Origin of the sequence: Actinomycetospora cinnamomea, assembly GCF_003096675.1 — a bacterium.
Classification (GTDB): Bacteria; Actinomycetota; Actinomycetes; order Mycobacteriales; family Pseudonocardiaceae; genus Actinomycetospora; species Actinomycetospora cinnamomea.
Map to the genome: position 1 here is coordinate 1 of NZ_QEKW01000025.1, position 57,416 is coordinate 57,416.

The window sequence follows — 57,416 nt, forward strand, 5'->3', positions numbered from 1 at the left end:
GAACTCCGGCGGGTGAGGTGCGGGCACGAACGACATCCTCCCTGGCGGACCGGGTCCACCTCAGCTGACGTGTCCGGTACCAGGGGCCAACCTCACGCCGCCGCCGTGGGCACCGTCCCGGCGGTCGAGGCGGCCAGCATCTCCATCACCCGGCACGGGCGCATCGAGACCCGCCACCCCACCAGCGACCTCATCCGCAAGCTCGACGAACTCCAGTCCGAGCTCTACGAGGGCCCGTGCATCGACGCGATCGAGGACCCGCCCGACTGCGGGATCATCATCGCCCAGGACCTCGCCGGCGACGACGGCGCGCGGTGGCCGCGGTACGCACCGCACGCCGTGGATGCCGGCTACCTCGGGCTGATGTCGACCACGCTGTCCACCGAGGGCGGTATTCGGGGGGCGCTGAACCTCTATGCGAAGAACCCGGACGCGTTCGACCAGCGCAGCCGCACTCTGGCCGGGCTGTTCGGTGTGCAGGCCGCGCTGCTGCTCTACGGGGCGAACCAGGCCCACCACCTGCAGTGCGCCGTGGACAGCCGGGACCTGATCGGGCAGGCCAAGGGCATCCTCATGGCGCGCTTCACGGTCGACGGCGAGAGCGCGTTCCAGATGCTGGTGCAGTCCTCCCAGGAGACCAACATCAAGCTCGTCGACGTCGCCCGCTGGCTGACCACCGACCAATCCCAGGCGGCCCGCCCCGACGCCACCCCCGGAGCTCGCGGCTGACCCGCGCACTCGCGGCCACCCGCGATGACATGTCGGGCACGAGCCGGCACTGTCGATACGCGACAGGCGGTTCCCGCTGGTGGAAGCGCCGTCAGCCACGATCGCCCGAGGTCTTGCGCCGGACGTGCACACCCGCATGAGTCAGCCAGCAGATCAGAGCTTGTCCTCGTGCTGAGAGGGGCGCAACCACCTCGCGCTGACGCTCCGCGTGCAGACGCTTCGCGTGCTGGACAACCGACGGGCGGCGAGGCTCCTGGAAGATGCACGAGCACATGGACGAGGGTCGCGGTGAGCCGGGGGGCAGGGGGCGGGGCGGCCTCGCGCTCCGCTACTCCCTGGGCGCGCGAAGCCGTCATCGCCCTCGCGGGAACCGCCGGGCTCTCGTGCGAGCGAGACGATGCGAGAACGAGACAGATCGATGACGGCCGAGCCGACGAAGGCACCGAACCTGCGAACGGCTGCCAGCGCTGTCGACCTTGAGCGACTCCACGTCGCCAGCCAACGCGTCCTCGACTGGACGAGCGACCTCGCGAACGATGCCCCCGGTAGCGCCGAGCTCGACCAGCTCACCCACCACGCCCGGCTCCTGGTCGAGATGCGGGGGATGGAGGCCACTCCGTTCGCGGCCATACGGGCCCACGCGCTGAACGTGCGCAATGAGCTGATCCTGCTCGCCACCGAGCGCTCACTGACCCTCGCGGTCTGGTTCGACGACGCTCTGGGTCTCCGGACGAGCGCAAGCCGGCCCATCCCGACCGACCCGGCCGAGGACGCCTGAGTCCCTCGCCGACGCCACCAACGCAGGTCGTCGGGCCCCGCGCCGACATTCCGTACAAGATCAATGCAGCAACTCAGGCAGCGCTGATCCTGCGCCCTTGCGCCGTCTGGGGGCGGTCACGCGTCCCGCGTCGTGTCGTCCGACGTCTCCTGGTCCGTCTCGGGTGCCCGTGAACGGCGCAGCGCCTCGCGGCGCTCGCGCTCGCGGTAGCTGTACGCGGCCTCGCGGACCGACTCCTCGCTCTCGAAGCCCGAGCCGATGGCGCCCGCGACGGTGGCGGCAGCGGTCGCCACCAGCACGACCATGAGGTATTCCGGGAGTCCGTGCCCGGGTCCGGCGTACTGGCCGAACACCTCGGAGGTGAACAGGATGAGCGCGGCGATCAGGTTGAGCACGAAGAGCGCCACGTAGCCGCACGCCAGCCCGATGCCGAGGGTCAGCACGGTCGAGGCGTTGAACAGGACCATCCGCTCGCGTTCCTGCGCCGGTCGATCCCTGGTCCGTTCCCACAGGTGGTGGTAGACGATCAGCCACGTGAGCATGACGGTGATCGAGCCGAGCACCACCGCGACCCGCTGCCACACCGACATGGTGACCGCGAGTTGCCACACCGTGGTGTTGATCAGATAGAACGCGCTGAACGCGAACGCGCCGACCAGTGCCCCCCGAAGACCCGACACCAGCCGCCATGGCCGGTTGTCCCGGACCATTCCGACGAGCAGCCGCAGCCGGCCCCGCGTCGCGACGATGCGCAGGTCGATGCCGTCCTGCTTGGGCGTGGTCCGCCGGAACGCCCCGCTCAGCGCGCCCACCCGGCGGCGGCGATGTTCCTCGGTGCCCTCGTCCGGCGTTCCCTCGCCGCGCATGTCGGCGATGAGCTGGGCCACCACCCCCCGCACCCGGCGCCGCAGGGCCATGGCGCCGAAGGCCGGGAGCGACACCACCGCGACGTCGCGACCGTCGCTCGCATCGGCCACGACGGGCTGCCGGCCGCTGACCATCGGGAGGTCGGTGACGCACACCGCGAAGTCCCATCCGCGCTGCCGCTTACGCTCCGTGGCCAGGTCCATCATCTTGAAGTCACGGATGTCGCCGGAGGGCAACCGCTCACGCCGGACCTCGACGCGCCACTCGCGCCCTGTCTCCTGATCGGACAGCAGCCCTGGCAGGTCCTCCTCGAGCTGCTGGGCGACCTCCGCGGGCGCGGCCACGGGATCGGCCAGCACGCCGACCACCACCGTCCTGGAGGCCTGCGTGCGGCTGTCCTGCATCGTCACGATGTCCGCTCCTCGGCGCGAGAGTTCCGTCGTGTACCCGTCTCGACCCCCGTGCAAAGACGGTGTTGATGGCGTGGAACGTCGGTGCGGCCTGCTCCCGGCATGGGCTCAGCCGCGAGCGCCGGTCCTCCGAGATCGCGAGCGCCCTGGTCACAGCCCTGTGGGGAACGGCGGCCAGGGGCCTTCGTCGTGAGTGCGACCGCCGAGTACGCGGCGAGGCAGCGGCCCGCGGTGCACGATGGCGGACGTCGCGAACCGGTGTGCGTGTCCGGGCTGCCGGATACTCCCGACAGATATGCGGCTGACCATGCATGCCGCTGACGAGGACGCGGGGTGCCCGCCGTGGTCGACGGACGCCCGGCTCGCCGACCCATCCGGGTGCGGCGACGTGTCGAGCAGACCGGACCGCGAACAGGTGGGCTGGCATTGACGCCCGAGCGGGACGAACAGATCGTTGCGGCCCTGCGCCACACGGCACGGCAGTTGATGGACCGACGCACCCTCCCCGACCGGGAGATCCTGCTCGGCGGGATCGTCAAGGCCGCGGTGGACACGGTGCCGGGTGCTGATGCGGGAGGCATCTCCGTGCTCGACGCGGGACGCGTGGACACCCGTGCCCCGATCGGCGCCGGGGTGACCACGCTCGACCGGCTGCAGAGCGAGCTGCAGGAAGGACCGTGCATCACTGCGATCGACGAGCCCGGGGACGACGGGGTGGTCCTGGCCGAGGATCTGTCGGACGGAGACGGCCGACGGTGGCCGCGCTTCGCTCCCGCGGCCGTGGAGCAGGGCTATCGCGCGATCATGGGCGTGCAGCTGTCGCCGGAGCCGGAGGCGGGGGCCGCGCTGAACCTCTACGGGGCGGAGCCTCGCGCGTTCGACGCGCGCGCCCGGATGACCGCCGGGCTGTTCGGGGTCCAGGCCGGCGCTCTGCTCTACGGGGCCGAGCAGGCGCGCAAGGTCCTGGACACCGTCGACGACCGGGAGGTCGTCGCCCGGGCCCAGGGGATGCTCTGCGAGCGTCACGACGTCAGCGGTGACGAGGCCTTCGACATGCTCGTGACCTCCGCGCAGCGCACCGGCATCGGCCTCGTCGACATCGCGTCGTGGATCGTCGGTGACGCCGACGGGAGACGCTCCCCGCGAGATCGTCCCGCTGATGATTGATCGTCCGCCCGCTCCCACGCCGCGCCGGTTCGCGGCGCGTCGTCGTCGGGGTAGCCGCTGATGCCCACCGGGGACGGCGATCCGTTCGGCTTGGAGGAGTCGCTGCGGGTGGCTCGCAGCTTCCTCAGCCAGCCGGCCGAAGCCGGCTACGACGCCCTCGACGCGCTGGTGGCCGTGTGCCTGGACAACGTGCCCGGAGCGGAGGCCGCCGCCATCTCCTACGCCGGCCACGGCCTGGTGCGCTCCACCCACCTCACCGACCCCCTGATCGGGGAGATCGACCGCTGGCACACGGAGAGCGGACGAGGACCCCTGCTCGATCAGGCCCTCGCGGGATCGTCGCACCGACAGGTGCTGGTCGTCGACGACCTGACCTTCGAGATCGTCTCCGGTGAGGTCACCGTCGAGGTCACACCACCGTTCCGCACGCTGCACTCGACCACCCTGCGCTGCCAGGACGGTCACCGGACGGCGCTGGACCTCTACGCCGCTCGCCCGCGCGCCCTCGGCCTCGACGCCACCGCGATGGCCGACCTGTTCGCGCAACGCGCGACACGCCTGCTCTACGGCCCCGACGAGGCCGCCGCGGCGCGCTTCCACCTCGCGGTCAACCTGATCAGCCGGTGTCTCGACCTGGCCCGTGCCGAGGCCGAAGAACTCCTGACGCCCCACCTCGAGGGCGGGAGACAGGACCCCGTCGTCGTCGCCGAACGCATCATCGACCACATCACCGGGACCGACCCCGAGCGCTAGGGGAAGGGTGGGACGTCGACCTCCGTGCCGGGCCTGCCCCTTGACCGTGCCGTGAGGCCACGGTGTGAGGTGTGCGGGAGGAACCCGAGGAGGAGACCGCGATGGCCTGGAGCACCCGGGAGCTCGCCGAACTGGCCGGCACCAGCCTGCGGTCGGTGCGCCACTACCACGACGTCGGCCTGCTGCCCGAGCCCGAGCGCCGGTCGCACGGCTACAAGCAGTACGGCGTGCCCCACCTGATGCGCCTGCTGCGGATCAAGCGCCTGGTCGACCTGGGCTTCTCGCTGGCGCAGATCGCCGACCTCGGTGATAGGGACGAGTACCCCGAGGAGGCGCTGCGCGCTCTCGACGCCGAACTGGTCGCCCAGATCGAGCGGCTCCGGACGCTGCGCACCGAGCTCGCCGAGATCCTCGAGCGCCGGGTGCCCACCGATCTGCCCGCCGAGCTGGCCGTCGCGGGGGAGGGGAAGCTCTCCGAGGCCGACCGCCACATGGTCTCGGTGATGGGGCGCCTGCTCGGCGAGGAGGAGCGGGCGACCTACGCCGCGCTGCTGAGCGACGAGGCGCGCATGCCGTCCGACGACGACTTCGAGTCCCTGCCCGCGGACGCCGACGAACCCGCCCGCCAGGATCTCGCCGAGCGCATGGCCGAGGACATCCGCACGCTGAAGGACCGCTACCCGGGCCTGCGCACCCTCGGGGCACAGGCCCCGCTCGGGCGGCAGCGCTACCGCCAGACGCTCGACCGGGCCATCCGGGACGTCTACAACACCGCCCAGCTCGACGTCCTCCTGCGCCTGCGGGGGCTCTCGCGGGAGGACCCTCCGGCCTGACCGGTCATGCGCCGCCGCCCCCGGCACCGCCGAGGTGCTCGGCGAAGAAGCGGTCGACCGTGGTGAACATGTCGACGAGGTTCTCGGGTTGCGAGAACAGGTGCCCCTCGTCGTCGTACACCCGGTAGCCGACCTCGACCCCGCGGCCGCGGAGCGACGCCACGATCGCGTCGGACTCCGACTGCGGCACCCGGACGTCGTTGGCGCCCTGGGACACCAACAGCGGGGTGACGATCCTGTCGGCGTGGGTGAGCGGCGAGCGTTCCAGCAGGTCGGGCACCTGCTCGGGGTCGTTCGGGTCGCCGGCGTAGGCGTACCAGTTGGAGCGCAGTCCGGGCCGCAGGACCTCGGGGAGGGCCTGCATGAACGTCACGAGGTTCGAGATGCCCACGTAGTCGACGGCGGCGGCGAACAGATGCGGGGTCTGGGTGACCGCGACGAGGGCGGCGTAGCCGCCGTAGGACCCCCCGAGGATCGCGATGCGGCTCGGGTCGGCGTGGCCGTGGGTGACCGCCCACTCGACGCCGTCGACGAGGTCGTCGTGCATCCTCCGCGCGAGCTCGCCGATCCCGGCCTGCATGTGGGCCCGGCCGAAGCCCGTGGAGCCGCGGAAGTTGACCTGCAGGACGGCGTAGCCGCGGTCGGCGAACAGCTGGACGACCGGGTCGTACCCCCAGGCGTCGCGGGTCCATGGGCCGCCGTGGGGCATGAGGACCATCGGCCGCGGTGCGCCGGCGTCGCGCTCGAGGACGGGCAGGGTGAGGTACGAGGGCAGCGCCAGCCCGTCGCGAGCAGTGATCGTCACCGGTGTGATCGGTGCCGCCGCCGCGGGATCCCGCTGCGGGAACGGGCGGAAGAGCACGCGGGCGTCGCCGGTGGCGTGGTCGTAGAACCAGGTGACGCCGGGGTCCCGGTCGTGGACGAACGTCACCACCCACCGCTGCCCGCTCACGTCGACCGACACCGCGCCGAGGTCGCCGTCGGAGAGCGCCTCGAGGCGTTCCAGCACCTCCGCGAAGTGCGGGGTCACCGGCACGACCACCTGGCGCTCCCGGGAGTAGCGGACCCCGAGGAGCTCGCCGCGGGCGTCCAGGATCAGTGGCGACGGCAGCTGCGGGAAGACCTGCGCGCGGGTGTCGAGGTCGTACGAGGGGTGGCCGGCGACCTCGGTCTCGTCACCGGTGGCCAGGTCGATCCGCACCAGCCGCAGCCGGTCGGTGTCGCCGTGGCGGCCCACCCACACGCCGGTCCCGTCCGGCGTGAGCGCCAGCGGGTGCGGTCCGACGGGGTGGTCCGCGGCTTGGAGCGTGGCGACCACGCGCGACGGCGCCGCTCCGGGTGGCCGGTGGGTGATCTGCCAGTCGGCGTCGTCGTCCTGCGTGAGCCCGACGATGCCACCGTCGGGGCCGACGAGGACGCCCAGGTCGTCGGCGCCGCCCTCCGTGAGCACCCTGAGATCGCCGGTCGCGATGTCGATCGCGCACAGGTCGATCTGGTCGGGCCGCCGGTGGTTCACCAGGACGACGAGCGTCCCGGGCCGGCCCGGCGGGAGATCGTGGGCGAAGACCCGGGCACCGGGGAAGGGGGTGAGGTCGACGGCCGCCGACCCGGGACGGCCCAGGTCGACGCGGTACACGTGGGCGTTCTCGTCACCGCCGAGGTCCTGGGTGTAGAGCAGCCACCGCTCCGATGCCCAGTGGTACTCCCGGATGTCGCGGTCCTCGTCCGCGGTCACGCACCGGGCGTCGTCGAGGGGCTCGTCGACACCGGCCACCCACACGTTGAGCCGGTTCCTCCACGGCGCCAGGAAGGCGATCCGCGTGCCGTCCGGGGAGATCGAGGCACGGGCGCGCTCCGGCTGGGCGATGACGTCCTCGACCGGCAGAGGTGCGGGCCGGGTCATGGTGGTTCCTCTCGTTCGTCGGTCGGGGGCGTCAGGCCGGCAGCGGGAGCGGCGCCAGCCGGTACGTCGGCGGCTCGACGCCGTGCAGGTGGCGCACGAAGTAGTCCCAGGTCCACCGGTAGAGGTGGTGCCGGCGGTGGAGGATCGCGTGGTCGCCGCCCGGGACGATCAGCGCGTCGACGTCGCGGTCGGCGGTGATGAGGGCGTCGACGAGGCGGAGGGTCTGCGCGGGCAGCACGATCTCGTCGAGCTCGCCGTGGACGAGCAGGAGCCTGCCCCGGAGGTTCGCGGCGAGCGCGGGGTTGGACAGCCCGGTGAGGTCGGCGTCGCCGTGGTACTGCTCGGCCCACATCTGGAGGCCGAAGGCGTCGTCGTGGTTGCCCGACACCGCGACCCCGACCCCGTAGAACCCGGGATGGGCGAGCAACCCGCGCGCGGCGGCGAACCCGCCCGCGGACTGTCCGGTGATGCCGACACGGCCGGTGTCCAGCCACGGGTGGCGCCGTCCGAGCTCGCGGATCGCGGCGACGTGGTCGTCGAGGGCGCCCGCGTTGCCGAGGTCGCGGTAGGAGTGGTCGTGGAAGGCCCTGCTCCGCCCCGCGGTCCCTCGCCCGTCGACCGCGACCACCGCGAAGCCCAGCGCCGCCAGGGCCTCCGGATCGCCGTGGTGCATCGGGTCGAACGACGGGCCGGCGCGGAAGTTCTGGGGACCGCCGTAGATGTGCTCGACCACCGGGTAGCGCCGCTGCGGATCGAACCCGTGCGGGCGCCACAGCAGGCCGAAGATCGGGGTGCGGCCGTCGGCGGCGGTCGTGCGGAAGCGCTCGGGCGGGGTCCAGCCCGCGGCACGCAGCGCGTCGGTGCCCGGCGCCTCCAGCTCGACCAGCACCCGCCCGTCCTCGTCCAGCACCCGGGCGCGGGGCGGCGTCGCGGAGCTGGAGGCGCGGTCCACCACGTAGCCGCCGCCGGGTGGAGCGACGGCATCGTGGTCGAGGTCGTCGTCGGTGAGGCGCGTGAACCCCGCGCCGTCGAGCCCGATGCGGCAGATCTGGCGGACGTAGGGGTCCTCGCACAGCCCGCCCGCGGTGAACCAGACCTGACGGCGCTCCTGGTCGACCCACAGCACGCTGCGCACCAGCCACGGGCCCGACGTCACCCGGGTGGCGGCGTCGAGCCCGTCCCCGTCCCCGTCCCCGTCCCCGTCCCCGTTCCCGTTCCCGTCGCCGCGCTCGCCCTGGTCGTCGCCCGGGTGGAGCCAGAGGTGGCCCCACCCGTCGCGCTGCGACCACCAGAGGATCTCCCCGGTGTCGAGGACGTGCGTCATCGTCGGTTCACCGAGCTGCGGGGTGGGGTCGGCGCGGGTCGTGCCCGTCTCGCTGACCAGCGTCGCCGTCGCTCCGGTCGCGGGGTCGAGCGAGCGCAGGCGCAGGGTGCGCGCGTCGCGGGTCTGCTGCAGGTGGTGGACGGTGCCGCCCGTCCACCACGAGTAGGCGATCGCGGTGCCGTGCACCATCGGCGCGGGCTCGGCCTGCGCGTCCACCCTCGTACCGGCGGGCACGTCGAACACGTGCCAGGTCATCGTCGGGTGAGCCTCGTCGCCCGGCACCGGGAAGGGCAGGTGGTGCGCGACCGGCCGCCCGCCTCCCGGTGGCGACGACTCGACGAGCACCTGGTCGGGCAGGCCCCGCTCGTCGAGGCGGTGGACCAGCAGCTTCGAGGAGTCGGGCGACCACGTCGCGTGGAAGACCGGCGGGAGCCCCAGCGACCGCAGCAGCGGCCGAATGCTCATCGGGGCGTTCGCGGCGCCGTAGGTGAGGCCGGGCTCCGCGTCGTCGGTGAGCGCGTCCTCGGTCCCGTCCCGGTCGCGCACCCAGACGTTCCCGTCGCGTCCGAACGCGGTCCGTCGCCCGTCGGGCGACGGGATCTCCATCGGCCCGGGCGGGGTCTCCTCGATACGGGAGCACTCGCCCTCGGCCCACCGCCAGCGCTCCCCGAACGCGGAGAAGCGGACGGCCGGCTCGTCGTCGTCACCGCCGTCGACGTCCACCGCCGTGATCGGCAGGTCCTCGGCGTCGACCGCGTGTCCCGACGCCACCGACAGCGCGGCCGCGAGGCCCTCGTGGTCGAACAGGTCGCGCCGCTCGCCCTTGCGCGGGTCCGCGAGGACATGGCGGGTGCCGGAGACGTAGCGGAAGCGCTCGCCGTCGCCGAGCCACTCGGGGGTCACCGTGGGGACCAGACGGGCGCGGTAGGGAGCGAGCATCTGTTCGGCCCGGGCGTAGTCGGCGTCGGTGAGCGTGACGTGGGCGTGGGTCGGGGTGGCGGTCATGTCGGGGTGGCCTTCCTGCCGTGGTCACCGCCGACGGAACACTCGGCCGCCGCGGCACACTCCAGTCCGTGTGACGGGTGTCACGCCGTGTGGGGTGGAGTGTGCCGTCACGGCACGCCGTGTCCTGGGCCGGCACGGCGGGCCCACCGGTCCCGCTCCGAGGAGAGGACCGACACGATGCCGCTGCCCACGGGCCGTCCCGCCGGCACCGAGCAGGACGACGAGATCGCGACCGAGGCCCTCCCGGCGGTCACGGCCGGGAAGGCGCCGGAGACGACGGCCCGGCCGGCGTCGCTGGTCGACCAGATGGGCGGCCCGTTCGGGGTGGTCGGCACCACGGTGCCCCAGCTGGTGTTCGCCGGCCTGTCTCCCCACCTCCCACTGCTCACCACGGCCGGCGTCTCCGCCGTCGTCGCCGTGGGGTTCACGGTGGTGCGTCTCGTGCGCGGAGAGGCCCTGTCGACGGCGATCGGCGGCGTGCTCGGCGTCGCGATCGCGAGCGGCATCGCCGTCTGGACCGGGTCGGCCAGCAACTTCTTCCTCGTCGGCATCGTGGCCGCGCTCGTCGGCTTCGTCGTCGCCGGCGGCTCACTCGCCGTGCGCCGGCCACTCACCGGCCTCGTCTGGAACCTGCGACACGGCGGGGGGCACCCCTGGCGGGAGGACCGACCCAGCCGCCGCGCCCACGACGTCGCGACCGCGGCCGTGGCGGCCGTGTTCGGCGCCCGCTTCGTGGTCACGCAGTGGCTCTACGCGCTCGACTCGACCGGCGGCCTCGCCGTGGCGAGGGTCGTGCTGGGCGTCCCGCTGACCCTTGTCGCCGCGGCCGTCGTCGTCTGGGCCTTCCGCCGCTCGACCAGGCGTCTGGTCACCCGCGCGGCCGCCCGGTGACCACATCCCGGCCACGCCCTCGAGATCATGGAAGACCGGGGCGAGCAGGGCGGCCACCGCGGTGATCCCCGCGAACACGGCCAGCGCCGCGGCCGCGACGTGCAGGCCGGCACCGGCCGCGACGGCGCCGAGCGGCGCCCCGGTGAGTGCCGGCGCCCCGAGCAGGATCGCGTTCTGGGCACCGAGGACCCGGCCGCGCCGGATCTCGGGGGTGGCCTCGACCGTCAGCACGCCGAGGACGGCGGTCGCCGGTGCGTTCGTGACCCCCACCAGCGCGGCCGCGCCGAGCACCACCCACGGCGAGGCCAGCGTGCCCAGCGCGGCGAAGCCGACGAGCGACCCCACCATGCCGACGACGAACCAGGTGCGGCGACGGACGCCGCCCCGTTCCCGCCCCGAGGTCGCGGCGAACACCGTCGACCCGACGATGCTGCCCCCGGCGAAGGCGGAAAGCGTTAGACCGGTGAGGGCGGGCAGCTCCTCGGCGGTGAAGTAGGCCGGCATCAGCGTCGACTGCAGGGCGCTGATGATCGCGACGAAGGACGCCGAGACCAGCGTGGCGCCGAGGACGATCCGGCTGCGGACGAGGAACCTCCACCCCGCGAGCAGCTCGCCGGTCGTGCGCCGCAGCGTGCCGCGGTCGTCGTCGGCCATCCGACGCACCGGGGGAACCCGCCCGGCCCGCGGGTCGACGGCGAGCGTCAGCCCGGCGGCCGCGACGCTCGTCGCCGCCGTGAGCAGCAGCAGCGTCGGGGTGAGCCCCAGGACCGCGGCGAGCAGTCCCCCGAGTCCGGGCCCGGCGAGGAGCAGGACGTTGGCGAGCGTCTCGCGGATCCCGAGCAGGCGGTCCAACGCCCCGCGGCGGGCCCCGCCGAGCCGGGCCAGCGCGGGCAGCAGTGCCTCGTGGGCGGTCGTGCCCGGCACCCGGACCGCCGCGCCGACCACGGCGAGGACCAGGAACCACGGGAGGTCGAGCCCCCACACGGCGTCGACGAGCGGGAGCGCGGCCGTCGACGCCGCCGCGGCCACGTCGGAGACCGCGGACACGGCCCGGCGGTCGAACCGGTCGACGACGAGGCCACCGAGGATCCCGACGGCCGCGGCGGTCGCCGTGGACACGGTGGCGAGGAGGCCGGCGGCGAACACGTCCCCGGTGCGCTCGAGGACGAGCAGGGGTACCAGGACGCCCGCGACGCCCTTGCCCAGCAGGGAGAGCCCGTAGGAGGCGAGGTAGAGCGCAGGCCCCGAGCGCACGCGCGGCGCGGTGCACGGGCTCGTGTCGGTCATCGCGGTCCTCCCGGCGGTCCCGCCCGCCGGTCCCGGCGAGCCGGAGCCAGCAGAAACGGTGCCGTCGCGGCACGCTCAAGTCCGCGCGCAGGACCCGGTCACCGACCGGCCGTGCCGGCCACCGCCGGTCCGGTCAGCCGCCGAGCCGGCCGATCGGGGGCGGGGCGGCGGGGGTGTCGTCGTCGCCGTCGCGGCCGTGGAACACCAGCACCAGGCCGACGATGCCGGCGACGATCGCGAGGGCGGCGCCCACGCGGTCCCGGGTCCGCGTGGTGACCCGGAGGCGGTCGGGCGGTGGCTGCGCGGGCCGGCGTGCGGTGGCCTGACCACGTTCGATCGCCGCCGCGCCCGCGTAGCCGAGCGCGAGGACGAAGAGCGCGCCGGTCAGCAGGTCGAGGGGTGCGGTGGCGACCCGCAGGACGCCGGTCACCGCGCAGACGGCGGCGATCGCGTAGCCGCCCTTCCAGCTCGGGAGCCAGGCGAGCACGGGGCCGCTCACCCGACGATCGCCTCGACCGCGGCCCACACCGCCAGCCCCACCATGATCAGCGCGGCCACGCGGGTCACCCAGCGCACCGGCACCAGCCGACGCAGCCGATCGCCGCCCCAGACCGCGATCGCGGAGACGGCCCAGAGCCCGAGGACCGCACCGATGCCGACGGCGAGGAGGTCGTCGTACCGGGCGGCCAGCGAGGCGGCGATGATCTGGGAGGGGTCGGCGAACTCCGACAGCGCGGTCACCCCGAAGGCCGTCGCCACGACGCCCCACCGTGTCTTCGGCGTGGCTCGGAGCTCGATGTCGTCGTCGTCGTCCTCCTCGCCCTCGCGATAGATGAGGAACGCGCCGACGAGGAAGATCAGGGCGAGGACGGCCTCCAGGAGCCGACCGGGGAGCAGGGCCAGGAGACCGCCGGCCGCGAGCGCGACGCCGACGTGCACCAGCATCCCGGCGCACACGCCCAGGAGCACCCACCGCGCGGGCAACCGGCTGGCCAGCACGAGGGTCACCAGGCCACTCGTGTCGGCCATCTCCGCCAGGAACACGAGCCCGAACGTGATGGCCGCCACGGTCACGAGCGTGATCCTGGCGCCCACGCCGGTGGACCACAACCACGCGCGCGGTGCTGGACATCCCCGTGCGGGCGGTCTTCGATGTCGGGGGCCACCATCCCGGCGGCGGGATGGCCCATCGTGGCGATGTACAGCCTGGGCGAGCAGATCCACGTCGGCGCGCCTGGCCCAGCTTCTCGGTGTACCGGGGTGCCACCCGGGCGCTCGGCCCCGAGGTCAACAACGCCGCCGGCCTCGTCTACGCGGGGGACCTGCCGGAGACCGAGCAGGGTCTGGTCGTCGCCGACCTCGACTTCTCGATGATCGCAGTCGCGAAGTCCGCCGCCGCGCCCGCCTTCGTGGACGCCGCGGACGGGGGCTGCGCGGCGGTTCCCACGGCGAGTCCAGGGGCCGGACCGTACCGGGACCGAGGTGACGTAGGTTCAAGATCGCATCGGGACGAACATGGCCTCGTCGTCATGGCTTCGTCGTCGCTGGTGGGTGGTCGCTGGTGGGTGGTCGCCGGCGGCCTGGGCCGGGAAGTTCTTCATAGTTTCTTTGCTGGGTGGTCGTGCGGGTGGGGCGTCGTTGTCGGGGGGTGGCGCTGGATTCGAACGTGAGCGAAGCCGGGGTGGGGGTGGTGGCGCGGGCGGCGCTCGACCGTGCCCGGGAGCGCTTCGCTGTCCGGCGCCGGGAGTACTACCGCCAGCTGGTGGACATCGCCGCGCTGGCCGAGCTCGGGGTGGCCGGGCAGACCGGCGACCGGGTCACCCACCGCCTGCTCCAGGAGCTCTGGCCACCTCGACCGGGGTGAGGCCGCCCGCCTGGTCGACGAGGCCGCCGACCTGGCCCCGCGGGTGTCGCTGTCCGGGCAGCGGCGCCCGCCGCGGCTGCCGGCGACCGCGGGGGTGTTGGCGGCTGGTGAGGTCGGGGCGGGGCACGTGGCGGTGATCCGGCGCACGATGCGGCGCCTGGAGCGGGTCGAGGGGCTCGACGCGGCCGTGTGGGGTGAGGCCGAGGTCGGGCTGGCGCAGGCGGCGACGAGGTTGTCGCCGCGGGGGTTGGAGAAGGTCGCCGCCCGGTTGCTGGCGGATCTGGATCCGGATGGGGTGGCCCCCGATGAGCGGGAGGCCCGCCACGACGAGGTGCGGTTGGTCTCGCGCCGTGACGGGACGCTGTGGATGACCGCGGTGATCGCCGACGCCCTCGGCGCGGAGATCCTCCGGGAGGGGTTCGACGCCGGGTCGACCCCCGCCGGGCCGGACGACGACCGGACCCTGGCCCAACGCCGGGCCGCGGCCTTGGTGGAGGCCTTCACGCCCCCACCCTGGATCGAGCCCGAACGACAACGAAGACCCGGCGGACGACCCCGCATCCCCACCTGACGGTATTCCTTCGTGGTTCCGTGTCCCGGACGGAGCCCCGGAGGGGTTTCAGTAAGCTCTGCGGGCCGCGGTCGAACAGCCGGCCGCTCGTTGGATCGGCGCGCCCGCCCGAGGCCTGCGCTCGTCCGGTCCGTCCGCCGTGTCTCCCGCGCCCTGCTCGGCGCGGTGAGTGCGCGCGTCGACGGACCGGAGGCGCGGCACGTCCTCACGGTGCGGTGCGGACCTCTCGCGAGCGTGGAAGTGAGGACAGTGGCGGTGCACCCGGGTCAGGCCGAGCAGCTCGTCGTCGCCCTGCGGAGGGCTGCGCAGTCGCTCGTGCGACAGCGCAGTATCCGGGACCTCCAGCTGACGCTCTCGGGGATCGTCGCGGCGGCGGTGGACACCGTGCCGGGCGCGACGGCCGGCGGGCTGTCGGTGTCCGAGGACGGCATCGTCGACTCGCGCAACCCCACGAGCCGCGGCATCTCCGAGCTCGACCGCCTCCAGGGCGAGCTCCACGAAGGACCGTGCATCACGGCGCTCGAGGAGCCCGCGGACGACGGGGTCGTCCTGGTGGAGGACCTCGCCGGCGACGACGCGGAGCGCTGGCCCCGGTTCGCGCCGGCCGCCGTGGATGCGGGCTTCCGCTCGATGCTGTCGATCCAGCTGGCGACCGGCGGCCAGCTCCGTGCCGCGCTCAACCTGTACGCCGCGCAGCCCCGGGTGTTCGACGGCGAGGCACGGGTCACCGCCGGGCTCTTCGCCCTGCAGGCGGCGATGCTGCTGCACGGCAGCGAGCAGGCGGCACACCTCGGGCGGGCGGTCGACAGCCGCGACGTCATCGGACAGGCCAAGGGCATCCTCATGGAGCGCTTCGGGGTCGACGAGACCGAGGCGTTCCAGATGCTCGTCGAGTCGTCCCAGAGCACCAACATCAAGCTCGTCGACGTGGCGCGGTGGCTCGCGGGCGAGGCCAACCGGCGCCACGCGCGCCGGGACGGCGACGTCACCACCGGAGCCCGCGGGGTCATCGGCGGCACCGAGCACGCCGAGCAGACCGGCAGCGCCGGCCACGCCGGCGTCCCGGAGGGCCGGGCGGCCCCCGACGACGCAAAGGGCGAGGATCCGCAGCCGGCCTGAGTCCCGAACCCGTGGGTCCGTCGAGCCCACCGGCGCATCGATAAGTACGGGAAAAGTACTAATAAGTTGTTAAACGATACGAAATCCTGCTAGCGTCCTCCTCGACCCACGCGAGGAGGCCGTGATGACACCGCCCGTGACGACCGGACGGCGCGCCTGGATCGGGCTCGCCGTGCTGGCGCTGCCGACACTGCTGCTCTCGCTCGACATGAGCGTGCTCTACCTGGCGCTGCCCGCCCTGTCCGCCGACCTCGGTCTCGGACCGACGGCCCAGCTCTGGGCGATGGACGTCTACGGCTTCATGATCGCCGGCTTCCTCGTCACGATGGGGACCCTGGGCGACCGCATCGGCCGGCGTCGCCTGCTGTTGATCGGCGGCGCGGCGTTCGGGGTGGCGTCGGTGGCGGCGGCGTTCTCGACGAGCGGGGCGACGCTCATCGCCACCCGCGCCCTGCTCGGCGTCGCCGGCGCCACGCTGATGCCGTCGACGTTGGGGCTGATCCGCACGATGTTCCCCGACCCGCGGCCGCGCGGGACGGCGATCGCGATCTGGATGAGCTGCTTCATGGGCGGCATGACCGTCGGCCCGCTCGTCGGGGGCGTGCTGCTCGAGGCGTTCTGGTGGGGCGCGGCGTTCCTCATGGGCGTGCCGGTGATGGTGCTGCTGCTCGTGCTCGGGCCGGTGCTGCTGCCGGAGTCGCGCGACGCCGGCGCCGGGCGCCTCGACCTCGTCAGCGTCGCGCTGTCGCTGGGTGCCGTGCTGTCGGTGGTCCAGGGGCTCAAGGCGCTGGCGGCCGACGGGCCGGGGCTGGGCGCGCTCGCGGCCCTGGCGTTCGGCCTGGGCGTCGGGACGCTGTTCGTGCGCCGCCAGCTCCGCCTGGACGACCCGCTGCTCGACCTGCGCCTGTTCCGCCACCGTGCCCCGGCCGGGGCCCTGGGCATCGGCCTCGGCGGCGGGGTCGTCATGGCCGGCACGTTCCTGCTGCTCACGCTGTGGCTACAGCTCGTGGCGGGGCTCTCGGTGCTCACCGTCGGTCTGGTGCTCGCGCCGCTGCAGGCGGCCATGGTCGTCGCGTCGCTGCTCGCGCCGCGGCTGGCGCGCTCGATCCGGCCGGCGCGGGCGATCGCGGCGGGGCTGCTCGTCGGGGCCGTGGGGCTCGCCGTGGTGGGCCTGCTCGGCGCGGGGGCGGGCGGGGGCACCGCGGTGCTGCTCGGCGGGTTCCTGCTCGCCGGCGTCGGCATCGCGCTGCCGACCGCGTTGGGCACCGACCTGCTCGTGGGCTCGGTGCCCGAGGAGAAGGCCGGCTCGGCCGGCGCGCTCTCGGAGACCAGCGGGGAGCTGGGGATCGCGCTCGGCGTGGCGACGCTCGGCAGCCTCGCCACCGCGGTGTACCGCGAGACGCTCGTGCTCCCCGCCGGGACGCCGGCGCCGGTGGCCGAGGCGGCCCGGGCGGGTCTCACCGGGGCGACCGCCGCCGGTCCCGAGCCCGCCGTGCTCGGCGCGGTGCACGCCGCGTTCACGAGCGGCCTCGGCGCCGCGGCCACCGCCGGCGCCGTCGTGTTCGCCGCCCTGGCCGCGCTCGCCCTGGTCGCCTTCGCCCGCGTGCCGACCGCGGGTGGCGCCGAGGTCACCCCGGACCGCGACGAGCAGCCGGTCCCGGCGCCGGCGGCGGCCTGAGCGGGCGTGCCGCGTACCGTGCTCGCCATGCCGGGCTTGACGTGGCCGCCGCACGACACCGACCGCAACCGTCTCCTGTGCCGCGGGCAGGTCGTCGTCTACGCCCTGGTCGCCGTGTACTTCGGCCTGATGGCGCTGCAGTCGGGCGCGCTGGTGCCGTGGGCGATCACCACCGTGGCGCTGGCGGCGACGTTCGTGGCCGTGGCGGCGCTGCTGCTCATGCGGGCCGGGCGTCGGGCCACCACCACGCACGAGCCCGCCCGGGAACCCGGCTCGGAGCCGACCCGGGACCAGCGGCCGGCCGCCCCGGGCCGCTGAGCCGGACGCCCGTCAGGCCGGGGGACCGGCGGCGACGGTCTCCCAACGGCGGGAGAGGGCGTCGAGCTCGCCGAGCAGGCGGTCGAGGTCCGCGGCCCGCTCGCTCATCAGCTCGTCCTCGAGCGCGGTGACACGTTGGTGCACCCGGGCCAGCGCCCGGCGGCCCTCCTCGGTGAGCCCGAGCAGCTTGCGGCGCCCGTCGGCCGGGGCCTGCGTGCGCTCGATGAGGCCCCGGTCCTCGAGGCGACGGCAGACGTCGGCCATCGTCGAGCGGTCGAGCGCCACGGTGTGCGCCAGCGAGCCCTGGTCGAGCCGCGGGTGGGCATCGACCGTGACCAGTACCGCGTACTGCGGCCCGGTGAGCACCGGATCGACCCGCCGGGCCCAGGCTGCCGTGTAGGCCTGGTGGAGGCGCCGGGCCAGGTAGCCCGGGGCCTGCCGGATGACATCAGGAGTGGCCGGGCCACCCTCGGACATCGTCGCGTCCCCCTCGCGTGACATTCGTCCACTCTGACACAACCGAGTGATACACAACTCGTCGTGCGTCCGCCCCAGATGGACGAGCGGTCGTCTGTCTCGGTTCACCGGGCGTTCGGTCGGTTCCCGCCGGCCGGGGAGCGGATGCGCAGGACGTGGCAGGCTCCGGTACGTGGACGAGATCGCCGAGTGGACGCGGGCGCAGGAGCGGGTGATCGCCCTCGTCGCCGGACTCCCGGCCGCGCGGGCGGCGACCACCGTGCCCGCGTGCCCCGACTGGACCGTGCGCGACCTCCTCTCGCACATGGTGGGCCTCGGTGCGGACGTGGTCGCGGGGAACGAGCCGGACGACCACAACGCGGCGTGGACCGCGCGGCAGGTCGACGCCCGCCGCGACCGGGACGTCGACGCGCTGGTCGCCGAGTGGCGCGCGCTGACCGGGCCCCTGCAGTCCTGGATGGCGGAGCACGGGACGCGGCCGCTGGGCGACGTGACGATCCACGAGCAGGACCTCCGGGGAGCGCTGGGGGAGCCGGGCGCGCAGGACACGCCCGCGACGGCGGCGATGCGCGAGCGGTTCGCCGGGCGGCTGGGGGCCCGGCTCGACCCGGAGCTGCCGCCGATCGCGCTGGTCGGGCCGGGTTGGTCCTGGTGCTCGCGGGGTGAGCCCACCGACGCCCCGGTCGAGCTGCGCGCCTCCGACTTCGACCTGGCTCGGGCCCTCGTCACGCGCCGCTCGGCCGCCCAGCTGGGGGCGTGGACGGTGCGCGGCGACGTCGGGCCCTACCTCGACGCCTTCGCGATCCTCGGGCCGCTGCCGGAGCGGGACCTCGCCGAGTAGTCACCGGATCGTCGGCGGCACCTGACTCGGGAACAGCAGCCGCACGTCGTCGATCGTCACCAGCCGCAGGTGGATGGCCTGCTCGACGACCGCGATGCGCCAGCCACGGGTCTTGTCGTTGAGTCGCAGACCCCGTAGCCAGCGCTGGGCGTGGCGGAAGGCCTCGCTCTGCGTCTTGGGGCTGGGCGCGGGCCGTCCTTCGGCGCGGTGCCAGTCGGCGATCTGCTCGGCGTCACCGTGGACGTCGCGGGAGGCACTCGAGGACCCGGCCGCCGCGGCGGCGATCAGCGTCGGCCCGCACGCCGCGACGAGCACCGACCACCACGTCTCCGCCGTGGGCAGGGAGGTGTCGATCGTGCGCCCGCCGGCCAGGTCGCCGCTGGTGGCGGCACCGGCGCCGGCGACCGGCGCGAAGCGCAGGAGGGCCAGGGTCAGCTCCTGGCCGTCGGGGAACCACAGGCCCAGGGAGGAGCGGTCGTCGCGCACCAGCAGCCCGTTGCCGGCCCGGATCCGGTCCTTGCCCGGCACCCCGGGCACGAACAGGGTCAGCAGCCCGCCGTGCCGCTGCCGGTTGATGATCAGGTAGGCGTCGTCGCGCACCTCGATCTCGGCGGCGAGCCGGGAGACGCGGTCGTCGGGCACCGCGACGTGGCGGGCGACGCCCGCCCCGCGGTCGCCCCGGCCGAGGGTGATGCGGTCGCCCCACGGGACCGACTGGGTGCGCTCGGTGCGGACGTCCAGGACGGCGAGCCCGCCGGCCGGCAGGTGCGGGCCTCCGGGGCGCGCGGCGGGACGTCCGACGGGCTGGACCGGGCGCGCGGCGGGTCGCGTCACGCCACCTCCCGGTCGGCCGGACCACCGGGGGCCGGCGTCACCCGCCCCCGTGCCGGCGACGGCCCGCCGGCCGCCGCCACGATACGCCGGGCACCGGCGCGATCCCCGGGGAGCGCGGGACGACCGTGCGGGCGATCAGGGTGCGTGCGGCCCGCGTGGCCTGGCCGGCGAGCCCGCGCGGGCGGTCGACGACGGCCGTGCCGCCGTCGCCCCCGGTGCCCGCGGTGGCCCCCGCACCGCCACCGTGACCCCGGGACCCCCCGACGGCGTCCCGGGGCACCCCGGCCGGCCCCCGCGCCGGAGCCGGCCGAGGTGGTGGCAGAGCAGGCCCCGGCCGACCGGCTGCCCCCGGTCGGGCCGGGCCGCGCCCGTGCAGAGCGGGCTGGGCGGGGTGGCGCAGGGCAGGATGCGCCGGGGGCTCGGGCGGGGCCGCGAGCGAGGACGGGGTCGGCTCGGTGGCCGACACCGTCACCGCGGGCACTCCGGCGGGCCGGGAGAACGCCGCGGTGACGAGGACACGGCCGACGGGCACGTCGGCGCCCGCGAGCAGGTGCAGGAAGGTGCGCTCGGCCATGCGGCGCACCCCCGCGTCCCGTGCCTGCTCCAGGTAGCCGCCGAGGAGCTCGTCGGCGAGCACCTCGAGCGGCCAGCGGGCGGCGACGTCGGCGAGGTCGTCGGGGTGCAGCTCGACCCACAGGTGCGGCGCGGCGACGCGCTGCCCGCGCGGGGTCCACACCAGCGACTCCTCCGAGGCGAGCCGGCGGGCCGCGGCGCGGACCAGGCCGTCGCCCTGGACCCACGGCCGGCCGAGCAGGCCCCGCAGCGCCCGGCGCACGCGCTCGCCGGTCGAGGGCGGGGCGAGGTCGGTGGTGGGCAGCGCGCCCAGGACGGCGTCGGGCCCCGCGGCGGGCCGTGCCGGTCGGCCGCTCCAGGCGACGAACGCCCAGGCCAGGCCGGCGGTGCCGCCGACCAGGACGAGCACCAGCAGGCCCATGACGAACGAGCCGGACGCGATCCAGACCACCAGCAGCAGGGCGAGCGCGCCGAGGCCGGCGAGGCGGGGCCCGGTGAGCGCCGCGGGGAGGGCCCTCACCGGACACCCCCGTCGGCCAGCGTCGCCTCGTTCGTCGACGGCAGGAGGACCAGCGGGTCGGGCAGGCGTTCGGCGGCCGCGCCCAGCAGGGCGCTGTCCCGCGCCGCGTCGCCGAGACCGGCGGGCCCGACGGCGGCGGCCACGCCCGCGGCGAGGACGAGCAGCATCAGCGCGAGCGCGCCGTGGGCGGCGACGCCGAGCACGCGGTCGGGCAGGCCGGGCCGGCGCCACCCGCCGCCGGTGCGGCGGGCGAGGGCCTCGCCGAGGCGGCGGCCCAGCCCCCAGCCCACCAGCGCGCCGACGAGCGCGGCCCCGAGGAGCAGTGCACCCCGCGAGATCGCCGCGTCGGGGCCGACGAGCAGCGGCACGAACCAGCGGGCCAGGGCGCCGGCGAGTAGCACGCCGCCCACCGCGCCCGCCACGCGCAGGACCAGTCCGGTGCCGCCGCGCCGCCAGCCGCGCAGGGCGGCGATCAGCACCACCGCGAGCACCACCAGGTCGACGACGGACACCGCACCTCCTCGGGGTCGCCCCACACGGGGGCCGGTGACACCGAGTCAACCCGCGCGGCGACGCCGCCGACGGCGCCGGTTCGGGAACTAATTCCCGGGCTCGGCGGCCACCCCGCCCTCCAGGGGCACGAGGACCTCCTGCATGGCGGGGCTGTCGACCGGCCCGCCCTGCATCCGTGCGAGGAAGCTCATGATCCCGGCCGTGCCCCAGTGCCACGACGGCTCGCCGCCGAGCGTCCACGTGCCGCGCACGCGGGTCGCGCCCCAGCGGTGCTCGGGCGTCGCCACGGCCAGCAGCCAGTCCCGGGCGTCGCGGCCGGCGCGGCTGAACTCGGCCTCCCCGGTGACGCGGCCGAGGGTGTCGAGGAACCAGCCGGTGCCCGCGGCGCCGCTGTTGGTGGCGGTGTGCACGGTGGGGCTGCCCTCGAACTCCGCCCACGCGCGCCCGACCGGCTCGTCGAGGGCGACGTCCACCAGCCAGCGCCCGGCGGCGCGGGCGCGCTCGAGGTGGCGGGGATCGCCGAGCATCGCGTGCGCCTGCAGCGACACCCACCCGATGCCGGCCGCGCCCTCCTCCATGCCGGTGGCCCGGTTCGGGTTGTCCGGGGTCAGCGCCTGGTCGCCGGCACCGAGCAGGATCGGCCACGTCAGGCCCCGGCCGGCCGGCTGGGCCGTGCGGTCGAGGAACCCGAGCGCCGACTCGGCGTCGCGGCGCCAGCGCTCGTCACCGGTGGCCTGGTACATGCGCAGGAACACGAAGGCCGCGCCCGCGGTGCCCGAGAGGAAGCCGGTGTTGCGGCGCGGCTCCTCGGCCCGCTCGGGGAGCCCGCCGTCGGGGTGGAGCCGGCTCGACAGGTACGCGGCGCCGCCCGCGGCGTGCGCGGCCAGGGTCGGGTCGCCGGTGCGCTCGGCCATCACGCTCAGCGCGTAGACGATCCCGGCCTGTCCCTCGCCCATCCCGTGGCGGTAGTCCGGCGGGGTGGCGCCGTCGTCGTCGACCCACGCCCAGCGGCACATCCGGGGGCACGGGACGCCGTCGACGCCCTCGGCCCGGCTCACCACCCACCCGATCGCCGCGCGGGACGCGGCGCGGTAGCGGTCGTCGCCGGTGGCGTCGCCGAGGCGCCAGAGCACCTCGGCGATCCCGGCCGCCCCGTCGTCGAACGAGGTGTAGGCGCGCGCCGCCGGCCCGCTCGGGTCGACGTAGTCGGGGAAGCGTCCGGGCTCGTCGCGTGACACCCCGATGAGGAAGTCGCCGGCCGCCCGCGCACCCGCGAGGTGCCGCGCGCGCACCGCCGGGTCCGGGGTGGCCGCGGCGAGCGCGAGGAACCCGTGCGCGATCCCGGCGGCACCGACGTCGCGGTCGGTCTGGCGGTGGGGCGCCTGGATCGCGCTGGTCCACGCCCGCGCCCCGGGCGGACCGGCACCTCCGAGCGGGTCGGGCACGCCGTCGGCCATCAAGCGGTCGCCGAACACCGGGTCGGGCCCGGACCCCCCGTGGGACACGGGCCGGGGCGTCGGCGCCCCCGCGCAGCCCGCGGCCAGGAGCAGGGCGGTCAGCAGCACGAGGAGTCCTCTCACCGCGTCCCTCACCTCGTCCCTCACCGCGGCACCACCGCCGCGAGGGTCCCCCCGTTGACCGGGGAGGGCGTCGGGGAGCGTTCGACGACGCCGAAGGTGAAGCCGCGGGCGCGCAGCGCGTCGATCGCGCGGGGCAGGTACTCGAGCTGCCCGGGCGGACAGCCGATCGTGTCGCCCGCGTCGTGGAGCAGGATCATGGCCTGGTCCTCGGCCTCGGTGAGCAGGTAGTCGACCAGGGCGTCGGCGCCCGGGCACTCGAAGTCGCCGCGCCGGTTCGACGTCCATTTCCAGTGGACGTTCTGGGAGAGCCCCAGGCGGGCGAGCGCCGCGTCGCCGCCGGGGGAGGCCTGGCCGAACGGGTAGCGGTAGAGCGTCGGCCGCGCGCCGGTCAGCTCGGTGAGCAGCCGGTTCGTGCGCTCGATCTCGACCTCGGCCTCCTGGGGCGTCAGGTCCGGGAACCAGGGGTGGCTCCACGAGTGGTTGCCGATGACGTGCCCCTCCGCCTGCGCCCGGCGCACGAGGTCGGGGTTCGCCGCGGCGTTGCTGCCCTGCAGGAAGAAGGTGGCGGGCACCTTCTTCGCCGCCAGCACGTCGAGGATGTAGGGCGTGAGCTGCGGCGACGGTCCGTCGTCGAAGGTCAGCGCGATCTGCGGGCCGCTCCCGGGGCCGGGCGGCAGGGCGCGGTCGGCCGCCGTCGGGGTGTAGCGCGGACCGAGGGGCGCTTCGGACTGGTCGGCGGCCCCGGCGAACGAGCCGGCGAACGACACCACGACGGTGGCCAGCAGGGCGGTCAGGAAGAACAGCAGCGAGCGGACGTTGCGACGCCGGTCGTCGAAGGACACGCGGCCTCAGCGGCGCAGACGGGCGCCGCGGCGCACGATCCGCACGACCAGCATGAGCGTGAACAGCACCGTCACCGCCATCAGCACCGCCGCCATGGCGCTGATCCCGGTGGTCGCGGCCAGGGCGAGGCCGGTGCTCCCGCCGCCGACCACGCTCGTGAGGTACATCGAGTGCTCGCCGTACATCCCTGCGCTCCGTCCCCTCTCCTCGTCACCAGGCCTGACGGCGGGCGTTGAGACACCGCCAGGACGCCACCACCGCACACAGCTCCAGGAAGAAGCCGTAGAAGTCCTCGACCACCAGGACCGCGACCAGCGCGACGTCGCGCCACCCCCGGTCGGGCAGCCGCCACATCGACGTCACCCGCTCCAGCCACATCACCCCGAGCGGGATGAGCCCGATCAACGCGTACCGGAACGGCACGCCGTAGACGATCATCAGCGTGAGCATCGCGATGAACAGCACGCGGAAGAACACGCTGAACGCGAAGAGCACGTAGGACAGGCAGTCGGTGCGCGTCGCGGGTGACCAGCCCCGCTTGAGGCACTCGTCCATGCCCCCGCGGCCCCAGCGCAGCCGCTGCTGCCACAGGGCGCGGAACGTGGCCGGCGGGGTGGTGTGGACGTGTGCGTTCCGCGCGGCCGCGACCCGCCAGCCCCGGGCCTTGAGCTCGAGGGTGAGCGCGTAGTCCTCGATCAGCGAGGCGCCGTCCCAGGGCACGCCGGCCTCGCGGACGGTGGCCACCTGCTCCAGCGCCGCGCCCCGGTACATCGCGGCCGCCCCGCTGGCGACCGAGACGCGCCACCCGCGCAGGTCCCGCAGGTCGTCGTAGCGCGAGTACTCCAGGCGCTGCAGCCGCCACACCAGCCCGCGCCCCGGCGTCGCCCAGTAGCGCGCGCACACCGCGCCGAGGACGGCGTTGCCGCGCAGTTCCGCCGCCATCGCCGCGACCGTGTCGGTCTCCAGCACCGTGTCGGCGTCCATGGTCAGCACGAGGTCGGCGTCCTCGGTGCCGCGGCACGCCTGCTGCCAGCCGTGGTTGAGCGCGCCCGCCTTCTTGTCCGGGTTGCGCTCCATCTCCAGGACCGTGACGGGGTACCGGCGCGCGATCTCGGCCGTGCGGTCGGAGCAGTTGTTCGCGATGACGACGATCCCGGCGATCCGCAGCCACTCCGGGGACTCCTGCGCCAGCAGGCCCTCGATCGTCGCCGCGATCCCGTCCTCCTCGTCGTGCGCGGGCACGAGCACGGTCACGGTGGTGACGGCCGCGGCGGCGGTGCGACCGGGGGCGCGCCCCTTCTCCCGTCGCGGCGCGCGGCGGGGCTCCCGACGGGTCTCGCGGCGGGGCCCCCGAGGGGGCTCCGGAGTCGCGGAGGGTGCGATCGCGGTGCGCAGGGCGATGGTGGGCGCGTCGGCGTCCTGCGAACGACGGGCCGGGCGCGCGGTCGGGGAGATGATCCGGGTGCGCGTGCGCTGCTGCGGGGTGCGGTGAGGGGTGCGCGGCTCGGGGGTCCGAGGTGCCTGCCCGTCCCGCACGGCCTGCCTGCTCGTCAACGTCACCTCATTCGCGTCGCGCGCCCCGATCCGGCGAGCCGCTCACCCGAACGGATGGAGGCTCACGCGGCATACCGTACACAGCGGCTGATTCGTTACACCATCGTGAGAATCCGGGTGTGGTGAGCGACGTCGGAGCGTTACTCGACCCCCACCGTCCGGCCCCCGACGACCACCCGGGAGACGGCCAGCCCGGCGTCCAGGAGGACGACGTCCGCGGCCGCCCCGGGCACGAGGCGCCCGAGGTCCGGACGTCCCAGCACCCGCGCCGGCACGCTGGTCGCGGCGCCGACGGCCTCGACCAGCCCGACCCCGGCGGCGACGGCCGTGCGCACCCCGCGCACCAGCGGTCCGGCGGCCCCCGCGAGGCCCCCCGAGGTGTTGCGCACCACCCCGTCGGCCAGGGTCACCGGTACCCCGGCGAGGCGGTGCGGGCCGTCGGGCATCCCGGCGGCCGCGGTGGCGTCGGTGACCAGGGCCCACCGGCCGGGCGCGGCCGCGGCGACGAGACGCAGCATCTCGGGCGCGACGTGGTGGCCGTCGCCGATCACCGTCACGACCACCTCGGACCGGGTGAGGGCGACCGCGGCGAGCCCCGGCGCGCGGTGGTCGAGCCCGCTCATGGCGTTGAACACGTGGGTGACGACCGTGACGCCCCGGTCGACCGCGGCCTGCGCCGCGGCCGCCCCGGCGTCGCTGTGGCCGGCGGAGACCACGATGCCCCGCGCGTGCAGCAGGTCGACCAGCGCCCCCGCGCCGGGCAGTTCTGGTGCCAGGGTCACGAGGTCGACCCGGCCGGCGTCCAGCAGGCGGGCGAGCAGCGTCGGGTCGGGGTCGCGGCGGTGCTCGGGCGGATGGGTGCCGAGGCGGGTGGGTGCGAGGAACGGCCCCTCGAGGTGGGCGCCGAGCAGGTGGCTGCCGGGCTCGTGGCCCGCGCTGTCCGGGTGGGCGCGTGCTTCGTCCAGCCGGCCGAGGGCCGCGACCGTGCGGTCCGGGTCGTCGGTGAGCAGCGAAGGGCACAGGGCGGTGGTGCCGTCGCGGGCGAGGGCGGTGCGCAGCGTCGCGACCTCCTCGACCGCGGCGCTCGCCAGGTCGACCCCGGCGTAGCCGTGGCACAGCAGATCGACGAGCCCGGGGACGGCGATCACGTCGCCGCGCGCGGGCGGGAGGCCGACGGCGGTGACCGTGCCGTCGTCGACGGTCACGTCGCCGGGGCACCACGCCCCGCCGACCACCGCCCCGGACACGCCCAGCCGCACGGGGGCAGTGTGGCGTGATCTCCGGCCCGTCACCTGGCGAGACGGTGCCCACCCTCGACGGGGTGATCAGGATCGAGATCGTGGAGTTCGTCGTCTCGCCCGGGCACGCCGACGACGGCCGTCCCGCCGACGGGGCCCGCACCCGTCCCGACGTGGACGCCCGAGGTGATCGAGGTCCGGCCGGTCACGGCGTGCCGCGCTGCCGGGTCCGCGCCTGACCGCCTCCCGCCACGTGAGCGAGGTTCAGGGCTGCAGCCGCGAGCTCCGCTCACACGGGGCGGCCCAGGCGCGAGGACAGGTCGGTGGCCGCGGCGGCGGTGGCCGCCGCGTGGCCGGCGAGGTGGGGACGCAGCCGGTGGGCGGGCCCCGAGACGGTCAGCGCGGCGACGATCCCTCCGTGGGAGCCGCGCACCGGGGCCGCGGCGCCCGCCAGGTCCGGGTCGAACTCGCCGTCGACCACCGCGTGCCCGGCTGAGCGGACCCCCGCCAGCACGTCCGGGTCGGCGCCGGCGGCGCGGACCGCCGCGGCGTCGCGCTCGCACAGCAGGACCCGTCCGGTGGAGGTGGTCGCGGCGGGGATGTCGTCGAGGTCGAAGCGCAGGCGCGCGCGCCCGCCGGGCTCGGCGGTGAGCACCGTGGCGACGCGGAGGCCGTGCAGGCGGCAGAGGTGTGCGGTCTCCCCGGTCCGCGCCGCGAGGGCGATGAGCGCGGGCCCGCCCACGCCGACCAGGTGGGCCTCGGTGGTGCGCACCGCCAGGGCGTAGAGCCGCCAGCCCAGCGCGTAGCGTCGGCTCGCCGGGTCGCGCTCGACGAGGCCCTCGTCCTCCAGCGCGGCCAGCGCCCGCGACACCTGGCTCGCGCCGCGCCCGGTCAGCGCGGCCAGCCGGACCACCCCGAGCCCCGCCGGCCGGGCCTCCGGCGACGCCAGCGCCTCGAGCAGGTCGGTGTCGCGCTGCAGCCCCGCCGACCGGGCCCCGCTCACGGGGAGACTCCCGCCGCCACCAGCACCATCGCCAGGGCCACCACGCCCCCCGCCGTCCACGCCGCGGTCCGCCACCAGTTCGTGCGCACGAGCCGCGCGTGGACCGCCGGGTCGAAGCCGCGGGCCAGCCGCCGGTGGCACGGCACCGAGATCGCCACGGTCACCGCCACCGTGACCGCCCCGCAGACGCCTGCCGCGAGCGCGAGGGCCAGCGGCACCCCCGGCGGCCGCCACGCCAGCAGCACCGCGCACGTCAGCCCCTGCAGCGCCCACGGTCCCGTGATCAGCAGCCCCATCAGCCGGGTGTGACGCTCGTGGACCGCCTCCCACCCCGGACCGACCATCGCCGCGAAGCCGGGGTAGACGAGCAGCTGGATCACCCAGACCAGGCCCACGCAGAACCACACCGACGCCGTATGGACGCCGAGCAGGGTGGCACTGACCAGCGGATCTGCGCTCACCGCACGGATTCTTGCCGACCGGCGCCCGGGACCCTTGACTGACCCCGGCCCGACCCCGACCCCCGGCGAGCCCGTGAAGATCACCGACATCCGTCTCGAGCACCGCGAGACCGTGCTCGACCCGCCCTGCCATGCCGCGTGGGACCCCGAGCCGCGCACCCGCTTCGCCGCGACGATCGTGCGCGTCGAGACCGACGAGGGCGTCGTCGGTGTCGGCTCCGGCGACACGATGGCCGGGTTCGAGGCCTTCCGCGAGCTCTTCCGTGGCACCGACCCGCTGGCCGTCGAGCTCCAGGTCCGACGCATCGAGTCGATCGGCTTCCACGCCGGGCGCTTCTGGCCGCTGGAGGCCGCGCTGTGGGACGTCGTCGGCCAGGTCGCCGGCCTGCCGGTCGCCACGCTCTTCGGCGGCGTCACCGACCGGCTGCCGGTGTACGCGTCCTGGTGCTCCGAGCAGCCCCCGGGCCGGCGTGCGGAGGACGCCCACCGGCTGCTGGAGGAGGGCGTCCGCGCGGTCAAGATCCGCGCGCATCCCCGCCGGCTGGAGCAGGGCGTCGCCGCCGTCGCCGCGGTGCGCGGTGCCGTCGGCGACCGCCTCGACGTCATGGTCGACCTCAACCAGGCCTGGCGGATGCCCGGCGACGTCACCGAGCCCCTCGAGCTCGCGCAGGTGCGCCGCATCGTGCGGCGGCTCGCCGAGTACGACGTCGCGTGGGTCGAGGAGCCGCTGCCCTACGCCGACGCCGCGGGCCACCGGATGCTGCGCGCCGACAACCCCGGCCTGCGGATCGCGGCGGGGGAGATGCTCGACTCGCTGCCGCAGACCCTCGCGCTGGTCGAGGCCGACGCGCTGGACGTCTACCAGGCCGACGTGGTGCTCGCGCTGGGCATGACCCGGGCCCGCCAGCTCGCCGAGACCCTCCGGGCGCGCCACCGCCGCTTCACCCCGCACACCTGGACCAACGGGCTCGGCCTGCTCGCGAACCTCCACGTCGCCGCGGGCGTCGGCGCCGGGCCGTACCTCGAGTTCCCGGACGACCCGGCGGGTGGCTGGACCCCCGAGCGGCGCGACTTCCTGCTTGCCGAACCCCTGCGTCCCGACCCCGACGGCATGCTCGTCGTGCCCGACGCCCCGGGGCTGGGCGCCGTGCTGGCCTGACGCGGGCCCGCGCACGACGATCCCGGCTCCGACCCCCCGCGGAGCCGGGACCGTCCACCATCCGAGACCGACCCGCACCCGAGCGAGGAGAGGCCCGTGAGCGGCTCCACCCCCGACACCGCGGCGTGCTGCGCCGGCGTCGCCGCCGGCACGTTCCTCTCCGGCCCCGGGCCGGTGGTGGACTTCGGGCCCGGCGCGGTGGCCCGCATCCCCGGCCACCTCGCCGGGGCGGGCGCGCGGCGGGTCCTGGTCGTCACCGACCGGGGGCTGCGGGCCGCCGGGGTGGTCGACGCGGCGCTCGCGCCGGTGCGGGCCGCCGGCCTGGCCGTGGAGGTCGACGACGACGTCACCGGCAACCCCTCGGTCGAGGTCGTCGAGCGGGGCGCCGAGCACGCCCGCGCGCTGGGCAGCGACGCCGTGCTCGCCCTGGGCGGCGGATCGAGCCTGGACGCGGCCAAGGGCATCGCGCTGCTCGCGCCCACGCCGGGCGCCCGGGCCGACGGCAGCGGCGCCGCGCCCGCCCCCGGCCTGCCGGTGGTGGCGGTGCCCACCACGGCGGGCACGGGCGCGGAGACCAACGGGTTCGGGGTGCTGGAGGACCTCGCCACCCGGCAGAAGGTGTACTGCGGTGACGCCAGCGTCGTCCCCCGTGTCGCGGTGCTCGACCCCGAGCTGACCCACGGTCTGCCGGCCCGCCCGACCGCGGCCACCGGCGTCGACGCGCTGGTCCACGGCCTGGAGTCGCTGGCGTCGCGGGGCCGGGACCCGATGTCGGAGGCCTTCGCCGCCGAGGCCGTACGCCGGGCGTGGGTGTGGTTGCCGACGGCGGTGGCGGACGGCCGCGATGCCCGGGCGCGCGCCGAGATGCTGGTCGCCGCGCACCTGGCGGGGCAGGCGCTCACGCGCAGCGGGCTGGGCCTCGTGCACGGGCTCGCGCACGCCCTGAGCCTGCACGCGGGGGCCGTGCACGGGCTGGCACTGGCCGCCGTGCTGCCCGAGGTCGTCGGCTGGTCACTGGACGCCGATCCGGCGGGTTGGGGCCGGGCCGCCGAGGCCGCGGGGCTGCCGGGTGCGGCCGCGCTGCCCGACGCCCTCGGCGCGCTGCTCGAGCAGGTCGGCACGCGGGTCACGGTGGCCGACCTCGGGGTGGGGCCGGACGGGCACGAGGCGCTCGCCCGCACGGCGCTGGCCGATCCCGTGACGCGCAACGCCCCGCGGCACCCGGGGTCGGTCGCCGAGGTCGTGGCGCTGCTCACGCGCTGCTGACCGGGGGCCCACGTGGAGTACGGGCCACATCTTGAGGCCATGCAACACATCCGGCCACGGAGTCCTCGCTGTGCGCGTAGCCCGCCCGTCCGTGCGGTGCCTACCGTCGGGAGGGTGATCAGCAGCGGGCCCGACGGGCGCTCGCCCCGCTCCCCCCGGACTCCGCAGGAGGCCCCATGACGGTTCTCGAGACCATCCCCGAGCACATCACCCGCATCAACGACGCCAAGACCCCGACCGGCCCCGGCCGCCCGGGCGCCAGCACCGCGCACATCACGCCGTCGACCGAGCACCTGAGCGCCGAGGACATCGAGCGGCTCGGTGTGGAGCTGCAGGCGATCCGCGAGCGCGTCATGTCGTCGCTCGGTGACGAGGACGCCGCCTACATCCGTCGTGTCATCCGCACGCAGCGTGGCCTCGAGGTGGCGGGACGCGTCCTGCTGCTCGGCGCGCTGTTCCCGCCGGCGTTCCTCGCCGGCACCGCGTCGCTGGCCCTGGCCAAGATCCTCGAGAACATGGAGATCGGTCACAACGTCCTGCACGGGCAGTGGGACTGGATGCGCGACCCGGAGATCCACTCCACGAACTGGGAGTGGGACTTCGTCTCCACCGCCGCGAGCTGGCAGCAGACCCACAACTACCTGCACCACACGTACACGAACGTGCGCGGCAAGGACCGCGACATCGGCTACAACGTGCTGCGGGTCGACCCGGACCAGCCCTGGCACCCGGCCTATCTCTTCCAGACGCTCACCAACGCGGGCCTGGCGATGATCTTCGAGTGGGGCATCGCGGCCTTCGACCTGGAGCTGGACCAGATCCAGCGCGGCGAGGCCACCTGGAAGGACAAGCTCCCCGAGCTCAAGAAGATGGGCCGCAAGGCCGGCAAGCAGGCGCTCAAGGACTTCGTGGTGTTCCCCGCGCTGTCCGGCCCCTCCTTCGTCCCCGCGGCCGTCGGCGGTCTGCTGGCCAACGTCATCCGCAACGTCTGGTCCCACGCCGTGATCTTCTGCGGGCACTTCCCGGTCGAGGTCGAGACCTTCTCCGAGGAGCGGCTGGAGAACGAGAGCCAGGCCGAGTGGTACGTCCGTCAGATGCTGGGCTCGGCCAACATCGAGGGCTCGGTGCTGCTGCACATCATGACCGGGAACCTCTCGCACCAGATCGAGCACCACCTCTTCCCGGACATGCCCTCGCGGCGCTACCGCACGATCGCCCCCGAGATCCGCGACCTGTGCCGGCGCTACGGGCTGCCCTACCACGCGGGCCCGATGTGGAAGCAGTACGGCGGCGTGCTCGCGAAGATCGCCCGCCTGTCGTTCCCCGGTGGCCACACGCCGGTGGAGAAGCGCCGCCGGCGCGCCCTGCCCGCCGGTCGCTTCGCCGCGACCGCGTTGCGCCGGGTGCGCGACGGCCTGACCCGGACGCCCGCCGCGGCGTGAGTCCGGGCGGCAGCGCGGTCGGTCAGCCCTCGGCGAGGGCTGAGCCGCCCGCGCCGCCGGCGCTGCCGGCGCGCAGCGCCAGCGCGACCTCGAGGCGCCCGACGGGGTCGTCGAGCACGCCCGCGAACGCCTCCTTGAGCCGCGCGAGGCGGTAGCGCACGGTCTGCGGGTGCACGTGCAGGCGGGTGGCCGCCTCGGCCACGTCGCCGTGGGCGTCGAGCCACGCGGTCAGCGTCGTCACCGCCCGGTCCCGGGCCGCGGCCGTCATGCGCCGCAGGGGCTCGAGGCGCTGCGCCACGAGGTCCGCGGTGAGCGTGACGTCGGCGTGCAGCAGCAGGGTGAGCAGGTGGTCCTCGCTGCGGACGAGGCCCTCGCCCGGGAGCTGGCCGTCGAGGTGCAGCGACCACGCCGCTCGCGCGCGGGTGACGGTGCGGGGCACCTGCTCCGGGGCGACCGTCGGCCCCAGCACCGCGCTGGTGCCGCGCAGGGCGTCGGCCAGCGCGTCGGTGCGCCCGGGCCCGTCGGGGTCGGGGACGAACACCACCCCCACCCGGTCGACCACGGACGCCGCGATGTCGGGGGGCATGCGCCGGCACGCGGTGCCGAGCGACTCCTCGGCCATGACCAGCGCCGCGACCGACCTCGGCACCGGCCACCCCGCGTCGCGGGCCAGCGTCTCGAGCTCGGGCGCCTCGGGCCCGGGCGCGCGGCACAGGCGTTCGACGAGGGCGTGCTGGCGGGCCTGGCGCGAGCCGGCGGCCAGCGACTGCTCGTAGGCGTAGCCCGACACCGACGCGGCGGCGAGCTGCTCGATGTAGGCGAACAGGGCCTCGGCGAGGCAGAAGATCGCGTCGGGCTCGAGGCCGTGGTCGTCGCCGGAGGCCGCGATGCGCCGCCACAGCACCCGCGAGCCGATGCGGTACGCGCTCTGCAGCGCGTCCATGGTGCGGCCGTGGCGGTGCTCCACCCGCCCGAGCTCGAAGTACACCCTCGTGTCGGGCAGCGCCTCGTCGGTGCCGAGCAGGTCGAGGAACTGGTCGAGCGCCACCGAGACGCCCAGGCGGATCCGGCGGCCGAACTCGCCGTCCATCGACAGCGCGTACTCCGCGACCTCGGCCCGGACCGTCGCGATGATCTCGTCGCCGGCGTCCAGCACCACGGGCCGCAGTCGGTCCCGCGCCTCCTCCGGCACGTCGGCCCACGGGTGACGCCGCGACGCGTCGGTCACCTCGCACACCCCGTCACTCACGACGCCCAGTGTCGCAGGAACGCCGTGAACCGCCAGGATCCTCGCGCGAGGACCCCGGCCACGTGGCGCACGCGACTCGTGCCCCGACCGGGCGGGCGGCCGGGTCGGGACCGGTCGATGATGACGCGGTGACCCGGCCCGACCGCGCCCTGCTCGCGGCGCTGCGGGCACCCGGCGCCCGCCCGGCGCTCGCGGTCGGGGCCCTGTCGGTGCTCGTCGCCGCCTCCGGGCTGCGGCCGCTGACCCGGCGGTGGCCGGCCGCGGTCGTCGGCAGCCTGCTGTCGTCCACCGCCACCGAGATCCCGCGGGCGACCGCCCTGCTCGCGGGCGCGGCCGCTGCGGACGCCGCCCGCCGCGGGGCATGGCGCAACCCGGCCGGGCGCACGGGGCTGGCGGCGACGGCGGTGGGGGTTGCGGTGCTCCTCACGCTGGCCCGGGGCGCCCGCGCCGACGCCGAGGCGCTGGCCGCCGCCCTGCGCGCCGAGCTCGGCCCGCTCGAGCTGCCCGCGCGGGGTCGGGTGCTGCGCCGCATCCTTCGGGCGGTGCTGGGCCGGTACCGCTATGCGACGGTGCGCGACGTCGCCTACGGGCCGGACGCCGCCAACCTCCTCGACGTCTGGCGCCATCCGGACCTGCCCGACGACGCCCGTGCCCCGGTGCTGCTGCAGATCCACGGCGGGGCGTGGTCGTCGGGGAGCAAGGCCGCGGACGCCCACCCGCTGATGGCGCACATGACCGAGCGCGGCTGGGTCTGCGTCAGCGTCGACTACCGGCTGGGCCCGGCGGAGCGCTGGCCCGCGCAGATCGTCGACGTCAAGCGCGCGCTGGCGTGGACGCGGGCCCACATCGCCGACCTCGGCGGCGACCCCGACCGCGTCGCGATCACCGGCGGCTCCTCCGGCGCCCACCTCGCGGCCCTGGCCGCGCTGACACCCGGCGCCTGGCAGCCCGGCTTCGCCGACGCGGACACCTCGGTGGCCGCCGCGGTCTGCTTCTACGGCATCTACGACCTGACCAGCGACGACGGCAGCGGGACGCTCGACGAGCTGCTGGCCGAGACGATGATGCCGACGGAGCTGGTGGCGGACGCCCACCCCTACGTCGCCGCGTCGCCGGCCGCGCGCGTGCACCCCGGCGCCCCGCCGTTCATGGTGCTGCACGGCACCGGCGACGCGATCGTCGTGCCCGCCCAGAGCCGGGCGTTCGTGGCGCGCCTGCGGGCGGTGTCGCGGGCGCCCGTGGTGCACGCCGAGCTCGCGCACGCCCAGCACGGGTTCGACCTCGTCCCCACCGCCCGCACGCTCGCCGCGGTGCGGGCCGTCGCGGTGTTCCTGGAGACGGTCGTGGGCGGGGGCCTCCGGCGCAGCGCAGCGGAGCCGGGCCGGTGAGGGAGCGCCCGGCCCGGGCGGATCCCGCCCTGGTCCGCGCTCGATAGGCTCGGGGGCAACCCATCGTCGTTTCGACAGGAGCGCCCGCCGTGTCCTCGCCCGCCGTGCCCCGCCCCGCCGTCGCCGAGAGCGTACGGGTGACGGCGGGCACCACCGCGGGGCAGGCGATCCGCGACGCGGGGCTGCCGTCCTCCGGCCCGCAGGCCGTGGTCGTCGTCCGGGATCCCGACGGCGCGCTCCGCGACCTGTCCTGGGCGCCCGCGCAGGACGTCGACGTCGCGCCGGTGGCCGCCGACACCGACGACGGCCGTGCGGTCATCCGCCACTCGGCGGCCCACGTGCTCGCCCAGGCGGTGCAGCAGCTGTTCCCGGAGGCCAAGCTCGGCATCGGCCCGCCCGTCACCGACGGCTTCTACTACGACTTCGCGGTCGACCGGCCGTTCACGCCCGAGGACCTCGAGGCCCTCGAGAAGGCGATGCGCAAGATCGTCAAGGCGAAGCAGCGGTTCGTGCGCCGCGAGTACGATTCGCTCGAGGCCGCCCGCGAGGAGCTGGCCGACGAGCCGTTCAAGCTGGAGCTGGTCGACCTCAAGGGCAGCAGCGACGCCGAGGACGACTCCGAGATCATGGAGGTCGGTTCCGGCGACCTCACCGCCTACGACAACGTGCACGCCCACACCGGCGAGCGCGTGTGGGGCGACCTGTGCCGGGGCCCGCACATCCCGACCACCGGCTACATCCCGGCGTTCAAGGTGCTGCGCTCGTCGGCGGCCTATTGGCGCGGCGACCAGAGCAACGCCCAGCTGCAGCGGATCTACGGCACGGCCTGGGAGAGCCAGGAGGCCCAGGACGCCTACCTGGAGCGGGTCGCCGAGGCCGAGCGCCGCGACCACCGGCGTCTCGGCGCGGAGCTGGACCTGTTCAGCTTCCCGGAGGAGATCGGCTCGGGGCTGCCGGTGTTCCACCCCAAGGGCGGGATCATCCGCAAGGAACTCGAGGACTACAGCCGTCAGCGCCACGCCGAGGCCGGCTACGAGTTCGTCACCACCCCGCACGCCAGCAAGGGCGAGCTCTTCTCGGTGTCCGGGCACCTCGACTGGTACGCCGAGGGCATGTACCCGCGCATGCACCTCGACGAGGAGCGCGCCGAGGACGGGACGCTCAAGCGCGCGGGCGTCGACTACTACCTCAAGCCGATGAACTGCCCGATGCACAACCTGATCTACCGGTCGCGCGGGCGGTCCTACCGCGAGCTGCCGCTGCGGCTGTTCGAGTTCGGCACGGTGTACCGGTACGAGAAGTCCGGCGTGGTCCACGGCCTGACCCGGGCGCGTGGCTTCACCCAGGACGACGCGCACATCTACTGCACGCGCGACCAGATGCGCGACGAGATCGCCTCGCTGCTGCAGTTCGTGCTCGACCTGCTGCGCGACTACGGCCTCGACGACTTCTACCTCGAGCTGTCGACGCGCAACCCGGAGAAGTCGATCGGCTCCGACGAGGCGTGGGAGGAGGCCACCGACGTCCTGCGCGAGGTGGCCGAGGGCGCGGGCCTGGACCTCGCGCTCGACGCCGGCGGCGCCGCGTTCTACGCGCCGAAGATCTCGGTGCAGGCCAAGGACGCCATCGGGCGCACCTGGCAGATGTCGACCATCCAGGTCGACCTCATGCTCCCGGACCGGTTCGAGCTCGAGTACACCGCGCCCGACGGGTCCCGGCAGCGCCCCGTGATGATCCACCGCGCGCTGTTCGGGTCCATCGAGCGCTTCTTCGGCGTGCTCACCGAGCACTACGCGGGCGCGTTCCCGGCCTGGCTCGCGCCGGTGCAGGTGGTCGGCATCCCCGTCTCGGCCGACCAGGCGTCCTACGTCGCCGAGGTCGCCGACCGCCTGCGGGCGCAGGGTCTGCGGGTCGAGGTCGACGACTCCGACGACCGGATGCAGAAGAAGATCCGTCACCACACCCTGCAGAAGGTGCCGTTCCTGATGCTCGCCGGGAGCAAGGACGCCGAGGCTTCGGGCGAGCGCAGCGACGGGACGACGTGGACGGGCGCGGTGTCCTTCCGCTTCCGGGACGGCTCCCAGCGCAACGGTGTGCCGGTGGACGACGCGGTCACGGCGCTGGTCGAGTGGGTGCGTCGCCGCGAGAACGCCTCGCCCGACGCGGAGAAGTTCACCCCCTGATGGCCGGGGACGTGGCGGGCGACCAGGGACCTGCGGATCTCGACGAGCTGTGGGGTGCCGGGACGCCCGACGGGTTCCGCCGGCTCTGGGCGCCGCACCGGATGGCCTACATCGCGGGGGAGACCGGCACCGGCCAGGTCGAGGGCGGCGGCTGCCCCCTGTGCCGCATCCCGACCCTCGACGACGACGAGGGCCTCGTGCTGCACCGCGGTGCCCGCGTCTACGCGGTGCTCAACCTGCACCCCTACAACCCCGGCCACCTCATGGCGGTGCCCTACCGCCACGTCGCGGGCCTCGACGAGCTCGACGCCGAGGAGTCGGGCGAGCTCGTCGCGGTGACCCAGCAGGCGGTGCGCGCGCTGCGCGCCGTCGCCGCGCCGCACGGCTTCAACGTCGGGATCAACCTCGGGCACGTCGCCGGCGGTTCGCTCGCCGACCACCTGCACCAGCACGTCGTCCCGCGGTGGGGCGGCGACGCCAACTTCATCACCGTGGTCGGGCAGACCAAGGTGATCCCGCAGCTGCTCGCCGAGACCCGCACGCGGCTGGCCGCGGCGTGGCCCGGTGACGGGCCGTGATCAACGCGCTGGCCCGCGCGGCGATCAGCAAGGGCGTCGAGCCGACGGCGACGTGGCTGGTGCGCCGCGGGGTGCACCCCGACGTCGTCACGGTCGTCGGCACCGTCGCCTCGACGGCCTCGGCGCTGCTGCTCATCCCCACCGGCCACCTGTTCGCGGCGTCGCTGGTGGTGTGGGGCTTCGCGATGCTCGACGTCCTCGACGGCGCGATGGCCCGCGCCCGGGGGGTGAAGAGCCCGTTCGGCGGGGTCCTCGACTCGGTCGGCGACCGCGTCGTCGACGGCGCCGTGTTCGCCGGCATCGCCTGGTGGGCGTTCACCGTGGACCGGCCCCTGCTCGCGGGCCTCGCCCTGACCAGCCTCGTCGCCGGTCAACTGATCTCCTACATCAAGGCCCGTGCCGAGGCCGCGGGCCTGCGCGCCGACGGCGGCATCGTCGAGCGCGCGGAGCGGCTGATCCTCGGCCTGGCCGGGTGCGGCCTCACCGGTCTGGGCGTGCCCTACGCGCTCGACGTGGCGCTGTGGCTGCTGACCGTGGGCTCGGTGATCACGATCGGCCAGCGGGTCGTGGCCGTGTGGCGCAGCGCGCGCGACCAGTACGGCGCCGCCACCGGGCACACGCCCGACCGGGGTCCGGGCGGCGGGGCTCCGGCCCCCGCCGACGAGCCCGCTGACGGCCCCGGGACGCCCGCGTGACCGACGTGTCGCCGGTGTCGACGCCGCCGTCCCCCGCGGCCGGGGCGCGTTCGTCGCTCGCCGAGCGCGCCGGCGAGCTGGGCTACGCGGCGGGCTGGCGGCTGGTCCGCGAGGTGCCCGCACCGGTGGCGCGGTGGGCCTTCGCCCGCGGTGCCGACCTCGCCGCGCGCCGCGGCGGGCGGGGGACGCGGCGTCTGCGCGCCAACCTCGCCCGCGTGCGCCCCGACGCCGACGACGCCGAGCTCGACGCCCTGACCGCCGCCGGGCTGCGTTCCTACGCCCGCTACTGGCGCGAGGCGTTCCGGCTGCCCGCGATGGACCACGAGGCGCTCGTCCGCCGCCTCGACCCGATGGTGCAGGGCCGCGAGCACCTCGACGCGGCGCTCGCGTCCGGCAGGGGTGCGGTCGTCGCGCTGCCCCACTCCGGCAACTGGGACATGGCGGGACTGTGGCTGGTCGCGCACTCGGGGCGCTTCACCACGGTGGCCGAGCGCCTGCGCCCCGAGTCGCTCTACGAGCGCTTCGTGGCCTACCGCGAGTCGCTGGGCTTCGAGATCCTGCCGATGACCGGCGGCGAGCACCCGGTGCGCGGGCTGGTCCGGGCCCTGCGCGCCGGACGGGTCGTGTGCCTCGTGGCCGACCGCGACCTGTCCGCCCACGGCGTGCCGGTGACCTTCTTCGGCGGGCGGGCCACGATGCCTCCCGGCCCGGCGGCGCTGGCGGCGTCCACCGGGGCGGCGCTGCTGCCCGTGGGCCTCTGGTTCACCGACGGCGGTGACGACGGCGACGGGGGTGCCGACGGGGCGGGGGAAGGGTGGGGCTTCCGCATCCACCCGCCGGTCGACGTCGCGGACCGCAGCGCCGTCCCGGCCGCGACGCAACGCCTCGCCGACCACTTCGCCGCCGACATCGCCGAGCACCCCACCGACTGGCACATGCTCCAGCGCGTGTGGCGCGACGAGGACTGACGGGGCGCCGGGGGTGCACGCTCCCGCGGCGTGTGGGTGGAGCGAGGGACGCCTCGGCTGCGTGGGAAGCAGCGAAGGACGCCTTCGCTCGTGCGCGCTGGGCACCCGTCCACACCGCATGGAGGCGCCGGGATCGTGACGTGGAGCACACGCTCACGCGCTAGAGTTCATCGCATGAACACGACGTCGCGCCCCGGATCCCCCGCCGGGCTGCGCGACGCCAACCGTCGCCGGGTGCTCGACGCCGTCCGCGGCGCCGGTGCGCCCACCCAGGCGGAGATCGCCGGGGTCACCGGGCTGGCCCCGGCCACGGTGTCGAACATCGTCCGCGACCTGGCGGCGGCGGGACGGGTCGAGGCGGGCGACGAGGTGCGCGGCGGGCGGCGTGTGCGGGCCGTGCGCCTGGTCCGCCGTGCGGGGGTCGTCGCCGGGATCGACGTCGGTCACCGCCACGTGCGGGTCGCGCTGGCCGACGTGGCGGACCCCGCCGGCGCCGTCGACCACGCCGCCCCGCCCGAGCGCGTCGAGGTTCGCGCCGACCTGCCCGACGACCACGGCGTGGCCGACGGGCTGGACACGGCGTCCCGGCTGCTCGACGAGGTCCTCGCGCGCACCGGGGCGCGGCGGGCCGCCCTGCGGGGCGCGGTGGTCGGGCTCCCCGCGCCGCTGGACCTCGCCACCGGCGCCGTCGGCGCGTCCGGGGTGCTGCCCGGATGGGTCGGCGTACCGGTGGCCGGCCGGGTCGCCGAGCACCTCGGCGTGCCCAGCTGGGTGGACAACGACGCCACCCTCGGCACCCTCGCCGAGCAGCGGTGGGGCGCGCTGCGGGGCGTCGACGACGGCCTGTTCCTCAAGCTCTCCGACGGTGTCGGCGCGGGCCTCGTGCTGGGCGGGCGGCTCTACCGCGGCCCCGACGGGACGGCCGGGGAGATCGGCCACGTGGCGGTCGCCCCCGGCGACCGCTTCGCCGCGGTGTGCCGCTGCGGGCACCGCGGGTGTCTCGAGACGCTGGTGTCCACCCGCACGGTCACGGCGATGCTCGAGCCGCTGCTCGGTGCCCCGCTCACGATCGCCGACGTCGTCGCCCGCGCCCACGACGGCTCGAGCGGGAGCGCCCCCGCCCGCCGGGTCCTCGCCGACACCGGGCACCACGTCGGGGTCGCGCTCGCCGGGCTGTGCACCGTGCTCACGCCCCGGCGCATCGTCGTCGGCGGCGAGCTCGCCCAGGCCGGGCCGCTCCTGCTCGCCCCGCTGCACGCGGCGCTGGAGGCCGCCGCGGTGCCCGGCACGGTGCGCACCGCGGAGGTCGTGACGGCCGATCTCGCCGAGCACGCGCCCGTCCTCGGCGCGCTGGCCCTCGCCCTGGAGCGCTGCGCCCTGGCCCCCTGACGGGCCTTCCCGTCCCACCCGGCCGGCCGAGTCACCGCGGCGAGAGGGGTGTGGCGCCCCGGCCGGGTGTCGCCCACGTGGCGCGCGGGTCGCCCGTCCGCCAAGATCGCGGCGCTGTGTTCATCCGTTGACGGCGTGTGGGAGCCGGACCTAGCCTGTGGCTCCCCTCACACCGGCGGCGGTGCCCCGACGACGCGGAGGCCCTGGTGACCGTGCCCCCTGACGACGGTCGAGCTCCGCGCTCCGTCTCCCCCGATCGCGCCCCGGCGACGACGACCGCCGACCGCCTGCCGCACGCGCTGGACACCCCCGAGATCGCGGAGCGCCTGCGGGGCCGCCGGCCGGCGGTGTTCCTCGACTACGACGGGGTGCTCACGCCGATCGTCCCGCGGCCCGAGGACGCGATCATGACCGAGGAGATGCGGGGCATCGTGCGCGCGCTCGCCGCCCGCTGCCCCGTCTGCATCGTCTCGGGACGCGACCGCGCCGTGGTCGCCGAGCTCAGCGGCGTGGACGACCTGGTGATCGCGGGCAGCCACGGCTTCGACATCCACGACCCGCAGCGCGGCGTGATCGAGCACGAGGCCTCCCGCGGCTGGGAGGACCTCGTCGCCGAGGTCACCGAGCGGGTGCGGACGGCGGCCTCGGCGATCGAGGGCACGCAGGTGGAGCCCAAGCACGCGTCGGTCGCGCTGCACGACCGCCACGTCGCGCCCGACGAGCGCCCGCGGGTGGCCGCGCTGGTCGACGAGGTGCTCGCCGAGCACCCCGGGCAGCTGAAGGTGACGCCCGGCAAGTTCGTCCACGAGATCCAGCCGAAGATCGACTGGAACAAGGGCAAGGCGGTCACGCACCTCATCGGCGTCCTCGACCTCGACCGTCCCGACCCCGACGGTCGGCCCACGGTGCCGATCTACCTGGGCGACGACGTCACCGACGAGGACGCCTTCCGCGCCCTGGCGGAACGCGGGGACGGTGATCACCGCGAGCCCGGTCTGGGCATCCTCGTGATCGACCCGGCGGACGCCCCCGGCCGGGAGACCTCGGCGACCGCCGTCCTGGCCACCGTCGACGAGGTCGGCCGCTTCCTCGACGGCCTCGCCCGCTGACCCACCCGCTCCGACGACCCCCCGCCGCCCGCTCCTGCAGTACGGAGACGTCCGTGACGACGACGACCGAAGACCAGACCCCCAGCACCACGACCGTCGGCGAGAGCGCCCCGGCGTCGTCCGACGTCCTGCCCGGCGGCGCCGTCGCCGACGACTTCACGCTGACCTGGACCGGCTTCGAGCCCGACGACGAGGGGCTGCGCGAGGCCCTGACCAGCACCGGCAACGGATACTTCTGCACGCGCGGCGCCGCGGAGTGGGAGGACACCGACGCCCCGCGGCACTACGCCGGCACCTACGCCCACGGCGCCTACAACCGCGAGACCACCATCCTCGGCGGGCGCCCGGTCCTCAACGAGGACCTCATCAACCTGCCGAACTGGCTGGTGCTCAAGCTGCGCATCGAGGGCGAGGAGGCCATCCGGCTCGACAACGTCGAGGTGCTGGACTACCGCCACTCCTACGACATCCGCACCGCGACCGTCAGCCGGGTGTTCCGCTTCCGCGACCGTGCCGGGCGCGAGACGACGCTGCGCAGCCGCCGCTTCGTCTCGATGGCCCACAGCCACCAGGCGGCGATGGAGTGGTCGGTGACGGCCGAGAACTGGTCGGGGCGCATCGGCATCGTCTCCGCCATCGACGGGCGCATCGACAACGACATGGTGGCCCGGTACCGCGACCTCATGGGCCGCCACCTCGACCCGGTCACCCCGCGCACCTTCGGGCCGGAGATCATCGCGCTGAAGGTGCGGACGCGGCAGTCGAACCTCTACGTCTCCGAGGCCGCCCGCACGCGCGTCTACCGGGGACGCGGCCGCGGCTGGGAGCTCATCGAGCCGGCCCGCACGCTCCACCAGATGAACGACTACATCCAGCAGGTGCTCGACCTCGACGTCACCGAGGGCGAGACCGTGCGGGTGGAGAAGATCGTCTCGTTCTTCACCAGCCACGACAACGCGATCACCGAGACGCTGACCGCGGCCGGGCGCCACGTGCAGCGCTACCCGGACTTCGCGGGCTGCCTCGCCGAGCACGTCGACGCCTGGGACGAGTACTGGGACGTCTGTGACGTCGAGGTGCCCCGCGAGCCGCGGGTCCAGCTGCTGTTGCGCTTCCACATGGCCCACGTGCTGCAGGTCTGCTCGCGCCACACCGCGCGCCACGACGCCGGCGTCCCGGCCCGCGGGCTCAACGGCGAGGCCTACCGCGGGCACGTGTTCTGGGACGAGCTCTACGTCTACCCGTTCCTCAACTTCCGGCTGCCGGAGATCACGCGCGGGCTGCTGATGTACCGGTACCGCCGCCTCGCCGAGGCCCGCGCGGCCGCCGAGGAGGCCGGCTACAAGGGCGCGATGTTCCCGTGGCAGTCGGGCAGCGACGGCACCGAGGAGACGCAGGTCGTCCACCTCAACCCGCTGTCGGGTCAGTGGGACCCCGACCACTCGCACAACCAGCGCCACGTCAACGCCGCGATCTTCTACAACGTCTGGCAGTACTACCAGGCCACCGACGACCTGGAGTTCCTGCGCGACTACGGCGCCGAGCTGATGCTCGAGATCGCCCGGTTCTGGGCGTCGATCGCGCACAAGAACCCGAACACCGGCCGCTACGAGATCCACGGCGTCATGGGCCCGGACGAGTTCCACGAGCGCTACCCGGGCGCCGACGAGGGCGGCCTGCGCAACAACGCCTACACCAACGTGATGGTGGCGTGGATCTGCGCGACCGCGCCCAAGGTGCTGGCGCTGCTGCCCAAGAGCCGCCGCCGCGCGCTGCGCAGCCGGCTCGGGATCACCGACGACGAGATCGCGCGGTGGTCGGAGATGTGCACGTCGATGGCGGTGCCCATCCACGCCGACGACGACGGCCACCCGGTCATCACCCAGTTCGAGGGCTACGAGGCGCTCGAGGAGCTCGACTGGGAGGCCTACCGGGCCAAGCACCGCAACATCCAGCGGATGGACCGCATCCTCAAGGCCGAGGGCGACGACCCCGACCGGTACAAGCTCGCCAAGCAGGCGGACGCGGTCATGCTGTTCTTCCTGTTCGACCAGGCCGAGCTCCGCGAGATCTTCAGCCGGCTCGGCTACGACGAGATCGCCGACGACGCGGACCTCGCGCGGCGCACCATCGCCTACTACGACCGGCGCACCTCGCACGGCTCGACGCTCTCCCTCGTCGCGCACGCCGCTGTCCTCGCCGGGATCGACCCCGAGAGCTCCTGGGAGCGCTTCCTCGTCGCCGTCGAGTCCGACATCGGCGACGTCCAGGGCGGCACCACCAAGGAGGGCATCCACATGGGGGTGATGTCGGGGACCCTCGACCTGCTGCAGCGTGCCTACCTCGGCGCGGGCGCCCGCGACGGCGTGCTGAGCTTCGACCCGCGCCTGACGCTGCGCCTCGAGGGGCTCGCGCTCTCGCTCGTCTTCCAGGGCACGACGCTGCGCGTCTCGGTGGCCGACGGCGGGCTCACCGTGGCGGTGCAGTCCGAGGGGTTCAGCCACCCGGTGCGCATCGGCCTGGGCGGCGAGGTCCGGGAGCTGGGTGCCGGCCAGGAGTGGACCGTGCCGCTGGACGGCAACGGCCGCATCGCGGCGTCCGGGTCCCGGGCGGGCGCAGGGGAGACCATCGGCGGGCCCGACGGTGCTGAGCACGATCTTGGCGGTCACGACCACGGAGGGAACGGCGCATGAGCGGCACCGAGCGGTCCGGATTCGGCGGAGCGATCTTCGACGTGGACGGCGTCCTCGTCGACTCCCCCCACGAGGAGGCCTGGCGGGAGTCGCTGCGCGAGCTCATGGAGGGCCCCTGGTCCGACATCGCGGGGCAGACGAGCTACGCGCCGGAGAAGTTCACGGCCGCGCTCTACCACGAGCGCATGTCGGGCAAGCCGCGCGCGGCGGGCGCCCGCGCGGCGCTGGAGTACTTCGGTGTGCCCGACCTCGACCGGCGCGTGCAGGAGTACGGCGAGCACAAGCAGGAGATGATCATCCGGCTGATCTCGGAGGGCCGGTTCTCCGCCTACGACGACGCCGTGCGCTTCGTCGTCGCGGTCAAGTCCTCCGGCATCCCGATCGCGGCGGCGTCGTCGTCGAAGAACGCCAGGATGTTCCTCGAGCGCGTCGACCTCACCCGTTTCGGCGCCTCGGGCAACCTCCACGAGTACTTCGACGTGGACGTCTCGGGCCGCGACTTCTCGCAGGGCAAGCCGCACCCGGAGATCTTCCTGACCGCGGCGGAGGAGCTCGGGGTCGATCCGGGCCAGGCGTTCGTCGTGGAGGACGCCACCAACGGGATCCAGGCGGCGAAGGCGGGCCACTTCTCCGCGATCGGGGTGGCGCGCGTGGACGACGTGGACGCGCTGGCCGCCGAGGGCGCGGACGTCGTCGTCACCTCCATGGACCAGGTCGACCTCGAGGGGCTGGCCCGCCACGAGCTGGTGAGGACGGGGGACACGAGGTGAGCGAGCTGACGGTCGGGGTCGACGTCGGCGGCACCAAGATCGCCGCCGGGGTCGTCGACGAGGACGGCAAGCTCCTCGCGTCGACCCGCCGCGAGACCCCGGCCACCGACACCCGCATGGTGCTCGAGGCCATCGGGGACGCGGTGCGCGAGCTGCGCAGCCACCACGAGGTCGTCGCCATCGGCATCGGCGCGGCCGGGTTCGTCGACGCCGGGCGCGCGAAGGTGATGTTCGCGCCCAACCTCGCGTGGCGCGACGAGGACCTGCGCCAGGAGCTCATGGGCCGCCTCGACATCCCGGTGGTCGTCGAGAACGACGCCAACGCCGTGGCCTGGGCCGAGTCGCGCTTCGGCGCCGGTCGCGACCACGACGACCTGGTGGCCATCACCGTCGGCACCGGGATCGGCGGCGGCGTGGTCACGGGCGGGCGGCTGCTGCGCGGGGGATTCGGGGTGGCCGCGGAGATCGGCCACGTGACCATGGTCCCGTACGGGCGGCGCTGCGGTTGCGGGCTGCAGGGCTGCTGGGAGCAGTACGGCTCCGGACGCGCGCTCGTCACCGAGGCCCGCGAGATCGCGCGGCACTCGCCGGCGTTCGCGTCCGGGCTGCTGGCCTCGGCCGGCGGGGACGCGGAGGCGATCACCGGCGAGATGGTGACCGCCGTCGCCCAGCAGGGCGACGTGGGTGCCCTGCACTGCTTCGACGAGATCGGCCGCTGGATCGGGCTGGGCCTCGCCCAGCTGGCGGCCGTGCTCGACCCGTCGTTGTTCGTCATCGGCGGCGGGGTCTCCGCCGCCGGCGAGGTACTGCGCGAGCGGGTGGAGACCGTGTTCCGCGCCAACCTCACCGGGCGGGGGCACCGCCCGGTGGCCGAGGTGCGGCTCGCGGAGTTGGGCTGGGAGGCCGGGATGGTCGGCGCTGCCGACCTCGCCCGCACGAGCAACGACAGCGCCGTTCCGGGGAGTGACCGATGACCACCAGTTCCGGATCCGCGCCGGGGGCCTCCGGCTCGCGGCAGACGACCTCCGCCAAGGCGATCGGCGTCGCGGTCGCCGCCGCCGTCGGTGGCTTCCTCTTCGGCTTCGACTCCAGCGTCATCAACGGTGCCGTGGAGGCGATCGAGGGCGAGTTCTCCCTCACCCCGTTCCTGTCCGGGTTCGCGGTGGCCTGCGCGCTGCTCGGCTCCGCGGTGGGCGCCTGGTTCGCCGGTCCGATGGCCGACCGGTACGGCCGCATCCGCGTGATGCTCGTCGCCGCGGTGCTGTTCCTGGTCAGCGCGCTCGGTTCGGGCCTCGCGTTCTCGGTCTGGGACCTCATCGTCTGGCGCATCGTCGGCGGTCTGGCCATCGGTGTCGCCTCGGTGATCGCCCCGGCCTACATCGCGGAGATCTCCCCGGCGCACGTCCGCGGTCGGCTGGCCTCGCTGCAGCAGCTGGCCATCGTGTCCGGCATCTTCGTCGCGCTGCTCAGTGACGCGCTGTTCGCGAACCTGGCCGGCAGCGCGGCCAACCCGTTCTGGTTCGGCCTCGAGGCCTGGCGGTGGATGTTCCTCGCCGAGGCGGTCCCGGCGGTCGTCTACGGGGTCCTCGCCCTGCGGATCCCGGAGTCCCCGCGCTATCTCGTGGCCCGCGGGGAGCTCGACCGCGCGGGCGGGGTCCTGCGCGAGGTGCTGTCACTGCGCAGCGCCGAGTCGGTCCAGGAGAAGGTGGAGTCGATCCAGGAGTCCCTGCGGCGCGAGCAGAAGCCGAGCCTGTCCGACCTGCGCGGACAGCGGCTCGGGCTGCGACCGATCGTCTGGGCGGGGATCCTGCTGTCGGTCTTCCAGCAGTTCGTCGGGATCAACGTCATCTTCTACTACTCGACGTCGTTGTGGCGCTCCGTGGGCTTCTCCGAGGAGAACTCGCTGACCTACTCCGTGATCAACTCCCTGGTGAACCTCCTGTCGACGTTCGTGGCCATCGCGATCGTCGACAAGGTCGGCCGGAAGCCGATGCTGCTCGGCGGTTCGGCGGGCATGACCGTGACGCTCGCGGTCATGGCGGTCTGCTTCAACCAGGCCGTGGGCAGCGGCGAGGACGTGACCCTGCCGGGGGCCTACGGCACCATCGCCCTGATCGCGGCGAACCTCTTCGTGGTCTCGTTCGCGGTCACCTGGGGTCCCGTCGTGTGGGTCCTGCTCGGAGAGATGTTCCCGAACTGGTTGCGGGCCGCCGCGCTCGCCGTGGCCGCCGCCGCACAGTGGATCGCGAACTTCCTCATCACCGTGACCTTCCCGGTGCTCGCGGCGCTGAGCCTGACGCTGGCCTACGGGCTGTACGCGCTGTTCGCCCTCATCTCCGGGCTGTTCGTCTGGCGCGCGATCGAGGAGACCAAGGGCAAGGAGCTCGAGGAGATGCGCGCCTGAGGCCGTGCGCTCCGCGCTCGTGAGTGCTTGCCCGTGCTGGACCACGGGCAGGCGCGCACACCCGGTGGCGCCGTGCCGGGCGCGCCGGCGAGGGGCACGTTCCGCATGATCGGGAGGGCGCGGGCTCCGGTCCTGCGGAACGTGCCCCTCGCGTCCCGACGATCCGGCTCCGACCCGTGGATGCGCGTGTCCGAGGCCCCCGATCGGTGACTGGGACACTGCGCTCGTGCGCATCGGGATCGTGTGTCCGTACTCGCTGGACGTGGCCGGCGGGGTCCAGGCCCACGTCCTCGACCTCGCGCGGGCGCTGCGGGGGCTCGGGCACCACGTCGACGTCCTGGCGCCCGCCGACGACGACACCCCGGTCCCCGAGCACGTCACCCGGGGCGGACGCGCGGTCGGCATCCCCTACAACGGCTCGGTGGCCCGGCTGACGTTCGGGCCGGTGTCGCTCGCGCGGGTGCGGCGCTGGCTGCGCGAGGGCGACTTCGACGTCCTGCACGTCCACGAGCCCACCGCGCCGAGTCTCTCGATGCTCGCCCTCGTGGCGGCGGAGGGCCCGGTGGTCGCCACGTTCCACACCTCGACCCCGCGCTCGCGCACGATGACGTTCTTCGAGCCCGTGCTGCGCCCGCTGCTCGAGCGGGTCACCGCACGGATCGCGGTGTCACCGCTGGCGCGCCAGGTCTACGTCGAGCACCTCGGCGGCGACGCCGTGGAGATTCCCAACGGCGTGGACGTGGCCGCGTTCGCCGGCGCGGCGCCCCTGCCCGGGCACGCCCACCACGGGGACGGCGCGACCGTCGGCTTCGTCGGTCGCTACACCGAGCCGCGCAAGGGCATGCCGCTGCTGCTCGAGGCCCTCCGCCCGCTGGCGCCGCGCCGCCCGGATCTGCGCCTGCTGGTCGTCGGGCGGGGCGACGCCGACGAGCTGCGCCGCGAGGCGGGGCCCGTACTGGCCGAGCGCATCGAGCTGCTCGGCGCCGTGGACGAGGCGACGAAGGCCGCGATGCTGGCGTCGGTCGACCTGCTCGCCACCCCGAACTCGGGCGGGGAGAGCTTCGGCGTCGTGCTGGCCGAGGGGATGGCCGCGGGGGCGCCGGTCGTGGCCAGCGACATCGACGCGTTCCGCCGGGTGCTCGGCGATCCGCCCGCCGGGGTCACCGTGCCCGCCGGCGACGCCGCGGCCTGGAGCGCCGCGATCGGCGCGCTGCTCGACGACCCGGCCCGCCGCGAGGCGGTGCGCGACGCGGGGCACGCGCGGGTCGCGGCCTTCGACTGGTCGGTGGTGGCCGCGGCGGTCCTGCGCGTCTACGAGGTCGCGGTCGCCGCCGACCCCCGGCGCGTCGTGCCGGGCGACGGCGGCGAGGACCTCGGTGCGCCGGGCCCGCGGAGCGGCGGGCTACCGTCGTCGCCGTGACCCTCCTCGGCACCGCCGGCGTGCTGGTGGTCCTGCTCGCCGTCGCCGTCCTGCTGCTCGTCGCCGTGACCGCCGGGGTGCTCATCGCCCGGGCCCGCCGGCTCGACCGCCTCCACGTGCGCACCGACGCGGCCGCCGCCGGGCTGGCCGCCGCGCTGGATCGGCGGGCCGCGGTCGTCCGGGCGATCGCGGCCACCGCGGGGCCGGTCGCGGTCGGCGACGCCGACCGCCGGGCGCTGCGCGCGGCGGCCCGAGCGGCGGAGGCGGCGGGGGCCGCCGGCGACGCGGTCCTCGACGCCGACCGCGAGACCGCCGAGAACGACCTGACCCGCGTGCTCGCCCGCCTCGACACCGGGGCCCTGCCCGCCGACCTCGCCGCCGAGCTCGCCGACGCCCAGGCCCGGGTCTCGGTGGCCCGCCGCGTGCACAACGACGCCGTGCGCGACACGCGGGCGCTGCGGGGGCGGCGGATGGTGCGGCTGCTGCGGCTCGCCGGCAGCGCCCCGATGCCGCGCTACTTCGAGATCGCCGAGCCCGGGCCCGACGCGCTGCCCGGCATGCCGGCGACGCCGAGGGCCGCGCAGGACGCGGTGCGCGTCGTGGTCGTCGACGGCGAGGGGCGCGTGCTGCTCTTCCAGGGCGTCGACCCGGTCCGTCCGGCCGAGACGTTCTGGTTCGCGCCGGGCGGGGGCGTCGACCCGGGGGAGGAGCCCTGGGAGGCCGCCGCCCGGACGCTGGGCGAGGAGACCGGGCTCGCGGTGGACCCCGCCGAGGTCCGCGGGCCGCTGTGGGTGCGCGACGTCGTGTTCGACGCCGCCGGAGTGACCTACGCCGGGCGCGAGCTCTTCCACGCCGTGCACGTGCCCAGCGGCGAGATCGACACCAGCGGGTTCACCGAGCACGAGGCCCGCACCGTGCGCGGGCACCGCTGGTGGACGCCCGCCGAGCTCGCCGTGACCCTCGACGTCGTGCACCCCCACCAGCTGCCCGACCTCCTCGCCGACCCCGCGGCCCTCGAACCGGGCCCGGCTCCGCTGGCGATCCACTAGCGACGGTCAGGCCGCCCGGAGCCCTCCCTCCCGGGCGTCGAGGTGCTCCCACTCGACGCGCAGGGCGGCGTTGAGCGCCCGGTGTATCCGCGAGAGCCCGGCGAGGTCCCAGGCGAACGACGCCGCGTCCGCGATCGGGCCGTCCGCGGCCGCCTCCAGGCGGTGGCGGGTGCGGGCGTACCGGCGGCGAGGTGCTCGCGGTACGGGCTGACGGGGAGGGGTTCCGCGTACGCACCACGGAGGGCGAGCTGCGGGCCCGCGCCGTGGTCGTGGCCGCCGGCGCGTGCGCGCTGCCGCGGGTGCCGGCCGCGGCCCGGCACGTGGCGCCGCACGTCGTCCAGCTCACCGCCGACCGCTACCGGGGACCGGCGGACCTCCCCGACGGCGCCGTGCTCGTCCTCGGCGCGGGGGCGTCGGGGGTGCAGCTGGCGTCGGAGCTCCGCGCCACGGGGCGCGAGGTCGTCCTGGCCGTCGGGCGTCACGCGCGCCTGCCCCGCACCTACCGGGGCCAGGACGTCCACTTCTGGCTGGACCGTCTCGGTCTGCTGTCCCGGCCCCCGGGCGGCGGCGCCCAGGGCGAGGTCTCTCCCCAGCTCGTCGGCTCCCCGGAACGCCGTGACGTCGACCTGCGCACGGTGCAGCGGGCCGGGGTGCGGCTCGTGGGACGGTGCGAGGCGGTACGCGGGACGACCGTGCGCCTCGGCACCGGCCTCGCGCGAGACACCGCCGTCGCCGACGCCCGCCTCGCCCGGCTGCTGCGGCGGATCGACGAGCACGTCGCCGCCGACGCACGAGCCGGCGGCGCCGGCGGCGCCGGCCCCGGCGCGACCGGTGGACCCGGTCGTGGTGGGCGAAGTGCCCGACACGCTGGACCTGGCCGTCGAAGGCATCACCGCGGTGGTGTGGGCGACCGGGTACCGCCGCCGCCACCCGTGGCTCCACCTGCCCGTGCTCGACCGCGACGGCGAGCTCGTCCACCGCGGCGGCGCCACCGCGGTCCCGCGACCGTACGCCGTCGGGCGGCCGCCCGTGCGCCGCCGCGACGCCACGCTGATCGACGGCGTCGGTGAGGACGCGCGCCACGTGGTCGAGCAGCTGGTCGGGGCCGCTCGCGGCGCGGTCCGGGGGCGGGCGGCGTGAGGTCGTGACCGTTCCCCCGACCGCCGCCGTCGGCCCATACTCCGTCGGGTGAGGTACGTCTTCGGTGAGCACACCGTCGACACCGCCCGCGCGGAGATCCGCGGGCCGCACGGCCCGGTGCACGTCGAGCCCCAGGTGCTCGACGTCATCGCGGTGCTGCTGGAGCACCGGGACCGGGTCGTCGGGCGGGCGGAGCTGCTCGACACCGTGTGGGGCGACCGCTTCGTCTCCGAGTCGGCGCTCAGCAGCCGCATCAAGTCCGCGCGGCGGGCCGTCGGGGACGACGGCACCCGCCAGGCCGTGATCCGGACCGTGCACGGGCGTGGCTACCGATGGGTCGCCCCGGTCGCCCTACGCGACGGCGCCACCGAGGAGGAGCCGGCCGCGACCGTCGTGGAGCCCGCCCACGACGACGGTGAGGACGCCGACGGGGACCTCGAGCAGACCATCCGCTTCGCACGCGGCCACGGCACGTCACTGGCCTACACCTCCGTGGGCCAGGGCCCGCCGCTGGTGATCGGCGGGTGGTGGATGAGCCAGCTCGAGCTCAACTGGGCGATCCCGGCCTTCCGCGCGTTCCTCACCGCACTTGCTCGCCGGCACACGGTCGTGAGCTACGACCGGCCCGGGCGCGGCCTCTCGGGCGGCGCCCTCGCCCTCGACCTCGACTTCGAGGTCGACACCCTGGCCCGGGTGGTCGACGCCGTCGGCGGGGGCTCCGTGAGCGTGTTCGGCTCCTCGTCGGCCGGGCCGGTGGCCGCGGCGTACGCGGCGCGGCACCCCGACCGGGTCGACCGGCTCGTCCTCTACGGCACCTACGCCGACGGCGCCGCGGTCGCCCCGCCGGCGGTGCGTCGCCAGCTGGTCGACCTCGTCGCCGCGCACTGGGGCTTCGGCTCGCGCGTCCTCACCGACCTGTTCCTGCCCGACGGCACGGCGGAGGAGCGCGACGCCTTCGTCGCCTTCCAGCGGGCCTCGGGCCCTGCCGGGTTCGCCGCCGAGGCGCTGGCGGCCACCTACTCCTACGACGTGCGCGACGAGCTCGCCCGCATCGCGGCGCCCACCCTGGTGGTGCACCGGCGCCGGGACCGGGCCATCGCGCCCCGCCTCGGCCGGGAGATCGCCGCCGCCGTGCCGGACGCGCGGTTCGTGGCGCTCGAGGGCAGCGAGCACTTCCCGTGGCGCGGCGACGCGGCGGCCGTGACCCGCGCCGTGCTCGCCTTCCTCGACGAACCCCGGCACGCCGTGCCCCGGGGTCCGGAGGCGACGGAGGCGACGGAGGCGGCGAACCCGACCGACCCGAACGGTCTCGGCCTGCTCACCGAACGGGAGCGGGCGGTGCTCCAGCTCGTCGCGCGCGGGCGCTCCGACCGCGAGATCGCCCGCGCGCTGGGCCTGAGCCCCCACACCGTGCACCGGCACGTGGCCAACATCCGCACCAAGCTGGACCTGCCCTCGCGCGCCGCGGCCGCCGCCCACGCGGCGCGCAGCGGCCTCATCACCACCTGACGGCCGCGTCCGCGGGGGATGGCCGGTTCCGGCCACGCGGCGTCGTGGCCGAAAGGAGCGAAGCCCCCGGGAGGGTCCGGGAGCTGGACTCTCGGCCATGGAAACCACGCTCCGTGTCCGGCTCCTGCGTCCGGACGACACCGCCACCCTCGACGCCGTCTTCGACGGCCTGTCCGCGCGCAGCCGCTACCTGCGCTTCCACTCCCCGATGCCCCGCCTGAGCGGGACGCTGCGACGCGGTCTCCTGCGCATCGACGACCACGACCGCCTCGCCCTGGTGGCCGAGGCGGCCACCGGGACCGGGACCTGGGAGCCGGTCGGCATCGCCCGGCTGGTCCGCACCGCCGCCCGCGAGGCGGAGCTGGCCGTCGCGGTGGTCGACGCCTGGCAGCGGCGGGGGGTCGGCCGTGTCCTGCTGACCGCCCTGCGGGTCGCGGCCCGCGCGCGAGGCGTCGACCGGCTCGTCGCGTACGTCCTCGCCGAGAACGCGGCCGCCCGGGAACTGATCGCGCAGACGTTCCCGCTGTGCACCACCCGCCGCGACGGCGCGGTGGTGGTCATGACCTGCCACCTCACCGACGACCTCACGCTCACCGTCGACGACCTCGTGGCGTGAGCCGGGCATGGGTCAGGGGCGTGAGTCAGGAGGAGAAGGCGTCGGCGTACTCCGCGGACGCCGGTACCTCGGCGATCACGTCGACGAGGACGCCCGCGGGGTCGGCGACGATGAAGTGGCGCTGGCCGAAGTCCTCGGTGCGCAGGTCGAGCTCCGGGCGCAGGCCGCCGCGGGTGACGAGGCGCGTGTACTCGGCGTCGACGTCGTCGACCTCGACGTTGAGCAGCAGCCCGCGTGCCGGGGTGCGGGAGCCCGCCGGCACGGTCGGGTGGTCGGCGGCGACGAAGGCCAGCTCGAAGCCGCGGGGGCCGGGGCGGCGCAGGCTGACGTACCAGTCGACGGCAAAGGTCGTCTCGAAGCCGAAGTGCTCGACCCAGAAGCGGCGTGAGGCCTCGACGTCGGTGACGGCGAGGACGGGGTAGAAGCCGGTCGGTTCCATGGCGGCGTTCCTTTCGCGTACCGTCGGTACGCGAAATACTGGCTCACGTACCGCTGGTACGTCAAGGAGGTGCCGTGGCCGGGGTGCGGGAAGAGCAGCGGGCGCGCACGCGCCGGGCGCTGGTCGAGCGGGCGCGGGCGCTGTTCGCCACGCGGGGCTACGCCGACGTGGGGCTCGCCGAGATCGTCGCCGCGGCGGGCGTCACCAAGGGCGCGCTGTACCACCAGTTCGAGGGCAAGACCGGCCTGTTCCGGGCGGTGCTGGCCGAGGTCGCGGACGAGGTCGCCGGCGCCGTGGTGGCCGCCGCGGAGGCCCACGACGACCCGTGGGCCCAGCTCCTCGCCGGGTGCCGGGCGTTCCTCGTCGCGAGCACCGACCCGGCCGTGGCCCGGATCGCGCTCGTCGACGGGCCGGCCGTGCTGGGCTGGGCGCAGTGGCGCGCGCTCGACGAGGCCACGTCGGGGCGCCACCTCGTCGAGGCGCTCGAGACGCTCGTCGCGCACGGGGTGCTCTCGCCGCGTCCGGTCGCGCCGCTGGCGCACCTGCTGGGCGGGGCGATGAACGAGGCGGCGCTCTGGCTGGCCGGCACCGCCGAGGCCGAGCGCCCGGCCGCCCTCGAGACCGTGTGGGGTGAGCTCGCGGCACTGCTCGACGCACTGCGCTGAACCCCGAGGGCGTGCCGGTGGGTCGCGTGCACGGCGTCACGGCCCCGCACGCCGATCGGTCCGTACCATCGGTCACCAGCGCGACCACCAGCGCAGCCGTCGACGTCCGCACCCGGAGGGACACCGTGACCGAGTCCGCCACCACCACCGGCACCGGAGGGGTCAAGCGTGGCCTCGCGGACATGCTCAAGGGCGGTGTGATCATGGACGTGGTCACGCCCGAGCAGGCGAGGATCGCCGAGGACGCCGGGGCGGTGGCCGTCATGGCCCTCGAGCGCGTGCCCGCCGACATCCGCGCCGACGGGGGCGTCGCCCGGATGTCCGATCCCGACATGGTCCGCGGCATCATCGACGCCGTCTCGATCCCGGTGATGGCCAAGGCCCGCATCGGCCACTTCGTCGAGGCGCAGGTGCTGCAGTCGCTCGGCGTCGACTACGTCGACGAGTCCGAGGTGCTCACCCCGGCCGACGAGGCCCACCACATCGACAAGTGGGCGTTCACCGTCCCGTTCGTCTGCGGGGCGACCAACCTCGGCGAGGCCCTGCGGCGCATCGGCGAGGGCGCGGCGATGATCCGCTCCAAGGGCGAGGCGGGCACCGGCAACGTCGTCGAGGCCACGCGGCACATGCGGGCGATCCGCTCGGAGATCCGGGCGCTGTCGCGGATGGACGCGCAGGAGCTCTACGCCGCGGCCAAGGAGCTGCGCGCGCCGGTGGCGCTGGTGCAGGAGGTCGCCGCGTCCGGGCGGCTGCCGGTGGTGCTGTTCACCGCGGGCGGCATCGCGACCCCGGCCGACGCGGCGATGATGATGCAGCTCGGCGCCGAGGGCGTGTTCGTGGGCTCGGGCATCTTCAAGTCCGGCGACCCCGCCCGGCGCGCCGAGGCGATCGTGCGCGCCACCACCTTCCACGACGACCCCGACGTGATCGCCAAGGTCTCGGCGGGCCTCGGCGAGGCGATGGTCGGGCGCACGACCAGCGACATGCCCGAGCACGAGCGGCTGGCCACGCGAGGCTGGTGAGTCGGCGGTGACGGCACGGTCGCGCATGGGACGATCCCGGCGATGACCACCCCGCACGGCGCTCCCCGTCGGCGGGTCGACCTGCGCCCCACGGACGGGTCCGGCCCCGCCGACCCCGAGGCGCGCACCGAGACCCTCCGCGCGGTCGAGCCCGAGCCGGTGCCCGCCCCGCCCCGTCGTGCCCCGCGCGCCCGGCGCGACGAGCAACCGGTCGAGGAGCCGGTCGAGGAGCCGACGCAGCGCAACGGTATGGGCACGCCGGCGCTAGTGCTCGGGCTGCTCGCGGTCGCCACCTCGTGGACCGGCTGGGCCGGGGTGGTGCTCGGCCTGCCCGCGGTGGTCGCGGGCTTCCTGGGCGCGCGCCGTGCGTTCCGCAACCTGGCCACCGACGGCGCGGCGTCGCTGGGCGGCTTCGTCACCGGGCTCGCCGGTCTCGTCGTGGGCGCGGTGATGGTGTGGCCGACGCTCTTCGGCACCGGCGGGTTCGGCGACGGGCTGACCCTCGACCAGTGCATGGCGCAGTCCACGACGGCCCGCGAGATGCACATGTGCAAGTCCCAGCACCTCGCCGAGTTCAACCAGCGCTACCCGAACGCCGCGGAGTAGCGGCCCCTGGCACGATCGGCGCCATGACCTCAGCGACCCCGGGCGCCTCGTCGCGCGAACGCGAGGGCCTGGGCACGCTCGCGCTCGCGGCGGGCCTGCTCGCCGTCGGGACGTGCTGGCTCGGCTGGCCGGGCATCGTGCTCGGTCTCGTGGCGCTTGTCGTCGGGTTCGTCGGGGCCCGCCGCGCGTTCCACGACCCTCACCGCAACGGCGCGGCCGCGCTCGGTGGCTTCGTGCTCGGGCTGGCGGGCGTCGTGATCGGCGCCTGGCTCGTCGTACCCGGGCTGCTCGGGATCGGCACGTTCGGCGAGGGGCTCACCCTCGATGAGTGCATGGCCCAGGCCCAGGGCCAGCAGGAGGAGCGCATGTGCGCCTCCCAGCACCTCGACGAGTACCGCGCCCGCTACGGCGACCCGGGCGGCAGCGGGGGATGACCGGCGGATAGACGCCGCCCCGATCGGTGACCCTCCGCCGTACCCCACCGGAGGAGGTCCCGTGAGCGGGCACCAGCAGGAGCACCCCGGCTCCGAGCAGCAGATGACGCCGCCGACCGACTGCGGCGAGGAGAGCTACCGCGGCTCCGGCCGTCTCGAGGGCAAGGTCGCGCTGATCACCGGCGCCGACAGCGGCATCGGCAGGGCGGTGGCGATCGCGTTCGCCCGCGAGGGCGCCGACGTCGCGTTCGGGCACCTGCCGGTCGAGGAGGACGACGGTCGCGAGGTCGAGCGTCTCGTCACCGGGGCGGGGCGTCGCGCGCTGCGCGTCCCGGGCGACCTCGCCGACCCGCAGGCCTGCCGGGACCTCGTGGCCCGCACGCTCGAGGAGTTCGGCCGGCTCGACGTGCTGGTGAACAACGCCGCGTTCCAGATGGTGCGTGAGCGCCTCGAGGACGTCCCCGACGAGGAGTGGGACCACACGATCGCCGTCAACCTCGATGCGATGTTCCACATCACCAAGGCCGCGTTGCCGCACCTCGAGGCCGGAGCGTCGATCATCAACACGACCTCGGTGAACTCCGACAACCCGCCGCCCGGACTGATCGCCTACGACACCACCAAGGCGGGGATCGCGAACTTCACCGCCGCGCTGGCGCGGCAGTACGGCGACCGCGGCATCCGCGCCAACAGCGTCGCCCCCGGGCCGATCTGGACCCCGCTCATCCCGGCGACGATGCCGCCCGAGGCGGTCGAGGCGTTCGGCACCGACACCCCGCTCGGGCGTGCCGGCCAGCCCGTCGAGCTCGCCCCGGTCTACGTCATGCTCGCCTCCGACGAGTCGAGCTACGTCTCGGGTGCCCGGATCGCCGTGACGGGCGGGACCCCGATCCTGTGACCGGCTGGCTCCCGCTGCACCTCACGGCGCCCGTGGCCCCGCACGTCTTCGGGGGCCGGGCGATCGCCGCGCGCCTCGGCCGCGACGACCTGCCGGACGGACGCGTGGCGGAGACGTGGGAGGTCAGCGACGTCGACGGCATGGCCTCGATGGTCGTGTCCGGGGCGTGGGCCGGGAGGTCGCTGCGGTGGCTGGCGACCGAGCACCCCGAGGAGGTCGTCGGACGGGGGTGGCGGGGCGAGGCCTTCCCGGTGCTGACGAAGTTCATCGACGCCGCCGGGATGCTGCCGGTGCACCTGCACGCCGACGACGCCACGGCGCAGCGCCTGGAGGGCACCTCCACCGGGAAGACCGAGGCGTGGCACGTGCTCGACGCCGCGCCCGGCGCCAC

The 57,416-nt window shown here is 75.1% G+C and carries 57 protein-coding genes and 2 pseudogenes (1 of these 59 running past the window's edge); 40 read left to right on the top strand and 19 right to left on the bottom strand.

Annotated elements, in window-relative coordinates:
• Positions 1-105 precede the first annotated feature (105 nt).
• Both C8D89_RS26310 and C8D89_RS26315 read left to right on the top strand, forming a co-directional pair.
• Positions 106-729, top strand: a complete 624-nt coding sequence (locus C8D89_RS26310; RefSeq protein WP_243418395.1) for a GAF and ANTAR domain-containing protein — start codon at positions 106-108, stop codon at positions 727-729.
• 418 nt (positions 730-1,147) lie between these two features.
• Positions 1,148-1,507 carry a hypothetical protein gene (locus C8D89_RS26315; RefSeq protein WP_116711110.1) on the top strand — a complete coding sequence of 120 codons (360 nt, stop codon included), beginning with the start codon at positions 1,148-1,150 and terminating at the stop codon, positions 1,505-1,507.
• A 116-nt stretch (positions 1,508-1,623) separates the two neighbouring features.
• Here the strand turns inward: C8D89_RS26315 and C8D89_RS26320 are convergent, their stop codons facing one another.
• The gene (locus C8D89_RS26320) at positions 1,624-2,778 is read right to left on the bottom strand and encodes a hypothetical protein (protein ID WP_116711154.1); all 1,155 of its coding nucleotides are present in this window, start codon (positions 2,776-2,778) and stop codon (positions 1,624-1,626) included.
• A gap of 492 nt (positions 2,779-3,270) precedes the next feature.
• Between C8D89_RS26320 and C8D89_RS26325 the strand changes: the two genes are divergently transcribed.
• The 3 genes from C8D89_RS26325 to C8D89_RS26335 all read left to right on the top strand — a co-directional run bounded on the left by C8D89_RS26325 (position 3,271) and on the right by C8D89_RS26335 (position 5,537).
• Entirely contained in the window at positions 3,271-3,951 is a 681-nt protein-coding gene (locus C8D89_RS26325) for a GAF and ANTAR domain-containing protein (protein WP_116711111.1), read from the top strand.
• A gap of 60 nt (positions 3,952-4,011) precedes the next feature.
• On the top strand, positions 4,012-4,704 hold the full coding sequence (locus tag C8D89_RS26330; protein WP_116711112.1) for a hypothetical protein: 693 nt from the start codon (positions 4,012-4,014) through the stop codon (positions 4,702-4,704).
• Between the two features lie 71 nt (positions 4,705-4,775).
• A complete protein-coding gene (locus tag C8D89_RS26335; protein WP_341477337.1) occupies positions 4,776-5,537 on the top strand; it encodes a MerR family transcriptional regulator in 762 nt (253 codons plus the stop codon).
• 4 nt (positions 5,538-5,541) lie between these two features.
• On the opposite strand, the gene C8D89_RS26340 is transcribed toward C8D89_RS26335, so the two are convergent.
• Positions 5,542-7,440: a S9 family peptidase gene (locus tag C8D89_RS26340; protein WP_116711113.1), complete on the bottom strand. Its 1,899-nt coding sequence runs from the start codon at positions 7,438-7,440 to the stop codon at positions 5,542-5,544.
• A 31-nt stretch (positions 7,441-7,471) separates the two neighbouring features.
• Entirely contained in the window at positions 7,472-9,769 is a 2,298-nt protein-coding gene (locus C8D89_RS26345) for a S9 family peptidase (RefSeq protein ID WP_116711114.1), read from the bottom strand.
• Between the two features lie 306 nt (positions 9,770-10,075).
• On the opposite strand from C8D89_RS26345, the gene C8D89_RS26350 reads away from it, so the two are divergent.
• On the top strand, positions 10,076-10,660 hold the full coding sequence (locus tag C8D89_RS26350) for a DUF3159 domain-containing protein (RefSeq protein WP_243418401.1): 585 nt from the start codon (positions 10,076-10,078) through the stop codon (positions 10,658-10,660).
• Positions 10,661-11,062: 402 nt separating this feature from the next.
• Here the strand turns inward: C8D89_RS26350 and C8D89_RS26355 are convergent.
• From C8D89_RS26355 to C8D89_RS26365, 3 genes and pseudogenes are all read right to left on the bottom strand, one after another.
• A pseudogene (locus tag C8D89_RS26355) lies at positions 11,063-11,947 on the bottom strand (MFS transporter); the annotation flags it as partial.
• Positions 11,948-12,080: 133 nt separating this feature from the next.
• A complete protein-coding gene (locus C8D89_RS26360; protein WP_116711116.1) occupies positions 12,081-12,446 on the bottom strand; it encodes a hypothetical protein in 366 nt (121 codons plus the stop codon).
• Positions 12,443-13,021 carry a TMEM165/GDT1 family protein gene (locus C8D89_RS26365; RefSeq protein ID WP_133252074.1) on the bottom strand — a complete coding sequence of 193 codons (579 nt, stop codon included), beginning with the start codon at positions 13,019-13,021 and terminating at the stop codon, positions 12,443-12,445. Before C8D89_RS26365 ends, C8D89_RS26360 begins: the two co-directional genes overlap by 4 nt.
• A gap of 47 nt (positions 13,022-13,068) precedes the next feature.
• Here C8D89_RS26365 and C8D89_RS29950 point away from each other — a divergent pair, with 47 nt between their 5' ends.
• From C8D89_RS29950 to C8D89_RS26390, 6 genes are all read left to right on the top strand, one after another.
• On the top strand, positions 13,069-13,617 hold the full coding sequence (locus C8D89_RS29950) for a hypothetical protein (protein ID WP_207787447.1): 549 nt from the start codon (positions 13,069-13,071) through the stop codon (positions 13,615-13,617).
• On the top strand, positions 13,614-13,811 hold the full coding sequence (locus tag C8D89_RS30570) for a hypothetical protein (protein WP_243418405.1): 198 nt from the start codon (positions 13,614-13,616) through the stop codon (positions 13,809-13,811). Before C8D89_RS29950 ends, C8D89_RS30570 begins: the two co-directional genes overlap by 4 nt.
• Positions 13,812-13,854: 43 nt before the next feature.
• Positions 13,855-14,382, top strand: a complete 528-nt coding sequence (locus C8D89_RS26375; protein WP_243418402.1) for a DUF222 domain-containing protein — start codon at positions 13,855-13,857, stop codon at positions 14,380-14,382.
• A 255-nt stretch (positions 14,383-14,637) separates the two neighbouring features.
• Complete coding sequence (locus tag C8D89_RS26380) at positions 14,638-15,501, top strand: ANTAR domain-containing protein (RefSeq protein WP_116711156.1); 864 nt, start codon at positions 14,638-14,640, stop codon at positions 15,499-15,501.
• A gap of 124 nt (positions 15,502-15,625) precedes the next feature.
• Entirely contained in the window at positions 15,626-17,179 is a 1,554-nt protein-coding gene (locus C8D89_RS26385) for an MFS transporter (RefSeq protein ID WP_116711119.1), read from the top strand.
• A 27-nt stretch (positions 17,180-17,206) separates the two neighbouring features.
• The gene (locus tag C8D89_RS26390) at positions 17,207-17,497 is read left to right on the top strand and encodes a hypothetical protein (protein ID WP_133252075.1); all 291 of its coding nucleotides are present in this window, start codon (positions 17,207-17,209) and stop codon (positions 17,495-17,497) included.
• A gap of 12 nt (positions 17,498-17,509) precedes the next feature.
• Here the strand turns inward: C8D89_RS26390 and C8D89_RS26395 are convergent, their stop codons facing one another.
• Positions 17,510-17,998: a MarR family winged helix-turn-helix transcriptional regulator gene (locus tag C8D89_RS26395; RefSeq protein ID WP_116711121.1), complete on the bottom strand. Its 489-nt coding sequence runs from the start codon at positions 17,996-17,998 to the stop codon at positions 17,510-17,512.
• A 148-nt stretch (positions 17,999-18,146) separates the two neighbouring features.
• Here C8D89_RS26395 and C8D89_RS26400 point away from each other — a divergent pair, with 148 nt between their 5' ends.
• A complete protein-coding gene (locus C8D89_RS26400; protein ID WP_116711122.1) occupies positions 18,147-18,815 on the top strand; it encodes a maleylpyruvate isomerase family mycothiol-dependent enzyme in 669 nt (222 codons plus the stop codon).
• Here the strand turns inward: C8D89_RS26400 and C8D89_RS26405 are convergent, their stop codons facing one another.
• From C8D89_RS26405 to C8D89_RS26440, 8 genes are all read right to left on the bottom strand, one after another.
• Positions 18,816-19,649, bottom strand: a complete 834-nt coding sequence (locus tag C8D89_RS26405) for an FHA domain-containing protein (protein WP_116711123.1) — start codon at positions 19,647-19,649, stop codon at positions 18,816-18,818.
• Positions 19,650-19,686: 37 nt separating this feature from the next.
• Positions 19,687-20,742, bottom strand: a complete 1,056-nt coding sequence (locus C8D89_RS26410; RefSeq protein ID WP_116711124.1) for a hypothetical protein — start codon at positions 20,740-20,742, stop codon at positions 19,687-19,689.
• On the bottom strand, positions 20,739-21,254 hold the full coding sequence (locus C8D89_RS26415) for a CvpA family protein (protein WP_165825955.1): 516 nt from the start codon (positions 21,252-21,254) through the stop codon (positions 20,739-20,741). Before C8D89_RS26415 ends, C8D89_RS26410 begins: the two co-directional genes overlap by 4 nt.
• Positions 21,255-21,341: 87 nt before the next feature.
• Entirely contained in the window at positions 21,342-22,835 is a 1,494-nt protein-coding gene (locus C8D89_RS26420) for a lanthionine synthetase LanC family protein (RefSeq protein WP_133252076.1), read from the bottom strand.
• A gap of 20 nt (positions 22,836-22,855) precedes the next feature.
• The gene (locus tag C8D89_RS26425; RefSeq protein WP_116711127.1) at positions 22,856-23,677 is read right to left on the bottom strand and encodes a polysaccharide deacetylase family protein; all 822 of its coding nucleotides are present in this window, start codon (positions 23,675-23,677) and stop codon (positions 22,856-22,858) included.
• A gap of 6 nt (positions 23,678-23,683) precedes the next feature.
• Positions 23,684-23,863 (bottom strand): hypothetical protein, encoded by a 180-nt coding sequence (locus C8D89_RS26430; protein ID WP_116711128.1) that lies wholly within the window; start codon positions 23,861-23,863, stop codon positions 23,684-23,686.
• 25 nt (positions 23,864-23,888) lie between these two features.
• Positions 23,889-25,232: a glycosyltransferase family 2 protein gene (locus C8D89_RS26435; protein WP_133252077.1), complete on the bottom strand. Its 1,344-nt coding sequence runs from the start codon at positions 25,230-25,232 to the stop codon at positions 23,889-23,891.
• A gap of 140 nt (positions 25,233-25,372) precedes the next feature.
• On the bottom strand, positions 25,373-26,491 hold the full coding sequence (locus C8D89_RS26440) for an N-acetylglucosamine-6-phosphate deacetylase (protein WP_165825956.1): 1,119 nt from the start codon (positions 26,489-26,491) through the stop codon (positions 25,373-25,375).
• A gap of 62 nt (positions 26,492-26,553) precedes the next feature.
• Here C8D89_RS26440 and C8D89_RS29585 point away from each other — a divergent pair, with 62 nt between their 5' ends.
• Positions 26,554-26,709: a hypothetical protein gene (locus C8D89_RS29585; RefSeq protein WP_165825957.1), complete on the top strand. Its 156-nt coding sequence runs from the start codon at positions 26,554-26,556 to the stop codon at positions 26,707-26,709.
• Positions 26,710-26,759: 50 nt separating this feature from the next.
• On the opposite strand, the gene C8D89_RS26445 is transcribed toward C8D89_RS29585, so the two are convergent.
• Both C8D89_RS26445 and C8D89_RS26450 read right to left on the bottom strand, forming a co-directional pair.
• A complete protein-coding gene (locus C8D89_RS26445; RefSeq protein ID WP_116711131.1) occupies positions 26,760-27,473 on the bottom strand; it encodes an IclR family transcriptional regulator in 714 nt (237 codons plus the stop codon).
• On the bottom strand, positions 27,470-27,934 hold the full coding sequence (locus C8D89_RS26450; protein WP_133252078.1) for a hypothetical protein: 465 nt from the start codon (positions 27,932-27,934) through the stop codon (positions 27,470-27,472). The genes C8D89_RS26445 and C8D89_RS26450 overlap by 4 nt, the downstream gene beginning before the upstream one ends.
• Positions 27,935-28,007: 73 nt before the next feature.
• Here C8D89_RS26450 and C8D89_RS26455 point away from each other — a divergent pair, with 73 nt between their 5' ends.
• The 3 genes from C8D89_RS26455 (at position 28,008) to C8D89_RS26465 (ending at position 31,801) form a co-directional block, all read left to right on the top strand.
• Positions 28,008-29,093: a mandelate racemase/muconate lactonizing enzyme family protein gene (locus tag C8D89_RS26455; RefSeq protein ID WP_116711133.1), complete on the top strand. Its 1,086-nt coding sequence runs from the start codon at positions 28,008-28,010 to the stop codon at positions 29,091-29,093.
• Between the two features lie 96 nt (positions 29,094-29,189).
• The gene (locus C8D89_RS26460; protein WP_243418396.1) at positions 29,190-30,359 is read left to right on the top strand and encodes an iron-containing alcohol dehydrogenase family protein; all 1,170 of its coding nucleotides are present in this window, start codon (positions 29,190-29,192) and stop codon (positions 30,357-30,359) included.
• Between the two features lie 272 nt (positions 30,360-30,631).
• The gene (locus C8D89_RS26465; RefSeq protein WP_207787448.1) at positions 30,632-31,801 is read left to right on the top strand and encodes a fatty acid desaturase family protein; all 1,170 of its coding nucleotides are present in this window, start codon (positions 30,632-30,634) and stop codon (positions 31,799-31,801) included.
• Positions 31,802-31,823: 22 nt separating this feature from the next.
• Here the strand turns inward: C8D89_RS26465 and C8D89_RS26470 are convergent, their stop codons facing one another.
• Positions 31,824-33,050, bottom strand: coding sequence for a PucR family transcriptional regulator (locus C8D89_RS26470; protein WP_133252079.1), 1,227 nt, complete (start codon positions 33,048-33,050; stop codon positions 31,824-31,826).
• A 128-nt stretch (positions 33,051-33,178) separates the two neighbouring features.
• On the opposite strand from C8D89_RS26470, the gene C8D89_RS26475 reads away from it, so the two are divergent.
• The 17 genes and pseudogenes from C8D89_RS26475 to C8D89_RS26550 all read left to right on the top strand — a co-directional run bounded on the left by C8D89_RS26475 (position 33,179) and on the right by C8D89_RS26550 (position 52,961).
• The gene (locus C8D89_RS26475; protein WP_165825958.1) at positions 33,179-34,438 is read left to right on the top strand and encodes an alpha/beta hydrolase; all 1,260 of its coding nucleotides are present in this window, start codon (positions 33,179-33,181) and stop codon (positions 34,436-34,438) included.
• A gap of 89 nt (positions 34,439-34,527) precedes the next feature.
• Positions 34,528-36,621, top strand: coding sequence for a threonine--tRNA ligase (thrS, locus tag C8D89_RS26480; protein ID WP_116711137.1), 2,094 nt, complete (start codon positions 34,528-34,530; stop codon positions 36,619-36,621).
• Positions 36,621-37,199 (top strand): HIT family protein, encoded by a 579-nt coding sequence (locus C8D89_RS26485; protein ID WP_116711138.1) that lies wholly within the window; start codon positions 36,621-36,623, stop codon positions 37,197-37,199. Before thrS ends, C8D89_RS26485 begins: the two co-directional genes overlap by 1 nt.
• Entirely contained in the window at positions 37,196-37,894 is a 699-nt protein-coding gene (gene pgsA / locus C8D89_RS26490) for a phosphatidylinositol phosphate synthase (RefSeq protein ID WP_116711139.1), read from the top strand. Before C8D89_RS26485 ends, pgsA begins: the two co-directional genes overlap by 4 nt.
• Before the next feature lie 5 nt (positions 37,895-37,899).
• Complete coding sequence (locus C8D89_RS26495) at positions 37,900-38,862, top strand: phosphatidylinositol mannoside acyltransferase (protein ID WP_341477338.1); 963 nt, start codon at positions 37,900-37,902, stop codon at positions 38,860-38,862.
• A gap of 174 nt (positions 38,863-39,036) precedes the next feature.
• Positions 39,037-40,251: an ROK family transcriptional regulator gene (locus C8D89_RS26500; protein WP_116711140.1), complete on the top strand. Its 1,215-nt coding sequence runs from the start codon at positions 39,037-39,039 to the stop codon at positions 40,249-40,251.
• A 206-nt stretch (positions 40,252-40,457) separates the two neighbouring features.
• Positions 40,458-41,360 (top strand): trehalose-phosphatase, encoded by a 903-nt coding sequence (otsB, locus tag C8D89_RS26505; RefSeq protein WP_243418397.1) that lies wholly within the window; start codon positions 40,458-40,460, stop codon positions 41,358-41,360.
• Positions 41,361-41,413: 53 nt separating this feature from the next.
• The gene (locus tag C8D89_RS26510) at positions 41,414-44,053 is read left to right on the top strand and encodes a glycoside hydrolase family 65 protein (protein ID WP_243418398.1); all 2,640 of its coding nucleotides are present in this window, start codon (positions 41,414-41,416) and stop codon (positions 44,051-44,053) included.
• Entirely contained in the window at positions 44,050-44,823 is a 774-nt protein-coding gene (locus C8D89_RS26515; RefSeq protein ID WP_116711141.1) for an HAD family hydrolase, read from the top strand. Before C8D89_RS26510 ends, C8D89_RS26515 begins: the two co-directional genes overlap by 4 nt.
• Complete coding sequence (locus C8D89_RS26520; protein WP_243418399.1) at positions 44,820-45,797, top strand: ROK family glucokinase; 978 nt, start codon at positions 44,820-44,822, stop codon at positions 45,795-45,797. Before C8D89_RS26515 ends, C8D89_RS26520 begins: the two co-directional genes overlap by 4 nt.
• Positions 45,794-47,227: a sugar porter family MFS transporter gene (locus tag C8D89_RS26525; RefSeq protein WP_116711142.1), complete on the top strand. Its 1,434-nt coding sequence runs from the start codon at positions 45,794-45,796 to the stop codon at positions 47,225-47,227. Before C8D89_RS26520 ends, C8D89_RS26525 begins: the two co-directional genes overlap by 4 nt.
• A 226-nt stretch (positions 47,228-47,453) precedes the next feature.
• Positions 47,454-48,647, top strand: a complete 1,194-nt coding sequence (locus C8D89_RS26530) for a glycosyltransferase family 4 protein (RefSeq protein ID WP_116711143.1) — start codon at positions 47,454-47,456, stop codon at positions 48,645-48,647.
• Entirely contained in the window at positions 48,644-49,696 is a 1,053-nt protein-coding gene (locus C8D89_RS26535; protein ID WP_116711144.1) for an NUDIX hydrolase, read from the top strand. The genes C8D89_RS26530 and C8D89_RS26535 overlap by 4 nt, the downstream gene beginning before the upstream one ends.
• 191 nt (positions 49,697-49,887) lie before the next feature.
• Positions 49,888-50,169 (top strand): annotated as a pseudogene (locus C8D89_RS31250) (NAD(P)-binding domain-containing protein); the annotation flags it as partial.
• Positions 50,170-50,551: 382 nt separating this feature from the next.
• Entirely contained in the window at positions 50,552-50,836 is a 285-nt protein-coding gene (locus C8D89_RS30575) for a hypothetical protein (RefSeq protein ID WP_243418400.1), read from the top strand.
• A 48-nt stretch (positions 50,837-50,884) separates the two neighbouring features.
• Positions 50,885-52,345: an alpha/beta fold hydrolase gene (locus tag C8D89_RS26545; protein ID WP_116711146.1), complete on the top strand. Its 1,461-nt coding sequence runs from the start codon at positions 50,885-50,887 to the stop codon at positions 52,343-52,345.
• Positions 52,346-52,442: 97 nt separating this feature from the next.
• Positions 52,443-52,961, top strand: a complete 519-nt coding sequence (locus C8D89_RS26550; RefSeq protein WP_116711147.1) for a GNAT family N-acetyltransferase — start codon at positions 52,443-52,445, stop codon at positions 52,959-52,961.
• Positions 52,962-52,986: 25 nt separating this feature from the next.
• Here C8D89_RS26550 and C8D89_RS26555 read toward each other — a convergent pair whose 3' ends face one another.
• Positions 52,987-53,400, bottom strand: a complete 414-nt coding sequence (locus C8D89_RS26555) for a VOC family protein (RefSeq protein WP_116711148.1) — start codon at positions 53,398-53,400, stop codon at positions 52,987-52,989.
• 74 nt (positions 53,401-53,474) lie between these two features.
• Between C8D89_RS26555 and C8D89_RS26560 the strand changes: the two genes are divergently transcribed.
• From C8D89_RS26560 to C8D89_RS26585, 6 genes are all read left to right on the top strand, one after another.
• Positions 53,475-54,065 carry a TetR/AcrR family transcriptional regulator gene (locus C8D89_RS26560; RefSeq protein WP_116711149.1) on the top strand — a complete coding sequence of 197 codons (591 nt, stop codon included), beginning with the start codon at positions 53,475-53,477 and terminating at the stop codon, positions 54,063-54,065.
• Between the two features lie 125 nt (positions 54,066-54,190).
• A complete protein-coding gene (gene pdxS / locus C8D89_RS26565) occupies positions 54,191-55,087 on the top strand; it encodes a pyridoxal 5'-phosphate synthase lyase subunit PdxS (protein WP_116711162.1) in 897 nt (298 codons plus the stop codon).
• A gap of 42 nt (positions 55,088-55,129) precedes the next feature.
• A complete protein-coding gene (locus C8D89_RS26570) occupies positions 55,130-55,693 on the top strand; it encodes a hypothetical protein (RefSeq protein WP_116711150.1) in 564 nt (187 codons plus the stop codon).
• A gap of 23 nt (positions 55,694-55,716) precedes the next feature.
• The gene (locus tag C8D89_RS26575) at positions 55,717-56,127 is read left to right on the top strand and encodes a hypothetical protein (RefSeq protein WP_116711151.1); all 411 of its coding nucleotides are present in this window, start codon (positions 55,717-55,719) and stop codon (positions 56,125-56,127) included.
• Positions 56,128-56,230: 103 nt separating this feature from the next.
• Entirely contained in the window at positions 56,231-57,025 is a 795-nt protein-coding gene (locus C8D89_RS26580) for an SDR family oxidoreductase (protein WP_116711163.1), read from the top strand.
• Positions 57,022-57,416, top strand: partial view of a class I mannose-6-phosphate isomerase gene (locus tag C8D89_RS26585; protein ID WP_116711152.1) — the start only. It continues 670 nt past the right edge of the window; only the first 395 of its 1,065 coding nucleotides appear in the window; the start codon lies at positions 57,022-57,024; its stop codon lies off the right edge, out of view. Before C8D89_RS26580 ends, C8D89_RS26585 begins: the two co-directional genes overlap by 4 nt.

Excerpts from the sequence above, each read along its gene's own strand:
- C8D89_RS26315 (WP_116711110.1), top strand. The coding sequence starts at position 1,148 with ATGACGGCCGAGCCGACGAAGGCACCGAACCTGCGAACGGCTGCCAGC.
- C8D89_RS26320 (WP_116711154.1), bottom strand. The coding sequence starts at position 2,778 with ATGCAGGACAGCCGCACGCAGGCCTCCAGGACGGTGGTGGTCGGCGTG.
- C8D89_RS26325 (WP_116711111.1), top strand. The coding sequence starts at position 3,271 with ATGGACCGACGCACCCTCCCCGACCGGGAGATCCTGCTCGGCGGGATC.
- C8D89_RS26330 (WP_116711112.1), top strand. The coding sequence starts at position 4,012 with ATGCCCACCGGGGACGGCGATCCGTTCGGCTTGGAGGAGTCGCTGCGG.
- C8D89_RS26340 (WP_116711113.1), bottom strand. The coding sequence starts at position 7,440 with ATGACCCGGCCCGCACCTCTGCCGGTCGAGGACGTCATCGCCCAGCCG.
- C8D89_RS26345 (WP_116711114.1), bottom strand. The coding sequence starts at position 9,769 with ATGACCGCCACCCCGACCCACGCCCACGTCACGCTCACCGACGCCGAC.
- C8D89_RS26350 (WP_243418401.1), top strand. The coding sequence starts at position 10,076 with ATGGGCGGCCCGTTCGGGGTGGTCGGCACCACGGTGCCCCAGCTGGTG.
- C8D89_RS26385 (WP_116711119.1), top strand. The coding sequence starts at position 15,626 with ATGACACCGCCCGTGACGACCGGACGGCGCGCCTGGATCGGGCTCGCC.
- C8D89_RS26390 (WP_133252075.1), top strand. The coding sequence starts at position 17,207 with ATGCCGGGCTTGACGTGGCCGCCGCACGACACCGACCGCAACCGTCTC.
- C8D89_RS26395 (WP_116711121.1), bottom strand. The coding sequence starts at position 17,998 with ATGTCACGCGAGGGGGACGCGACGATGTCCGAGGGTGGCCCGGCCACT.
- C8D89_RS26430 (WP_116711128.1), bottom strand. The coding sequence starts at position 23,863 with ATGTACGGCGAGCACTCGATGTACCTCACGAGCGTGGTCGGCGGCGGG.
- C8D89_RS26485 (WP_116711138.1), top strand. The coding sequence starts at position 36,621 with ATGGCCGGGGACGTGGCGGGCGACCAGGGACCTGCGGATCTCGACGAG.
- C8D89_RS26500 (WP_116711140.1), top strand. The coding sequence starts at position 39,037 with ATGAACACGACGTCGCGCCCCGGATCCCCCGCCGGGCTGCGCGACGCC.
- C8D89_RS26515 (WP_116711141.1), top strand. The coding sequence starts at position 44,050 with ATGAGCGGCACCGAGCGGTCCGGATTCGGCGGAGCGATCTTCGACGTG.
- C8D89_RS26525 (WP_116711142.1), top strand. The coding sequence starts at position 45,794 with ATGACCACCAGTTCCGGATCCGCGCCGGGGGCCTCCGGCTCGCGGCAG.
- C8D89_RS26550 (WP_116711147.1), top strand. The coding sequence starts at position 52,443 with ATGGAAACCACGCTCCGTGTCCGGCTCCTGCGTCCGGACGACACCGCC.
- C8D89_RS26555 (WP_116711148.1), bottom strand. The coding sequence starts at position 53,400 with ATGGAACCGACCGGCTTCTACCCCGTCCTCGCCGTCACCGACGTCGAG.
- C8D89_RS26570 (WP_116711150.1), top strand. The coding sequence starts at position 55,130 with ATGACCACCCCGCACGGCGCTCCCCGTCGGCGGGTCGACCTGCGCCCC.
- C8D89_RS26575 (WP_116711151.1), top strand. The coding sequence starts at position 55,717 with ATGACCTCAGCGACCCCGGGCGCCTCGTCGCGCGAACGCGAGGGCCTG.
- C8D89_RS26580 (WP_116711163.1), top strand. The coding sequence starts at position 56,231 with ATGACGCCGCCGACCGACTGCGGCGAGGAGAGCTACCGCGGCTCCGGC.